Genomic DNA, 55192 nt, shown 5'->3' on the forward strand with positions numbered 1-55192 from the left:
TCTGGTGGTGGCGCTGGCGACGGGCGTGACGCGATCGGGGGCCGTGGCCCGCGTCTGAAGCGGCTCCCCGGAGGACCGGCTGTACGTCAGGGCTGGGTCGGCGCCTGTTTTGTCGCCCTGTGGTGCAGCCGGTTCGGGCCGGGGGTGCGGGCTGTACGTGAGGGCTGGGTTGGCGCCCGATTTGTCGCTCTGTGGTGCAGCCGGTTTGGGGCGGGGGTGCGGGCTGTACGTGAGGGCTGGGTCGGCGTCCGAATTGTCGCTCTGTGGTGCAGCCGGTTCGGGCCGGGGGTGCCGGCTGTACGTCAGGGCTGGGTCGGCGTCCGAATTGTCGCCCTGTGGTGCAGCCGGCCAGCACGGCCCCTGGATCACCACCGTGGCTGAGGCCGCACCACCGTCCCGGACCGATCCTGGGCGCTGCCGATCAGCGCGGTTCGGTGGCGGGTGTCAGGTCCGTCGACGCGCGGAACGAGCCGTCCATCTCGAACGGCACCGACTCGTGCTCGTGGGTGACCAGCCAGCGGCCGTCGATGCGCCGCAGCCCGAGCGTCACCCGGAACCACAGCTGGAACGGCGTGCCCTCGGATACGGCGCTCAGGCAGTCGAGGCTGGTCGCGAACGCCACGTCGCCGTCCGTGGTGATCTCCAGCTGGGTGACCTCGCGGCGCGGCGGCGCGGCGAAGGTGCCCATCCAGGCCCGCAGCGCCGCGACGCGCTCCTGCCGCGAGGTGGTGGGCTGGCGCAGTGGCGGGGCGAGGTTGTACTCGACGAAGCTGGGGGCGTAGTACGCCAGGACGGCTTCGGCGTCGCCCTTCTGCAGGAGGGCGGCCTTGCGTTCGATGACTTCCGCGATCTCATTCATGCCGGGATGTCGAAGCCGGGTCGGCCGGTTTCGACATCCGGGAGACATTCGGGAGACATCCGGAGACATCCGGGAGACATTCCGCGAGAGAGGCGACCATGAAATACGTGATCCTGATCCAGTCGAACCCGCAGTCGCTCGCCGTCTGGGAGACGCTCACCGAGCAGCAGCGCACCGACTTCGGGCTCGGCCACCTGCGGCTCACCGAGGAGATGCGCGAGGCCGGCGTGCTGGTGGCGAGCGAGGGCCTCGGCGATCCGGCCCTGGCCACCCAGGTCTCCGTGCGCGACGGCGAGACGATCACCTCGGACGGGCCGTACGCCGAGGTCAAGGAGCATCTGGCCGGCTTCTATCTGATCGACGTGGCGGACTTCGACGAGGCGGTGGCGTGGGCTGCGAAGGCGCCGGACGCCGCCTACACCCGGGTCGAGCTGCGCCCGGTCCTGGACATGAGCGCATGGGAGATCTGACTTCCCTTCTGCGGGAGTGCGCGCCCCAGGCCCTCGCCGCCGTGGTCCGCCGGCACGGCGACTTCGAGGCCTGCGAGGACGCGGTCCAGGAGGCGCTGATCGCGGCGGCTCAGCAGTGGCCGTCGACCGGCGTCCCGGAGCACCCGCGGAACTGGCTGATCACCGTGGCGAGCCGCCGGCGGGTGGAGCTGCTGCGCAACGAGACGGCCCGCCGGCGCCGCGAGGAGACGGTGTGGCGCGAGCCGGCGCCGCAGCCCCGCGGCGACGACGAACTGGCGTTGCTGCTGCTCTGCTGCCATCCGGCGCTGAGCGTGCCGGCGCAGATCACGCTCACCCTGCGGGCGGTCGGCGGGCTCACCACCGCGGAGATCGCCCGGGCGCTGCTGCTGCCGGAGGCCACGGTGGGCCAGCGGATCAGCCGGGCCAAGCAGCGCATCCGCGACGCCGGCGCCCGGTTCGACAGGCCCGCCTCCGACCTCACGGCGGTGCGGCACGTCCTCTACCTGATCTTCAACGAGGGCTACACGGCCAGTTCCGGCGACGCCCTGAACCGGGTGGACCTGACCCGCGAGGCGATCCGGCTGACCCGGCAGCTGCACCGGCGCCTGCCCGGCGACGGCGAGGTGGCGGGCCTGCTCGCGCTGATGCTGCTCACCGACGCGCGCCGGCCGTCGCGTACCGGCCCGGACGGCGCCCTCATCCCGCTCGCCGAGCAGGACCGCCGCCGCTGGGACCGTTCCGCGATCGACGAGGGCGTTGCGATCATCACGGCGGCGCTGGCGCACGCCCCGATCGGCCCGTTCCAGCTTCAGGCCGCGATCGCGGCGGTGCACGACGAGGCGACGCGCGTCGAGGACACCGATTGGGAGCAGATCCTTCTTCTGTACGGACTACTGCACGCTCTCCACCCCAACCCCATCGTCACGCTGAACCGCATCGTGGCGCTGGCCATGGTCGACGGTCCGCGCGCCGGGCTCGCGGCCCTGGACCGCACGGCCGCCGACCCGGTCCTCGCCAAGCACCACCGGACCGCGGCGGTCCGCGCCCACCTGCTCGAGATGACCGGCGACCATGCCGGGGCACGCGACCACTACCGCCGGGCCGCGAGGCTGACGCTCAGCATTCCCGAGCAGCGCTACCTGGAGTCCCGGGCCGCCCGGCTCCGCTGAGGGCCGTCTCCTGGGAGTGCCCGGGTTGCGTCACCTCACCATCGGCGGCACCCTCGGATGAGCCCGAGGAGAGGGGACGCGGATGACGGATGCGCCCGCGAAGCCGGAGAAGCCGCCCGCCCCGCAGCCCGGCAGTGAGCGATCGGAGACCCGCGCCGCACTCTCGACAGCGGCCTTGTCCGCGGTGGCGGCCCTGCTCGGCGCCTTGATCGGTGGTGGATTCACCGTCTACGCGAGCAACCGGGGCATCCAGAGCCAGGAGCGACTGCGACTTGCCGAGGTCGAGCAGCAGAACGACGAGCGGCTCCGATCGCTGCGGGTGGACGCCTACCGCGGTTTCCTCGAGTCGATCTATGCGATGCGTGGCCGGTTCAACGACTTCCTGGGCTGCGAGGAGCCCCTGGAGAAGCGCTGCCCGGCGCAGTTCCGGGCGTACTACCTGTCGCAGAACGACATGGAGATCGCCTACAACGTCCTGCTGATCTACAGCAGCAAGCCCGGAGCGTCGCTGACCGCGAAGGTGCACGACAAGTCGAAGGAGGTCTTCTCCGACGAGATGGTGACCGACACGAGCCGCAGCCTCCTCGACGAGATCGGTGAGTGGGATGAGCTGATGATCGAGTTCAGGCGGCAGTGGTGCCGGGACCTGAACTTCGAGCCGGAAGCGTGTTGAGGCGACGGGCGCGATCAGGGAAAAGGCGGACGAATCGGCCGGCTGGGATCTAGCATGAGGCCGTGCTGACCCGTGGTGTCCTTGTGCCGTTCCTGACCGCTGCGATGCTGGGTGGCGGGGAGACCTCGGCGGCGGCCGTTCCCGGACCGCCGCCGTTGTTGCAGGGGTGGCTCGTCACGGAGCGCAACCCCGGGCGGTGCCTGACCGGTGGGCCGGTCGGGACGGTGCTGACCACGGCGCCGTGCCGGCAGGGGAACGACGCGCAGGACTTCTACCAGACCAGCGAGGGTCACTTCACCAACGACGGCAACTGCGTGGAGCCGCACGACTCGGCGCTGCGGGTGGCGAAGTGCACCTATCGCGGTGACCAGGAGTGGTGGTTCACCGGGACGTTGCGGGCCGGGCAGAACGGGCGCTGCGTCACCGAGACCGCCATCGACCGGGCCGGGGTGGGCACGGTGCGGTTGCGTACGTGCAGTGACAAGGCCAACCGCAAGTGGCGCAACCACACCCCCTGGTGAATCAGGCCCGGCCGCTGATCAGAAACTGCATCTGGACCTCGTGGCCGGGGGAGACGCCGTACTCCTGGTCGAGCTGGAAGATGGTCGTGAGCGGGGTGACGGACACGTCGGTGAGGCCGGCGTTCGCCAGGGCCAGCGCGGTCTCGTCGATCGACTTGGCGGTGGCGAGCGGCAGCATCGAGCGCACCTCGGCGTCGTAGAACGCGGTGACGCCCGGCTGCATCTCCTCGTCGAGGCCGTCCGGGAACCAGGTGCTGTCCACCATGACGACCAGGCCGCCGGGGCGCAGCACGCGCTTCCAGTTCGCCACGGCGGTGGCCGGCTCGCGCAGCGTCCACATCACGTAGCGGCCCACGATCGCGTCGAAGCTGTCGTCCGGGAAGTCCGGCGCGACGGCGTCACCGAGCCGGAAATCCGGCGGGTTCGAGGCCGCCGAGGCGTGCTTGCGGGCCTCGGCGAGCATCCCCTCGGACAGATCGATTCCGGTCACCCGGTGTCCGAGCCCGGCCACCGCCATGGCCACGTGACCGCTGCCGGTGCCGACGTCGAGCACGTCGATCGGCGCCGGCGGCAGGGCCTGCTTCCAGATCTCCGCCCAGGCCGCGGCGTCGGCGTCGAGGCGTTCCGGCCGCTGCTGGTAGGCGTCGTAGGCCGGCGCCCGCCCGGTCCAGTAGGCGTTGATGCGGTCCTGCGCGGTCATGCGGTGATCTCCTCAAGCGACGAATCGGAAGGCGACGGTTCGAACAGCAGATGCAGGTGGCCCTCGATCTCCAGGCGGCGGATGCCGATCCCATAGACCGGTTCGAGGACCTCGGGATTGAGTACGTCGGAAGCCGGACCGGCTGCGACCACCCCACCGGACCCGAGCAGCACCAGGTCATCGCAGTAGCGGGCGGCCAGATTGAGGTCGTGCAGGACCACCACCGAGCAGGTGCCGAGGCCGCGGACGAGACGGAGGATCTCGTGCTGGTAGCGGATGTCGAGGTGGTTGGTCGGCTCGTCGAGCAGCAGGTGGGTGGCCTCCTGGGTGAGCGCGCGGGCGATCAGAACCCGCTGCCGTTCGCCGCCGGACAGCCCGGCGAAGGGCCGGCCGGCCAGGTGGGTGGCGCCGACCCGGGCCAGCGAGCGCGCCGCCACCTCGTGGTCGGCCGGGCCGGTCCGCTGGAACGCCGACAGGTGCGGGCCGCGACCGAGAAGGACCATCTCGGCGACGGTCAGCGCCGTTTCGCCGCCGGTCTCCTGCACGACGACGGCCATCCGCTTCGCGGTCTCCCGCGGGGAGAGCGCGGTCAGGGCGTCGCCGTCCACGGTGACCGTGCCGGTGGTGCTGCGCAGCGCGCCGTGCAGCAGCCGCAGCAGGGTGGTCTTGCCGCTGCCGTTCGGGCCGATCAGCCCGAGGACGCGGCCGGGGCGGGCCGTCACGCCGACGCCGTCGATGACCGGGTTGGCCCCGTAGCGCCAGGAGACGTCGTTCGCTTCGATCATGATGTCTTGCTGAACCGCTCGACGATCCGCTCCAGGCCGTCGACGGCGAGCGGGGACGGCGGCTCGGTGAAGTTGAACAGCTGCGGCATGACGTCGCCGTTCGCGACGGCCTTGAGCTTCTCCGTGCCGGGCAGGCCGGTGACCGCCTGCTCGACCGCCTCCGGGTCGCCGTCGCTGTAGAGCAGGATCAGCACATCCGGGTTGCGGCCGAGCAGCTCCTCGAGGGTCACCTCGAAGACCCGCTCCGCGCTGTCGCCGAAGACGTTGGTGAACCCGGCCGCCTCGAGTTGGGGCTGCGCCATGCTGCCCGCCCCGTATGCGTAGGTGACGCCTCCTCCGACGGTCGGATAGAGCACGGCTGCCGTCCGTACCCTCGAAGGCTTTTGAATGTGGGCCATCCGCGCCCGAAGCGCGGCAATCGCGCTCGCCGCCTCGGCCTCGCGCCCGAACACGCGGCCGTAGGTCTGCATCTGCGAGTAGATGTCGTCGAAGGACGGCTCGCCGGTGGCGTTCGCGCAGAGGGCGGGCTCCTCCAGCAGCGGGATGTCCACGGCGGCGAGGGTGTCGCGGGACAGGTTGTCGACCTCGCCGAGCACGAGGTCGGGCTGCTGGCCGATCACGACCTCCTTGGAGATCTGCAGGTGGCCGCTCGTGTCGGTCTTGTCGGTGAGCAGCGGGATGCGGTCGAGCTCGGCCTGGGTCGCGCTGTCGTAGTAGTCCTTCGGATACTGGCCGGCGCGGGCGGTCACACGGTCGAGGACGCCGAGGGAGTGCAGGTAGGGGACGGCGGCGCTCTTGAGCAGCACCACCCGTTGCGGGGTCTGCTCGAAGGTGACCTGGGCGCCGCAGTTCTCGATGGTGATCGCCGTGTCGGCCGCGGCGGTCTCGTCGGTGGTCAGGCCGCAACCCGCGAGGAGCGTGGCGGCCACCAAAGCCGGGAACATGCGCATGTCAGGGTCCTCTCAGGCGTGCAGTCGTCGGATCAGGACCAGCAGGAACGGGGTGCCGACCAGCGCCGTGATGATGCCGATCGGGATCTCCTGCGGGGCGAGCAGGACGCGCGCGATCACGTCGGCCCAGACCAGGAGGATCGCTCCGAGAAGCGCCGCCACCGGCACCACCCGGACGTGCGGGGCGCCCACGATGCGGCGGGCGAGATGGGGTACGACCAGACCGACGAACCCGATGCTGCCGGAGGCGGAGACCAGTACCCCGACGCAGAGCGAGACCACGACGAGCAACCGCAGCCGGAGCCGATCCGGGGATATCCCGAGGGTGTGCGCGGTCTCGTCGCCGACGCTGAGCGCGTCGAGGCTGCGTCCCGTGACCGTGAGGTAGGCGATGGTCCCGCCGATCACCAGGGCGGCGACCGCGAGCAGCGCGTCCCAGCGGGCCAGGCCGAGCGAGCCGAGCAGCCAGAACATCACCGAGCGGGAGCCCTCGGCCGACCCGGACGCGAAGATCAGGAAGCTGGTGAGGGCGTAGAGGGCGTAGCCGACCGCGACGCCGGCCAGCAGCAGGCGGATCGAGGTGACCCGGCCGCCGCTGCGGGCGATCAGGAACACGGCCAGGGAGGCGGCCATCGCGCCGGCGAAAGCGCTGGTGGAGAGCGCGTACTGACCGAACCCGGCGCCCGCTCCGAAGAGGATGGCCGCCGCCGCGCCGCTGGAGGCGCCGGAGTTGATGCCGAGCAGGTACGGGTCGGCGAGCACGTTGCGGACCATCGCCTGCAGGGCCACGCCGCAGACCGCGAGGCCGGCGCCGACCAGGATGCCGAGCAGGACGCGCGGGAGGCGTACCTGCCAGACGATCGCCTCCTCGGGCGGGGTCCAGGTGACGTCGCCGACGGCGAAGAGCTGGTGGGCGATGATCCGGGCGACGGTGGCGGGACTGATGCCGATCGCGCCGGTGCCGACGGCCACGAGGGTGGTCAGGGCGAGGATCGCGGTCAGCGCGCCGAGCCAGGCCGTGGTGCGGCTCCGCTGCGCGGCGACGACCTCGCTGACCACTGAGCACTCCCGTGGTTGTTGCCAATAATGTGCAACAACCTAACAGCAAGATCTTCTTGGCGTGAAGGTGGTTCACCCGGGTATGCGAGAGACCATGACGACGCTGCGTGCCGTGGTGCTCGGTTGCACCCTGAAGAAGTCCCCCGCCGAATCCAGCGCTGAACTGCTCGGACGTGAAGTCCTGACGGCCCTCGCCGACCACGACGTCGACGGCGAGGTGATCCGGGTCGTCGACCACGACGTCCGCTTCGGCGTCACCGTCGACGAGGGTGACGGCGACGAGTGGCCCGCCATCCGCGCGAAGATCATGGACGCCCAGATCCTGATCATCGCGACGCCGATCTGGATGGGCCAGCCGTCGAGCGTCTGCAAGATGGTCCTCGAACGCCTCGACGCCGACATCTCGAAGGTGTACGGCAAGGTGGCCGCGGTCGCCGTGGTCGGCAACGAGGACGGCGCCCACCACGTGACCGCCGAGGTCCTGCAGGGCCTCAACGACGTGGGCTTCACGATCGCCGGGGCCGCCTCGACGTACTGGGTGGGCGAGGCCATGGGCGGCCTCGACTACAAGGACGCCGGCCCCAAGGCGGACACGACCGGCGCCGCGACGAAGACCCTCGCCGCCAACACCGCCCACCTGGCCCACCTGCTGGAGGCGTCGCCCTATCCTTCGGCGTGATCATTGCGCGCTCCACGGACGCCGCCGCGGCGGCCCGCTCCAGGGACGCCGTCGAGGCGGCCCGTATCTGGGCCCGTGCGGCGGCGGTCCGTGATGGGCTTGCGCCTCCGTCGGCCCTGGCGTCCTCGTTGGCCGGTGTGGAGCGGCGCCTCGCTCAGGGCGGAGTTCTGTATCTGGCCCGCGTCGGCGATCGGGCCGTCGGTTTCGCGGTGCTCGTCGGGCCGGAACTCGTCTACCTCGCGGTCGATCCTGACGTTTGGGGCGCCGGCGTCGCCTCCCGCCTGCTCGCCCACGTCGACGAGGAGGCACTGAGGGCCGGCTTCGAGAGCCTCGAGCTCTGGGTGATCGACGACAATGTCCGGGCCAAGGCCGTCTACGAGCGAGCGGGCTGGACGCCGACCGGTGATCTCCAGGATGCGGGCGGCCGCGCCGAGCGTCGGCTGGTGAAGCAACTGCGGGCCTGAGAAATGGCACGTTTCGCCGTTCGATCCGCGCTGCAAGAGGCGATGCGTCGCGAAAAGTGTGAAACGGGCGCGACATATCGTACGGAAATGGATTTATATCCTTGTCTGCACTGTGCAGATAGCGGAGCGCCGACAGCCTAGCTAGAACGGACTATTGCTGGCGGCTAGCACACTGAATGACGATGTCTATCAGGAGGTGTCGTCATGACAGCCAATCCAGATACCTCAGCGGGCGGCCGGATCTACTACCGAGGACCGGGCATCGTCGTCCGCAGGGGGTACATCGAGACCGTGGAGGGGCGTTACCGGGTCCGGGATCTGTTCATCGAGGACCCGTACTACGACTATGCGTACCCGGCCCGGATGGTGGCGGTGGGCGGCGGTCTGGCGGGGCTGCTGCTGGTCGCCGGGCTGATCAGGGTGTTCGGCTGGTCCGAGCTGTGGTTCGGGGTAGCGTGCCTGGTCGTTCTGGTGGGGGTGGCCGCCGCCAGCGTGGTCGACGGGCGCAGGCCGCCCCGGCGGATGGGGCTGACCGCCTGGTACGCGGATCGTCGTGTCGTGCTGTTCCGGTCGACCGATTGGCAGACCTTCGAGCAGGTGCGGCGCGCCGTCGTCCGGGCCAAGGAGGCCGGGCGCGAGCCGCGGCCGTGATCCCCGGCGTTGTGCGGGCTTGATCTCAGGCATCGTGCGGCTTTTGTCCTGGCGGCGTTTGCTCAGGCGCCGTGCAGTTCGTTTCGGATGGATCGGATGAACTGCACGGCGCGCTCGCCGGTCCGGCCGTAATCGAGCAGGTCCTGGAAGAGGGCGTTGTGCCGCAGCGCCGCATCGCTGTCGGTCATGATGAAGTCGTTGCCGGCGGCGCCCTCGGCGAACAGGACGTCGCCGTGACTGTGCTCGGGGAACTGCAGGATCGTGAACGAGCCGCCCAGCCCGGAGTGGTGTTCGAGGTCGAGCGGGGTCACGCCGAAGGTGAAGCGGTCGGTGTCCTCGGCCAGCGACAACAGGTGGTCGAGCTGGCGGACCTGGACCTCGCGGCCGCCGATCGGCCGGCGCAGCACCGACTCGTCCATCACCACCTGCATGCGCGGGGCGTCCGGCCCGGTCAGGCGTTCGAAGAGCGCGTGCTGACGGTCGAGCCGCAGGGTCACGCGGGCCTTGACCTGATCGTCGTTCGAGTCGGTGCGCAGCGTCCTCGCGGTGACGGCGCGTGCGTATTCGGTGGTCTGCATAAGACCGGGAATGAAGAGCATCTGCCAAATCCGGATGACGGCTGCTTCATTCTCGTAAGCGACGAAATCGGCGAAGGCGCCGGACAGCCGATATCTGCTGTACCACTGGCGGCTCCGGGATGAACGGGCCAGTTTCGACAGTTTGGCGGCGAGGTTCTCGTCGGTGATCCCGTAATGGGCGAGAAGCGCGCGGACCTCCAACGGCTGGATGGTCACCTCGCCCTTCTCGATCCTGGTCAGTTTCGAGATCGACCAGTCCATCGCGTCGGCGACGGTGGCCGTGGTGAGACGCGCCTCCTCGCGGAGGGCCTTGAGCTGCTGTGCGACGCTGACCTTGGCGATCTTCGGTCCGACGGCGGAGGGCGCGATGGAGTGACCGGGCAGATCCGACACGGTTCACCCCCTGTTCTTCCCCGCTCGCAGTCTGCAATTTGCAAAAAGCAGATTGCGGACGCCTGCTCGCCGAAATCCTACCTCATCGGCCGTTGCCTAATCATCGACGTCTGTTTTGCGCATCCAGACAGTTGAATGTCAGGTACGCTGAGTGATCGTCCGGCTCCGATGAGGTGTGCTGGATCTTCGGTGCGGTCGGGTGTCCGTGCCGGCGGCGTGAGCACTTGCGGGAGGCGTCATGCGTGACCGGGCCGAGTCGGGTTGGTTCAAGAGTTCGCATAGCGAAAGCGGAGGATGCGTCGAAGTCAAGATGGCCGGTGATGTGGTGCTGGTCCGCGACACCAAGGATCGCTCCGGGCCGGTCCTCAGCTTCGACCGCGCGGTGTTCCAGGCCTTCGTCGACGATCTGAAGGACGGCGACCCCTTCACTGGCTGACCTGTTCGCCGGCCGCTGGTCGGCCCGGGCGCTGGTTGGCCCGGCTGCGGTTGGCTCGGCGGTTGGCTCGGCCGCGGTTGGCCCGGCGGTTGGCTCGGCCGCGGCTGGCGGTCGGCGCGGCCGTCGGTCAGCGGCCGATCAGCTTGCCCATCAGGGTGCGGGCGTCCTCGTCGGTGGCGGCTTCGGCCATCAGGGAGCGGCCCAGGTCCCGGTAGGAGGCGGCGACGTCCTCGACGAGCTGGTCGCCGGCGGCGCCCTCGAAGAAGACCATTTCGTCGGCGACCACGAACGGGCCGATCAGGCCCCGGTGCGGGCCACGGTCGAGCGGCATGATCCCGATGTGGACGGCCGGTCGCTGCGACAGCTCGATGAGGTGCTCGATCTGCCGGCGGGTGGCGTCCGATCCGGCCGCCGAACGGCGCAGCACCGACTCGTCGATGACGGCGTGCACGGCCGGGGCGTCGTCGCCGTCGAGGCGCGCGAGCAGTGCGGTGTGCCGTTCGCCGCGGATCCGCACACGTTCGTCGAGGTCGGCGTCGTTGCGGGTCAAGGAGCGGAGCGTCGCCTCGGCGTAGGCCGGCACCTGTAGCGGGCCCGGGACGTGGAGCGGCTGATTCCAGAAGATGTCGCGAGCGGCCTTCTCCTTGTCGAGGAACCGCTGGAACGCGTCCGAACCGGGGACGTCGTACATCTTCATCGCGCTGATCTCCACTGGCCTGACGATAATGATCGCGCCGGACGCAATCAGCCGATTGCAGATTTCCGAACGCGGTCTGCAGAGTACACAGAGTTACAAGATCACCCAATGCGGACGAGGTGTGTGTCCGGTGGCCGACCGTCCCACCAGCGGGGGTTCGGTGGAAATGACACGAAAGGGTGTTTACAGGTGTTCCTCGGCATCCGACAAGCCTTCTCGCTCCAGCGAGGGTGGATGCGGGTGGCGCGGTGGGGGCGCTCGGTCTCGCGGGGGCGGGGATGTGCGGCAGGGAGGGAGGCGGGAGGTGCTCGTTCTTGCATGGGCAGCGGCGGTGAGGTGGTGCAGTGTGGTTCGGGTGCTGGTTTTGCGGTGGAGCGCGCGTCCGGGAATGACCATGCACCTATCGCCGGCGCGCGCTGGGCGGCCTGGAGTGGTCGCCCGGCCCGCGTCGTGGTGTGGGGGCGGTGATGGTGCGGTTGGGGACGGGTAATCGTTCGTACAAATCTCAGTTTTTTAGGATGTTCTCGGCGGTTCGGGAAGCCAGCGCCATCACGGTGATCATCGGATTGGTGCCGGACGGCGTCGGGAAAGCGGAGGCGTCGCCGATCCAGACGCCGGGCGTGTCGTGGAGCTCGCCGCGCGGATCGGCGACGGTGGTGGTGGGATCGGTGCCCATGCGGCAGCTGCCCATCTGGTGCGCGGCGAAGAGGGTGGCACCGCCGGCGCGGAGCGGAACCGCTGTGGCGCGGGCGATGTAGGCCTCCAGGTCGTCGCCCTGCTCCCATGCGTCGAGACCGTTTGCGAACAGTTGGATGCGGCGCGCGCCGGCGGCGTGGTGCAGCCGGATCTCGGCTTCGATGGCACGCTTCGTGTTGCGGATGTCGAGATCGTCGGACAGGTCGTAGAAGGCCACCGTGTTGCCGGACTCGTCGAGAGTGACCCGGCCGTGGCCGTGATCGCGGATCAGGCCGATGAAGGAACCGGTGTTGCGAAGCGTGGACATCGCCTGTTTGTGCTGCTCAGGTGAGATGAACGGGATCGAGCCGGCGGCCAGGGCGGTGGTGTACTGCACGCTCTCCATGAGGAACCCGTAGCCGTCCTCGACGGCGGCGAACTCGTTGACCAGTGCGGCCTGCGGGGCGCCCCACCAGCCGCGCATGTCGGTACCGTAGTCACCCATCGTGACCGTGCAGGGGTGCAGGCGGAGGTAGTCGCCTACCGCCGGGCCGCCGATGCCTGACCGTAAGAGCACACCGGGGGACTCGAGGGCGCCGGCGGCGAGGACGACGATGGGAGCGCGGACGGTGACCGTGGCGTTTCCGACATTTCCGATAATTCCGGTGGCGCGGCCGTCGGCGGTGAGAATCCGGTCTACCCGGCAGTTGTCGATCACCTGGGCGCCGTGCCGCAGCACTGCCGGCTCGATGTAGACCTTGAGCGTCGACTGCTTCGCCCCCGACGGGTCCCCGAATCCCAGGTGGCCGGCGATCGCCGCGTCGTGCCGCTTCTCGTCCCAGTTGCGGTAGATCGTCGCGAACGACCAGCCGAGCTTCTCCGCCCCGCGCTGCATCGCCTCGTGGATCTGATTGAACTCCGAGCACCGATCGTTCACGGACATCTCCCGCCACACCGCGTCGAGGTGCCTGTCGAACGCGGGCGTCGCCACATCGGTGAGGCCGAACTCGTCGGCCCACTGCTGACGGACGTGGTCCTTCGTACGGATGCAGTTCGTCCAGTTGATGACGGTTCCGCCGCCGAGCCCGGCGCCCGCCATCAGGGTGATGTTGCCGTCGCCGGTCGGTGTCGGGCCGCCCCGCCAGTAGGAACGCTGATACGCGGGCAGTTCCAGCTGATCGAAATCCGCCTCGGTGTTGTAGCGGCCCGCCTCCACTATGACCACCCGCCTGCCGGCCGCGGCGAGCCGGCCGGCGATCAGCCCGCCGCCGGCGCCGGAGCCGATCACGACGGCGTCGGCCTCCAGTTCGAGATCGCCGTCCGGGCGCAGCGGCGTGATCAGCGGTTCCTCGGTTGGTCCGGCGGGGGTGGCCGGCGCGGTGGGAGTGGCCAGCTCGGTGGGAGTGGCCGACCCGGCGGGGGTGGCCGACTCGGCGGGGGTGGCCGGCCCGGCGGGGGTGGCCGGCCCTGCGGGAGTGGCCGGCCCGGCGGGAGTGGCCGGCCTGGCGAGGGCGGCCGGGCCCGGGTAGCCGATCGTGGTCCAGAACGGGTTGCGCCCGTCCGCGTCGGTGATCCCGTAGGTGAGCAGCAGGGTGAGGCTGGTCAGCGCCGCGATCCCGGCGGCCGCCTCCGGGGACGCCTGTCCGATGGCGGTCAGCACGGGCTGCGGCGCCTCCCGGAAGCCGTTCGCCGCGAGCGCGTCGAGCAGGGCGGCGATCCCGGCCTGCCGCTCGGATGGCATTGCCGAGATCATGGCGAGGACGCCCTGGTCGGCGCCGACGTCGGTGGCTGTCCGCCGCCAGAACCCGTCGGGGTCGTCGGGCCGGTCGAGAGACGGGACGATGGTGTCGCAGAGCAGGCGAAGGGTCTGAATCTGATCAGGGTTCACGGTGCGGTCCTCCTGCTTCGGTGGAGAAGTCCGAAGCCCAATCTAAGGCCACCGATGCCCCGAATGTGATTCCTCGTTAACTTTTTCAGTGAGCGGTTCCTCCTGGCGATCTTGGACGATGGCCCACCGGATTCGGTGGTGGAGCGTTCAAGATCTGCCGGAGGGTGGTCGAGCGTTCAAGATCGGCGGGCGGCGGGCGGCGGGCGGCGGGCGGCAGGCGGCGGGCGGCGGCGGGACGCAGTCGGGTAGTTCTGCGTTACTTCTGCGTGGTGCCGGCGCCGCCGTGCCGCTGGAATGAGGAGGACCACCTCTTCGAAAGGCACGTTCATGAAGCCGACCATCGTTCTCGTTCACGGCGCGTTCGCCGAGTCCGGCAGCTGGAACGGGGTGATTCAGCAGCTCATCGCCGAGGGGTATCCGGTGATCGCGGCGCCCAACCCGCTGCGCAGCGTCTCCGGGGACGCGGCCGGGGTGTCCGCCCTGGTGGCGACGATCGACGGGCCGGTGGTGCTCGTCGGGCATTCGTACGGTGGCGCGGTGATCTCCAACGCCGCCGCCGGGCACGACAACGTGAAGGCGCTGGTGTTCGTCGCGGCGTTCGCGCCGGAGGCGGGGGAGAGCATCGGGTTCCTGTCCGGCAAGTTCCCGGGCAGCACGCTCGGGGAGACGCTGCGGGAGGTGCCGCTCGCGGACGGCAGCGTCGACCTGTTCATCCGGCCGGAGCGGTTCCACCAGCAGTTCATCGCCGACGTGCCGGCCGGCGTCGCGGCGCTCGCGGCGGCCACCCAGCGCCCGCTGAACACGGCGGCGCTCAACGAGGGCTCCGGCGAGCCGGCGTGGAAGGAGCTGCCGTCCTGGTTCATCTACCCGGAGCTCGACTTCAACATCCCGCTCGAGGCGCACCGCTTCATGGCCGAGCGCGCCGGCGCCCGCACCACCGTCGAGCTGCCCGGCGCCTCACACGCGATCCCGGCGTCGGAGCCGGCCGCTGTCGCCGAGACGATCCTGCGGGCCGCGCGGTCGATCGCCTGATTCAAGGCAGGAGCTTATTTGTACGGGGGATGAGTCGGAGTGGCGCTGGTAAGGGGGCGCCGCTCCGACTCGTACAAATGAGGCTCTTGACCGAAATCAACCAGCCGCCAGCGCATCCACCTTGATCTTCGCGGCCTTGCGGATGTCGGCCGTGCTCACCGCCGCGACCGAGCCGAACAGCGACACCGCCTGGTAGTAGGTCCAGGCCAGGCTCGTGCAGGCGGGCCGGACCACCGGCGAGTACATGGCGCACTTCCGCTTCAGGTCCTCGTGGAACGCCGAGTCGACGCGGCTCTTGCTGGCAGCGAACGCGCCGATCGCCTTGTAGTTGCGATAGCCGAAGTCGTGCCGGTGGCAGGCGAGCTTGAACTCGAAGCCGAGCGGGTTGTCCGGGCTGGCCGAGCAGTAGTCGGTGCTCCAGTCGAAGCCGTACCCGGACCAGTCGCCCCGGTTCTGCCGGGCCGCGTTCCAGGCGCTGTAGCTCGACGCGCTGGTCTGGGTGAAGGAGGACAGGACGGCGGCCTTCTGGGCGGCGGTCACGGCGTAGGCCGGAGCGGCCAGGCCGAGCACGCCGAGAACGGCGGCGAGAAGGACGGTCGTGGCGATGCGGACAGAGCTCATAGGGTGGGCTCCTTTACGGACGGCCCGCCGGTGGGGCGGCGGGCGCGAACGGTGAACGCCCCGGAGCCGGCTCACCTGAACGCTCCCTCAGTCTGCGGCGAGCCGGCGGCTTCCCGGACATCGGCGGATGACGATTTGTTGGTCGGCGCGGAAACGGGCGGATCACGGCGATGCGGCAGGCCCCCGAGGGCCTCAGATCCGGGCCGGATCGGTCGAGTGTCTGGCGATGGAGTCGCAGGGGAGACGGGCACTGCCCGGCACGGTGCTGGCGTCGGCCGCGATCGCGGCTTTCGCCGTCGTCGTGTTCGCCGTCAACTTCGGCGGGCCCCGGGGGCTGCTGCTGCTCTGGCTGCCCGCGTCGCTGTCCACGATCATTCCGGTGGTGCTGGCGGTCCGGCTGGCGATGGAGGATCGGCTCGCCCGGCCGGCCCGGATCTTCTGGGGGCATCTCGCCGGGTGCGCGGGCCTGGTCGGCGTCGGAGCGGCGCTCAACACCATGGACGCGATCGGTCACGGCGCGCCCACCCAGGCGATGTCGCCGGTGACGCTCGGCGCCTATGGCGCCGCGGTGGTGGTCCTGCTGATCGGGATGTTCCGGCTTCCCTTGGGTACGTCGGGACGCGGCGATCGCATCCGTGTGGTGCTCGACGCCGGCACGGTGCTGCTGGCCGCCGCCGTGTTCATGTGGCAGTACCAGTTCCGCCCGATGCTGCAGGACGACGCCACGCAGGCCACCTCACTGCTCGGCCTCGGCGCGATCATCGTGGTCGAGATGCTGATCGTGTTCGCGATCGCGAAGGTGGCGCTGTCCGGGTTCGCGTACGTCGCGCCGCTGGCCCTGCGGATGTTCGCGCTGGGGCTGCTCGTCGGCGCGATGAGCGGGATGTTGCAGCGCTTCGTCAGCGACCACGTGCACCTCAACACGGCCCAGGTGACCATCCCGCTCGTCATGATCTGCGCGACCGTGGCGGCCGAGGCGCAGCGGCGGGAACGGCCGGGACGGGCCCAGCGGCGTCGCACGCGCAAGAAGTCGTTCAGCGTCCTGCCCTACCTCGCCGTCGTGGCCGTGCTCGTGCTGCTCGTCGCCGTCTCCTGGGCGTACCCCGACCTGCGGCCGGCGGTGCTCGCCGCAGCGGCGCTGACCGCGCTCGTCGTATGGCGGCAGATCACCGCGTTCCGGGAGAACGCCGACCTGGTGGCCCGCCTCGACCACAGCTCCACGCACGACGCGCTCACCGGACTGCCGAACCGGGCGCTGTTCCATCAGCGTCTCGCCGACGCGCTCGCCGCGGACCAACCGGTCAGCATCGCGCTCATCGACCTCGACGACTTCAAGACGGTCAACGACACGCTCGGCCACGGCGCCGGCGACGCGCTGCTCACCACGGTCGCGGCGCGGCTGCGGGACAGCGTCCGCGAAGGCGACACGGTGGCGCGGCTCGGCGGCGACGAGTTCGTGGTGCTGCTCGCCGGGATCACGCCGGCCGAGGCCGAACTGCTGGCCCGCCGGATGATCGCGTCGCTGGCCGAGCCGGTCCTCGCCGACGGCCACGAACTCCTGGTCCGGGCCAGCATCGGCCTGGCCGACGGAGGAGGAGCGACGCGAAGCGGCAGTGGCGAGCTCAAAGCGGGCGCAGCGGCGCGAAGCGGCGCCGGCGTGCTCAAAGCGGGCGTGGTGGGCGTGGCGGCCGAGAGTGGCTCCGAGGACGGCGGTGAACTCCTCCGCCGCGCCGACATCGCGATGTATGCGGCGAAGCACGGCGGCGGCAGCAACGTCCAGCGGTACAGCAGTGGCATGGCCGGCGCCGTGGCGGACACGGCGTCGCTCGGCGCCCAGCTCCGCGACGCCATCGCCGGCGGTGGGCTGCGTCTCGCCTTCCAGCCGATCATGTCGGTGGACGGGACCCGGATGCGCGGGGCCGAGGCGCTCGTACGCTGGCAGCACCCGCAGCGCGGACTCCTCGCGCCGGCCGAGTTCATCCCGGTCGCCGAACGGACCGGGCTGATCGTGCCGCTCGGCGAATGGGTGCTGCGCGCCGCCTGCGACCAGCTCGCCGCCTGGACCGCCGACCTCGGGCCGCTCGCGCCCGCCCGGATCAGCGTCAACGTCTCCGCCCGCCAGCTGTCCGAGGCCGGATTCGCCACGCGGGTAGCGGACATCCTCGCGACGGCGGGCGTGCCCGCGCGGCGCCTGACCCTGGAGATCAGCGAGGCGGTCCCGGCCGGCCCGCTCGAGGAGCTGCGCCGGATGGGCGTACGGATCGCGCTCGACGACTTCGGCACCGGCCGGTCGTCCCTCGCACTGCTGCACGAACTCCCCATCGACCAGCTCAAACTGCACGGCTCGCTCCTGCACGGCGACATGCCGGCGGCCGTGCTCGCGCTGGCCGCTGCGGCCGGCCTCGACGTCGTGGCAGAAGGCGTCGAGACCGCGGAGCAGGCGGCGACCCTGGCGGCGCTCGGCTACCGGGCCGCGCAGGGCTTCCACCTGGCCCACCCGATGACCGCGACCGCGGTGGCCGAGCTGGCACTACGCCTACCGGTGCCCGCGGCCTGACCCCCGCCTGCCCAGCCCCGCGCGACTCGCCCAGCGTGACTCGCCGCGCGTGACTCGCCCCGCGGCCCCCTGTCGATCTTGTTGATCTGCGCAGGAACGGTGCGGCCCGAATCAACAAGATCGCGGCCGAAGGGGGCGATGCGGGAGAGGGCGGGAGAGGGCGAGGCGGGAGAGGGCGAGGCGGGAGAGGGCGAGGGGCGAGAACGAGAACGAGAACGAGGCGCTAACCCGTTCGGCCGATCACCGTTGCTCCGTAGACGTTCGTGCCTGTTCCGAAGCGGGGTTGGTAGGTGGGGACCAGGGTTTTCGTGAAATAGCCGTAGATGCAACCACTCGCCACGTCGCACAGGACCTTGGTGAGGGCGTCCAGCAGGTTGCCGCTCAAAATACTGCTCACCCCGCCCAGGAGACCGCCGAGCAGGCCGGAGAAGCCGGTGATCTGCAGGGGCGCGAAGCCGACGATGCGGTAGGTCGGGGCGATGCTGAGCAGCGCCTGCTCGATCTTGTCGTAGATCGGGACGAGGACCGGCTGCTTCGACGCGATGAGGGCCTGCAGGCGGGCGGTGCAGCGGTTGGTGCTGCCGACGGTGAGGCCGCCGAGCAGGAACGAGCGGGGCAGGTCGCCGACCTTGAGGTCGATCTCGCATTTGGCGTCCGGCAGGGTGGTGTTGAAGATTTCGGGGCCTTGCAGCCAGATGTAGCCGCGCGGCACGGTCAGGTCGAGCGGCGTGGTGCATGAGGGCAGTGGCAGGCCCAGCACGGCGGCGGGCAGGGCGGCGGCGATCGGGCTGTCGCCGCCGGGCTTCACGGTCGGCAGGCCCAGCATGGGATAGAGCCCAATGCCGCCGAGCAGCGGGTCGAGCGGGCCGGAGAACGTGGTCCCGTTGCTGGTCATCCGCTTCCAGTCGCAAAGTGAGATGCCCAGAGCCAAGACCTTGCGTACGGCCGGAGGCCCCCACGCCACACGCGCGCACGCACCGACGGTCTTGCCGGTGAACTTGCCGCCGGTCGCCGCTTTGGCGAACACCGGGGGCAGGATCGTGCCCTTCGCGGTCACGGTGGTGGTGCGCACCTCGACCCAGGTGCCGGTGGTCTCGCCGGCGGCCGGGGTCGGCACCGGCGGGCAGGCCGTCGTGGTCTTCCAGGCCGGGCAGGTCGTGAAGCTGAAGCAGATCTGCGCGTCGGCGAGGCCGTCCTTCGAGTTCTTCTTGGCGTAGGCGATCGCGACCGGCGTCTGGTCGGCGACCGTGCACTTGGTGGAGTCGGCCACGCAGTTCAGGGCGATCTTCATGGAGGCCGCGTCGGCGCCGGTGATCAGTTCTTCGCGTTCCTGCCAGGCCATCCCGACGTCGATGACGATGGCGCCCATGCCGAAGATGACGGCGTTCGCGAGGAACAGGGCGACGATGAGCATGACGGCGCCGTGTTCGGAGTCGCGGGCGGCCTTCCACTCGCGGTGCCTGCGGCGCAGTCGCCCCAACACGATGCAAAACCCCCGAATCGCCCCCGGATGAGGTCAGATTAGTGGGGTTTGCGGCGCTTTTCCCTCGTACCCGGGAAGAAGCGCAAGCGGACCGCTCAGATCTCCTCCCGGAATTCGTCGATTGCTGCGCGCTCGCGCAGCTCGACGCGGCGGATCTTGCCGGAGATGGTCTTGGGGAGGTCGGCGAATTCGAGGCGGCGGATGCGCTTGTAGGGGGCGAGGTTCTCGCGGCAGTGGCGGAGGATGGCCTGCGCGGTCTCGTTGGTCGGCTGCCATCCTTCGGCAAGAACGACAAAGGCCTTGGGTACGGCGAGACGCACGGGATCCGGCGCGGGGACGACGGCGGCCTCCGCCACTGCCTCATGCTCGATGAGCACGCTCTCCAGCTCGAAGGGGGAGATGCGGTAGTCGGAGGCCTTGAAGACGTCGTCGGTGCGTCCCACATAGGTGATGTAGCCGTCCGCATCGCGGGATCCTATGTCGCCGGTGTGGTAGAAGCCGCCGGCCATCGCCTCGGCGTTGCGCTCGGGGTCGCCGTGGTAGCCGACCATGAGCCCCAGGGGCCGGGTCGTCAGGTCGAGACAGATCTCGCCTTCGTTCCGGGTGATTTGTCCGTCGGGATCGAGGAGAACGACGTCGTAGCCGGGGACCGGACGGCCCATCGACCCCGATTTGACCTGCTGGCCGGGCGTGTTCGCGATCTGGACCGTCGTCTCGGTCTGGCCGAAACCGTCCCGGATCGTGATGCCCCAGGCCCGCTGCACCTGCTCGATCACCTCGGGGTTGAGCGGCTCGCCGGCGCCCACGACGATCTGCGGCGGGTCCTTCAGCGCGGTCAGATCGGCCTGCACGAGCATCCGCCACACCGTCGGCGGCGCGCAGAAACTGGTCACCGCGCAGCGCTGCATCTGAGCGAGCAGGGCGTCGGCGTTGAAGCGCGTGTAGTTGTAGATGAAGACCGTGGCCAGGGCGTTCCACGGGGCGAAGACGTTGCTCCAGGCGTGCTTGGCCCAGCCCGGGGAGCTGATGTTGAGGTGTACGTCGCCGGGGCGCAGACCGATCCAGTACATCGTGGAGAGGTGGCCGGCGGGGTAGGACGCGTGGGTGTGCTCGACGAGTTTGGGCAGGGCCGTCGTGCCGGAGGTGAAGTAGAGGAGCAGGGTGTCGGTCGATCGGGTCTCGCCCGGGTCTCTCAGCAGCGGGCTGGCCTGATAGGCGTCGGCGTAATCGAGCCAGCCCTCTGCCGGATTTATCGCGATTTTTGTGTATTCGCCGGTCAGGCTCGCGAACTTGCCGGTGTTCGCCCCGGTGGTGATCACGTGGGCGGCGTGGCCCCGGTCCAGGCGATCGCGCAGGTCGGCGGGGCCGAGCAGCGGCGTCGCCGGGATCACCACGGCGCCCAGCTTCATCGTGGCGAGCAGGCACTCCCACAGTTCGACCTGGTTGCCGAGCATGAGGATCACCCGGTCGCCGCGATTGACGCCGCGGTCGCGCAGCCAGTTCGCCACCCGGCTGGACCGCTCGGACATCTCGGCGAACGTGTAGCGCTGCTCGGAGCCGTCCTCCTCGACGATCCAGAGCGCCGTACGCGGGCCGGCCTCACCCGCCGCCTCGGCGTCGAACCAGTCGATCGCCCAGTTGAAATGCTCCTGGTCGGGCCAGCGGAAGTCCCGGTAGGCGGTGTCGTAGTCGTCGCGATGCGCGAGGAGGAACTCACGGGCCTGCCGGAACGTGGTCATGCCCTCACCTTATTCGCCTTCTCGCTATTCGCCCGTGAAGATCGGCGTCCGGCGCTCCAGGCTCGCGCTGATCCCCTCGGCGCTGTCCTTCGTCGCCCAGAGGATCTTCTGCTCGGCGAGTTCGTGGTCCAAGGCCTTCTCGACCCGCTCCTTGAGGTCGCCGCGCAGGGTGGCCCGGATCGAGCGGACCGCGAGCGGCGCCGCCTCGGCGATCCGCAGCGCCAGATCCATCGCGGCCTCCCGCACCCGCCCCGGCTCGGCGAGCCGGTCGGCCAGCCCGATCAGCACGGCCTCCTCGCCGGTCACCCGGCGGCCGGTCAGCAGCATGTCGGTGGCCTTCTGCCGCCCGACGATCTCCGGAAGCGTCACGCTGATCCCGAAGCCCTGGTGGAACCCGAGCCGCGCGAAGTTCGCCACGAACCGGCTGTCCGCCTCGGCCACCCGGAAGTCGGCGGCGCACGCCAGCCCGAGACCCCCGCCCACGGCGGTGCCCTGCACGGCCGCGACGATCGGCGTACGGATCTCGAACAGCTGGACGGCCTTGCGATACAGCCGCTCCGCGGCCGTCACGTGATCGGCCGCGAACTCGCCGCTGCCGAAATCCGCCCCGCCGCAGAAATGCCGGCCCTGCGAGGCGAGCACGATGGCGCGGGTCGTCTTGTCGTCATCGAGGTTCCGCGCCTCGTCGACGATCCGCCCGATCAGCGCCTCGTCGAAGTGGTTGGCCGGCGGACGCCGCATCTCCAGGAGGGCGACCCCGTCGCCGACGGTGACCGAAAGATCAGAGCTCACAGCTGATCATATCTGTGGTGCCCGGGTGACCGATGGGGTGTCGGTCGCTTGTCAGCGCCGGTCTTCGAAACGCCGTACGCTCCGGTCACGTCGGAATGGCCAGAGGTGATCGTCATGAAGATCCCCGACCTGCTCGCCCGCGGCGATCTGGTAGATCTCCGGCCGCCACCGCAGCGTACGAGCGTTGCGGAGGGGGCTTCTTGGGGCGCGGCCAGAACGGTGGAAGCGCCTGAGCTGGTGCGCCTGCTTACGCTCTCCAATGATGACCCCAAATGGACACACTTGCCCCTGCGGCTTACGGGTGCCAAGGTTGTCGGTTCGCTCGACCTGAGCCATGCCGTCCTCACGCGGCCGCTGAAGCTGCGCATGTGTTATTTCGAGAAGCCGATCATCCTCAAATATGCGCGAGCGGACGTCATTTTCTTGACCGGATGTCACGTCCCCGGCATCGACGCGTACTCGCTGGCGACGCGCAGCGAGGTACGACTGAACGACGGCTTCACGAGTACCCGGACGGTGAATCTCGATGGAGCAAGCATCGGAAGCCAGCTCATCTGCCGTGGTGGAAGTTTCTCCGACGACGACGGACCGGCGATCGAGGCGCCCGGTCTGGACACTGGCAGCACCGTCTTCTTCGATCAGGGCTTCCGCGCCCGCGGACAGGTGAGCCTGCTCGGAGCTCGCATCGGTTACCAGTTGAGCTGCCGAGATGCGACGTTCACCGTGAGTGAGGGTACGGCACTTCTGGTTGACGCTGCCACGACCGGCGGTTCGGTGCATCTCGACCGCGGGTTCTGTGCCACGGGGGAAGTCAATTTTCGCGGCGCACGTATCGGGGGACAACTGAATTTCCGTGGTGGCCGATTCACCAATCGCGACGGGTTCGCTATCGCTGCGGATGGAATCACCGTCGCCGGCAAGGTGCTCCTGGATGAGAACTGCATCGTGTTGGGTGAGACGAACCTTGCCGGGGCGCAGATCAAGAACAACCTGCAGCTCCTGCATTCCACATTTAGCAATCCGGATGGCACCGCGGTGAGGATAGATCGAGCGAACATTGGCGCGGATGCCGCCTTCTCCGGAGCCGTACTCACCGGCCGGGTTGCGCTGTCCGGTGGAGGAGTGCAGATCTCCGGCGACCTGAAATTCAACGACAGGTTCACTGCAAACGGTGAAGTTGACCTGTCCGGGGCGCGCATCGGCGGCAATCTGGACTGTCGGTCGGCGACCCTTGCGGCGCCCGAGGGGATCGCGATGAAGCTGACCCGCTCAGAGATCAAGAAGGACGTCCGCTGGTTCGGAGCTACGCTGCGCGGCGGGCTCTCGCTGGATTTCGCCCATGTGGGCCGCTGGTACGACTCAATAACGGCTTGGCCTCGGAAGAACGATCTGCGGCTCAACGGCTTCACTTATGCGTTCATCCATGCCGAACCAACCATCACCGTCAAACAACGGCTCGACTGGCTGCGGCGCGACAAGGAGCACTTCGTTCCGCAGCCGTACGAGGAGCTCGCTGCCGCCTATCGACGGGAAGGGCACAGTCAAGACGCCGTGAAAGTTCAGGTCAGCGCTCAGTGGCAACGCCGCCTTGAGGTGCGCAGGCCGAAGGATTGGCTTATTCTGCGACTGGTCCGGATTGCGTGGAGCGCCCTGCTGCGAGTGACGGTCGGATACGGTTTTCGGCCCTGGCAGATCGTTGGGCCGATCGCGGTACTTTTTCTGTTCGGGTGGTGGTGGTTCAGCAGAGCGGAAGCGCAAGGGTTGATCAACCCGCCGACCAACTTGGAGGGTGAGGTGACATTTCATGGCGCTCGGTACACCGCGGATCTGCTGATTCCAGGGGCAGGAATCGGTGAGCGGGCCCGGTTCATACCGATGGGGGCTGCCGCGCACATGGCCGTCGCCTACACCCTGGCGGGATGGGCCCTTGCCGCCATGCTGATCGCCGGTCTCGTCGGCATTTTCCGTCGGTCTTGACGTTCAAGCTCAGCCTTAAGCCGGCCGCAAGTGGGCCGCAGGTGGTCGCCCGCAAGGTGGCGTCATGGACAACGAACCGAGTGGACTGCTTCTCGCCCACCGCGCCATGCTGCGCGACCTCGACCGCTGTGCGGCGCTGACGGCCGGGCTCGCCGCGAGTGGCACCAGGCTGGACCGTAAGCGGGCCGGGGCGATCGCCGGCTATCTCAGCGACTTCTGTGACAGCATCCATCACCATCACAGCGCCGAGGACGAGGTGCTGTGGCCGGTGCTGGAGCGCGCGGCCGGCGCCCACGTCGACCTCACCGAGCTGACCGACGACCACGCGGTGCTCGACCCGAAGCTGGCCCGGATCCGGGCCGGCGCGGCGGCTCTCAAGAGCGGGCACACCGTGACGCCCGCATTGGCCGCCGATCTGGCCGATCTGCGCGACACCCTGCGCGAGCACATCGCCGACGAGGAGCGGACGATCGTTCCTCTGATCAAGAAGTACGTCTCCGACGAGGAGTGGAACCGCGTCGAGGCGGTCATCCGCCGGCACGGCGCGAAGATGAGCTTCGAGGTGCCGCGGATCCTGGCCGTCAGCACCGAGAGCGAGCTGGCCGAGGCGCGGCGGGAGGGTGGGCTGCCGGTCGCGTTGATGATCAAGCTGATGCCGCTGCCGTTCCGCCGCCGCGAAGCAAAGGTGTTTGGAGCTGTGCGGTGAGTCGGGCTGCCGCGAGGGCGTAGGAAGGATCTCCGGAGAGGGCGGCGAGGGCCGCGTCGACTGGGCCGGCATACAGGGTGCCGGAGTCGAGGCCGGCGATCCGGCCCGTGAACGGCAGCAGCTCGGCGAAGATCTCGGCGCCGGCCGCGGTGTCGCCGAGCCGGGCCGCCGCGTGCCCGCGCAGCGTGGTGAACCCCAGCCAGTAGTAGTTGCGGTCGATGGGCCGGCGGCCCGCCCACACGGTCCGGGCCGTCTCCTCGTCGCCGGCGTCGAGCAGGGCCAGCACCAGGGCGTCGGTGACCCGGCCCGGATAGGCGGCCTCGGCGGCGAGCAACTCCTCGCGCAGGTGGGCGAGGTCGCCGCGGACCATGGCGGCGCCCACCCGGCCGACGGTGGCCATCGCGGCGCCGTTGAGCGCGCCGTGCTCGGCCAGCCGGCGGCTCACCTCGGCGTACCGGGCCAGGGCCTCGTCGACGTTGCCGGCCAGCAGTTCCAGCAGCGCCGAGAAGATGCCGACGACGGCGAGCAGGGCGCTGAGCTGGCCGGTCGTCGAGCGGGCCACCGCCAGGTCCATCTCGGCGCGGGCCCGGCCCAGGTCGGTGTGCGCCGCCGCGTCGAGGAACAGCAGCCAGTGCGCGACGGCCTCGTGGTCGATCTCGCCGGCCCGGGTCGCCACGGCCAGGTACTCCTCGGCCACGGCACGGCGTTCGGCACGCAGGTCGGGGCCGAGGGCGGCGTAGGCGCGCACGTTCAGCGCGGCGCAGAGCAGCCGGGGGTCGCCGACGGTGCGGGCCAGCGTCAGGGCCTGCGCGCTGATCCGTTGCGCGGCCGTCTCGTCGTACCCCTCAAGCTCGCGGAAAAGCGCGAGAAGTAGACGCACCCGGAGCACATCGGGCATCTCGCCGGCGAGATGCCGCCGGATCGCGGTGACCGCGGCGGCGGAGGGCTCGCGGCCGTCGCGGGTGGTCCAGATCAGCGGGGCGTCCCAGGCGGTGAGGATCGCGGCGTCGCCGGAGACGGACAGGGCGTCGAGGTAGATGAGCCGGGCCTGGACGGCGTCGCCGGCCCGGGCGTGCGCGGTCACGGCGGCGGCCAGCAGGTCCACCACGGAACCGGTCGCCCGGCTGCCGGCCAGGTGGTGCAGGCGCAGGGCCTCACGCCATTGGGCGGCGGCCTCGCGCCAGGAGCCGGCCTGTTCGGCGGCGCGGGCCGCGGCGATCGGATAGCCGATCGACTCCTGCGCGTTCGCGGGTCCGGCCGCGGCACACGCGTGCCGGGCGAGGACGGCCGGGGACGCGACGCCGGTGAGCAGGTGCAGCGCCCTCGTGTGCAGCCGGGCGCGGCGCAGCAGTGGGGTGTCGTCGTAGAGGGTGTCGCGGACCAGCGCGTGCGTGAACCGGACCCGGCCCGGCGCCGGCTCGTCGAGCAGCCCGGCCAGGACGGCCGCCTCGAGCGGGTCGAACAGGTCGTCCGGATCGCGGCCGGCCACCGCGGCGAGCACGTCCAAGTCGGCTTCCCGGCCCAGCACCGCCACCTGCCGCAGCGTCGTCGCGACCGGGTCGGGCAGCCGCGCCACCCGGCGGCGCAGCACCTCCCGGACACCGGCCGGCACCGCGCTCCCGGCCGCGTCGGCGCCCTCGGCGGCGATGAGCCGGGCCAGCTCGCGGACGAACAGCGGGTTGCCGCCGGTGCGTTCGGCGACCCGGGCCAGCAGTTCCGGACCGGCCTCGTCGAGCCCGTGCCGCCGGGCCAGCGCCGCCACCGCCCGAGGATCCAGCCCCCGCAGCGTCAGGTGCGCGGCGGTCGCGCCGAGCAACGCGCCGATCGTGGCGTCGAGCTCGTCGTGGCGTTCGCCGGTGCGGTAGGTGACCAGCACCAGCACCGGGTGCTCGGCCAGCAGCGCGACCACCTGGCGGAGCAGCTGCAGGGTGAGGTCGTCGGCGCGGTGCACGTCGTCGAGCAGCACCACGGTGGGGCCGGTGGCGAGGCCGGCGGCGACGGCACGGCCCATCGCGAACGCCCCGCCGCCCTCCAGTTCCCGCCCGAGCGCTTCCGACCACGCCCATCCCGGTGGTGCGCCGGCCACTTCGGGGCAGCGTCCGCGGCGCGCCTGCCAGCCCGCCGCCGTCAGGGCGGCGACGGCGGCGGTGGCCACCGTGGTCTTTCCGGCGCCGGCTTCACCCCCGATGAGTACGATCCGAGCACCGTGGCTGGTGGTCTCGGCAGCGGCGGCAGCGACCGTGGCCAGTTCGGTGTCGCGGCCCACCACGGCCGGCGCCGGACGCCGGACCATCGTGATCGTGGCGGGCGCGGCGGCCGGCGCGTCGAGGTCCGGCGCCTGCGCGAGGATGTCGGTCTCCATCGCCCGCAGCGCCGGCCCGGGGTCGACGCCCAGCTCGCCGGCGAGATGGTCGCGGGTGCGGCGCAGCGCGGCCAGGGCGTCACCCTGCCGGCCGCACCGGTAGAGCGCGAGCGCCAGCAGCCGGACCGCGCCCTCACGTCCCGGATGGTCGTGCAGATGCCGTTCCAGCTCGGCCACGACGGCGGCCGGGCGGCCCAGCGCCAGTTGCGCCTCGGCGCGCGACTCCACCGCCATCAGCCGCAGCTCGGTGAGCCGGGCGACCTCGGGGACGGCCCACGGCTCGTCGGCGACCTCCGGGTAGGCGGCGCCCCGCCAGCAGCCGAGCGCCTCGTCGAGCAGCCGGAGCTGATCGGCGGGCCCGGCCGTCGCGGCGCGGCGCATCAGGTCGTCGAAGCGCCAGGCGTCCACGGCGTCCGCGGGCAGCCGCAGCGCGTAGCCGGGTGCGGTGCTGACCAGCACCGAGGCCGGGGTGCGGGCGGGCCGGCCGGGTTCCAGGGCGCGGCGCAGGTGGGAGACGTGGACCTGGAGGGTGGCGAGCGCCCGGGCCGGCACGTCAGCGCCGCCCCAGAGGTCGTCGACGATCCGGTCGGTCGAGACGACGTCGCCGCCGGCGACCGTCAGCCGGGCGAGCACCGCTCGCTGCCGCGGTCCGCCCAGGTCGGCGGCGGCGCCCTGCACGGTGGCGCGCAGCGGCCCGAGAACGGAGAGGAACATCGCCTACGACTACATCAGAACGGTGCTCCGTTGACGATCCGTCGAACCGGCGATGGTGGTGTCGACGGCGAAGGGCTGGCGCAGGCGCTGCATCGCTTCGGTGCTGCGGTCGGCGGCGAGCCGGGTGCCGCCGTCGGTGGTGAAGGTCTGCTCGGCGCGGAACTGGACCCTGATGTCGGACATGCCGTCTCCTGCTGATCTCGTCCTTTTGATCTCGTCCGGGCGGGTCTATACCCATGTCCGATTTAGCCCAACCCGGAGTTCAGCCTGCCGTGACCGTGACGGTGTGCCGGCCGGTGGCGCCGTCCGGGTACGGCGTGACCCGCTCCGCCGGCTGCACCACGCCGTCGCCGTCGGTGGCGCGGACCGCGAGCGAGTGCGGCCCGGGGCTCGCCCGCCACGAGTAGCGCCACTGCACCCAGGTGTCGACCGAGGCGGTGGGCAGCAGTTCCGCGGCGTTCCACGGGCCGCCGTCGACGCTGATCTCGACGGCCGCGATGCCCCGCCGCTGCGCCCAGGCGACCCCGGCCACGGTCACCGGGCCGGCCGCGACGCGGGCGAACGGCTTCGGCCTGTCGATCCGCGACGCCGTCTTCACGGTGCCCTGTGCCGACCAGCCACGCTCCACCCAGTACGCGTCGAACCTGTCGAAAGTGGTCAGCTCGATCGCGGTCAGCCACTTGCACGCGCCGGCGTATCCGTACAGTCCCGGGGTGATCATCCGGACCGGGAAGCCGTGCTCGTGGGGGAGCGGCTCGCCGTTCATGCCGACGGCGAGCAGGGTGTCGCGGCCGTCGAGGGCGGTCACCAGCGGCGTGCCGATCGTCATCCCCTCCACCGAGCGGGCGACGATCTGATCGGCGCCGGCCCGGATGCCGGCCTCGCGCAGCACTGTGGCGAGGGGGATGCCGAGCCAGCGGGCGGTGCCGATGTAGGGGCCGCCCACCTCGTTCGACACGCAGTTCAGGGTGATGTCCCTTTCGGTCAACGGCCGCCGCAGCAGATCGTCGAGGGACAGCTCGATCTCGCGGTCGACCATGCCGTGGATCCGCAGCCGCCACCGATCCGGGTCGACGCGCGGCACGGTGAGCGCGGTGTCGACCCGGTAGAAGGCGTCGTTCGCCGTGGTGAAGTCCGCCGCGGCGCCTCGCGGCAGGGGCTGGGCCGGATCGGTCGCGGCGGGCAGCCGGATCGCTTCGCGGGATCGGCTCGCGGTCCGCTCGCGCCGGCTGGTCAGGGTCATTCCCGCGGCTTGCGCCGCTGCCGCCGAGGCGGCGAGGGCGGCCAGCTGCAGGATTCGGCGGCGGCCTCTTTCGGGTACGCCGGGTCCGGCCGCGCCGCCGGTCTCCGCCTCCTTGCGTGGTCGGGCCGGGTGGTCGCTTGATCGGGCCGGGTGGTCATTTGGGCGGGCCGGGCGGTCGCTTGGGCGGGCCGGGCGGTCGCTTGGGCGGGCCGGGCTGTTGAGCCACCACAGGATCGCGCCGGCGATCGCGGCGCCGAGCAGGGACGGCAGCGCGTCGGCCGGGATGGAAGCCGGCCTCGACAGCGCGGCGGCCGCGCCGATCGCGCCCAGCAGCAGCGCGCCGGCCGGGGCCGCGGCGCGCCATCGGGCCGCGGCGACGCCGATCTGCGCGGCCACGAACGCGAGGACCACGGCGATGCCGGCGAGCAGGACCGGTTTGTCGGCGGTGCCGAGCTCGCGGACCGCGAACTCCTTGACCGCCGCCGGCGTCGCGTCGATGACCGCCCCGCCGACGGCGACGAGCGGGGCGGCCGGCGGCCGGGTCGCGGCCGCGGAGAGTTCCGCGACCGCGATCCCGGTGGCCGCCGCGACGATCCCGGTGATCGCCGCGAGAAGGGGGCGGCTCATCAGCTCTTCGGCATCAGGACGGAGTCGATGATGTAGACGTTGGCGTTCGCGGTCTGCACGTTGCCGCAGACCACCGACGCCGCGTCGCCGACCGTGAAGTCCTCGCCGCTGCCGGTGACCGTCAGCTCCTCGCCCTGCAGCGTCTTGTGCGGGCCGGCCAGGTCGGCCGGGGTCAGCTTGCCCGGCACCACGTGGTAGGTGAGCACGCTGGTCAGCGTCTTCTTGTCGGCGAGGACCTTGTTCAGGTCGGCCTCCGGGATCTTGCCGAAGGCGTCGTTCGTGGGCGCGAACACGGTGATGCCGTCGGCCGAGTTGAGCGAGTCCACGAGGCCGGCCTTCTTGACGGCGGTGACCAGCGTGGACAGCAGCGGGTTACCGGACGCGGCGGTCGCGACCGGCACCTGGGCCATCGCCTCGAAGCTGCCGGCGTTCGCCGGGTCGGCCGGCACCGACGCGCAGCCCGGACCGAAATTGACCATGTCACCGGCCATCCCGGCCGCCATGCTCGGGGCGGCGCTGGACGTCATCGGCGCGGCACCGGTCGCCATCGGGGCGGCCGCGCCGGCGTCGCTCTGCTCGTCCGCGTCGCTGCCGCACGCCGCCAGGGAGATCGCGAAGACGGTCGTGGCGGCCAGGGCGGTGAGCTTCGTTGCACGCATGGTTGTTTCCTCCTGTATCGGGGTCTTTCATCCCTGATTCGGGGCCATCCATGCGGCGGATTGGTGGTTCGGTGATCTTTTTTCGCGGCGTCCCGGCGGGGACAGTTTCCTCCCCCTTTCGGGTGACGATCGGGCGTCCGCGCGGGGGAACCGGCGCAGCTAGCGTGCTTGATCCCTCGGCGCCCGCTGCAACTTGCAACGCTGTGCAACGGCGCCGTTACTCTGTGACACTGTCGCGCAGCGATGCGGCGACACTAGGGGTGACCATGAATCACGGTGAGCGGCACCTGCAGGACAGGCTCGGCAGCCGGGAACGCGCCGACGCCTTCACCGCGCGGCAGACCCTCGACCACCTCAACGAGCGGATGCGCGCGTTCATCGGTCGGCAGGAGATGATGTTCCTGGCCACCGCCGACTCCGGCGGCGGCTGCGACAGCACCTTCCGGGCCGGGCCGGCCGGGTTCGTGCGGGTGCTCGACGAGGAGCACCTGAGCTGGCCGGAGTACCGCGGCAACGGGGTGATGGCGAGCCTCGGCAACCTCACCGAGAACGGCCGGGTCGGCATCCTGTTCATCGACTTCGACGAGGTCATCGGGCTGCACGTGAACGGCAGCGCGGAGATCGTGGAGGACCCGGGCGAGCAGCGCGACCTGCCGCCGGGGCAGCGGGCGCCGCTCTGGGTCGTCGCCCGGGTGCAGGAGGCGTACATCCACTGCGCCAAGCACATCCCGCACCTGGTGAAGGGCGAGCGCCGGCCGGCCGGGAAGAAGAGCGACTACTTCGTGCCGGCGCCGCAGCGTTCTCTACTCACCTAGGTGCATCCATTCGCGGGCCGCCGAGCGAACTCTCTCCAGGAGACAACTACGCGGGAGGGAGGTCGATGAGCTCCGACGACGAGCTCGCCGAGCGGTTACGCGCCGGCGACGAGAAAGCCTTGCGTACGGCGTACGAACGCCACGGCGCGGCAGTGCTGTATCTCTGCCAGCGTCTGCTGGGCAACCGGGCGGACGCCGAGGACGTGACCCAGGTGACGTTCGTGGCGGCGTGGACCGGGCGGGACGGGTTCGACCCGCAGCGCGGCACGATGCTGGGCTGGCTGCTCGGTATCGCGCGGCGCAAGGCCGTCGACAGGTTGCGGTCCGCGGCGCGCGACGAGCGAGTGACCGAAACGGTACGGGCCCAGGTGTCGGCGCCGGACGAGCTCGACACCCCGGAACGCGTCGTCGACCGTCTCGTGGTCGCCGACGAGCTCGGCCGGCTGCCCGCCGAGCAGCGGCGCACCCTCGAGCTGGCGTTCTTCGACGACCTGACCCATCCACAGATAGCGGCCGTGACGGGGTTGCCCCTGGGCACGGTCAAGAGCCATATCCGGCGTGGAATGGCCAGCCTGCGACGTCGTTGGGAGGTGGACGGTGCAGCATTTGGATCCCGATCGGCTGGTCCTTCTCGCGCTCTCTGAGGAATCGGAGGATCTCGACGAGGCGGATCACCTGACCCGTTGTGCCGGTTGCCGGCACGACTTCGCCGCACTGCGGGAGGTCGCCGACATCGGCGCGCAGTGCCAGGAACTGCGCGACCTTCCGGCACCGCCGGAATCGGTGTGGGAGGCCATCGCAGCTGACGTCAGGCGTACCCCCGCAGTGGAAGTGACCGCGACGCCCGTCACCGACCTGGCGGAACGCCGGGGCCGGGCGCACCGCCGACCGGCACGCCGATGGACGCCCCTGATCGCCGCCGCGGCGGCCGCCGTCCTCGCGGTGGGCGGAACCCTCGCCGTCGGCCAGCTCATCGACCGCCGCACGACACCGGCCGTCACGGCCCGGGCCACCCTCGAACCGCTGCCGACCGTCCCCGTCGACGCGGGCGGCCGGGTGCGGGTCCTCGACGACGGGGACCTAGAGATCGACGTGCGGAATTTGCCGCTGACGACCGGCTTCCACGAGGTCTGGCTGATCGACCCGGACGACACCACGAAGATGGTGGCGATCGGCAACCTGACCGGCGACAAGCAGGTGGTGCTGCCGGTGCCGCCCGGCACCGACCTGAACCGCTACCGCCTCGTCGATGTCAGCGACGAGCCCCACGACGGCGACGCCACGCATTCCGGCGTCAGCCTGCTGCGGGGGACGCTGACGAGCTGAGCAGATGCGGGGTGGTGGCCGCCCGCCACCCCGCTGCCGGCCGGACCGCGTCCTATCGTGGCGTGATGGCCCGCTATGTGATCGACGCGCTCACCCTGCTGCGGATCGTCGACGACGGGCTCGCCGTCGATCCCGGCCATCAGCTCGTCGCCCCGAACACGATCCGGTCCGAGGCGCTGCGACTGCTGCTCGCGAGCGTGCGCCGCGGCGAGCGCACCGACCGCGAGGCGCTGGCGACCCATGACCGGATCACCGAGCTCAAGATGCGGCTGCTCGGCGACCGGGTGTCCCGGGCGACGGCGTGGCGGATCGCCCGGGAGAACGACTGGGACGACCTGCGCGACGCCGAATATCTGGCGGTGGCCCGCTTGCAGGCCGACGCACTGATCACCATCGACCCGGAGCTGGCCGCCAAGGCCGGCGGCATCGTGCCGGTGGCGCCGCTGCGCCTGCTCGGCGAAGCCGCATGATCAGGGTGGTGCGTGCGTGCCCGCCGCCGGCTCCGGATCAGGGCCGGTCGTTCGCTCAGCGATGGCCGTCCGACCCGTCCTTGCCGGGCCGGATCAGCTGCGCGTCGATCTCTTTCTGATCGGCGATCCGGTCCCGTTCGTTCGCCAGCCTGTCGCGTTCGTTCGCGGCGGTGTCACGGCGGTCGGCTGCCGCGTCACGCCGGTCGGCCGCCTGATCGCGGTCCCGGGCGGCACTGTCACGGAGATCGGCTTGGCGGTCCCGGTCATCGGAAGCCTTCTCCCGCTCAGCGAGCGAGCGGTCCCGTAGATCCGCCAGGCGCGCGCGCTCGTCGGCGAGGGAGTCGCGTTGCTCCCCGTCGATCTCGCGTTGGTCGGCGAGGGCGTCTCGCTTGTCCGCGTGCGCCTCGCGGATGCCGACGAGGCGTTCTCGCTCCTCCGCTGTCTGGCTGTGCTGCTGCTGGTTGGCAGGCAACGCGGCGTTCATGTCACCAGGATAGACCCGCACGCGGCCGGTACGGCGAGGCGCGGGCCGGGTTTGTCCCTGATCCACGACCGGCCCGAGGAGCCTCACGCGTCGGCCGCGCACCGGAATCCGGCATTCCCCGTCGAGCTGTCCGGCGTGTTGCCCATCCGCGCCGACACCCGATACCGCCGGCAGTACGACGCGTGGCACAGATACGACCCGCCGCGCAGCACCCGCCGATCCCCGCTCTCCGGGCCCACCGGATTCTCGATCGGTGCCGCCAGCCGGCGATGCCAGTCGGCGCTGAACCGGTCCGCGGTCCACTCCCACACGTTGCCCGTCATGTTGTACAGACCGAAATCGTTCGGCTCGTAGGACCGCACCGGCGCCGTGCCGAGGTAGCCGTCGGCGAGCGTGTTGAGGTAGGGGAACCGGCCTTGCCACACGTTCATCCGGTGCTCGCCGTCCGGTCGCAGCATGGCGCCCCACGGGAACCGCTGCCCTTCGCGCCCGCCCCGTGCCGCGCACTCCCACTCCGCCTCGGTGGGCAGCCGCACGCCGGCCCATGCGCAGTAGGCGGCCGCATCGGTCCAGCTCACGTGCACGACCGGATGATCCTCGCGGCCCTCGATGTCCGATCCCGATCCTTCCGGCGCCGACCAGCACGCCCCGGGCACTTCCCGCCACCATTCGGCGCCGACGACCCCGCGGGTGGGTTCGAACGGCTGCGGCAGCAGGCCGGCGAAGACGAACGACGTCCCGAACCGCTCGGCGGTCGTCACATGCCCGGTGTCCGCCACGAACGCGCCGAACTCCCGGTTGGTGACACACGCCGCCGCCATCCGGAACGGGTCCACCCGCACCCGCCGCACCGGCCCTTCGCCGTCCTCCTCATAGGCGAGCGGATCTTCACTGCCCATCAGGAACCAGCCGCCCGCAATGGCCACGGTCGAGGTTCCTGCAGAGCGCAGAACCTTCTCGGGTACGTCGGAAGCAGCCGTGGCGCCGGCCCTCCCCGGCGCGCAGCAGGTCCCCGGTGTCGTGTTCTCCAGCCCCGTCACCAAGCCAGCATCACGGTCCGCAGTCCGGCCGTCCTCATCCTTTCGAGATGAGCTCTCCCGGCCGGGCCAGGTGGTAGCCCTGTCCGAATGCGATCCCCGCCGACCGCAACCGGCTCAGCTCGGATGCCGTCTCGATGCCCTCGGCGATGAGGCTCGCGCCGATCTGCTCGGCGAAGTCGTTCAGCGACCGGGCCAGCGCCATCTTCACCCGGTCGGCGTCGATGTCGCGGACCAGGCTGATGTCCAGCTTGATCAGGTCGGGGCGCAGCCGCAGGATGTGCTGCAGGCTGGCGTACCCGGCCCCGGCGTCGTCGACGCTGAGCCGGACGCCGGTCCTGCGCAGCGTGTCCAGCATGCCGGTGAGCAGCGGATAGTCGGTGACCTGGGCGTGCTCGGTGATCTCGACGGTCAGGTGCGGGCCGGCGTGGGCGAGCAGCGTGTCCAGCACCTCGGCGTCGAGCAGCGCCTCGGCGGACAGGTTGACGGCCAGGTACCCGCCGTGGGGGAGGTCCGGCAGCCGCTGCAGGGCCTTGTGCAGCGCCAGCAGTTCCAGCGGCACCCCGAGCCCGGCCAGCGATGCCGCCGCGAACGCCCGGTCCGGCCCGCTGAACGTGGCCGGTTCGAAGCGGGCCAGCGCCTCGTGGCCGACGGTCACGCCCTCGCGCAGGCAGACGATCGGCTGGAAGACCATCCGCACCGCCTCGTCGTCGAGCACCGCCTGCACCGCGCGGCGGGCCGTGGCGACGGTGTGCCGCCGTGCCGCGAGCGGGCCGTCCATGTGCTCGCTGATCAGGTCGGCGATCAGGTTCATGTAGCGCACCGACTGCTGGTCGAGCGTCGGGTCCGGGTGGCGGCTGGCGCAGCACAGCATGCCGGCGGTGGTGCCGTCGGGGGACTGCCAGGGGACTCCGGCGTACGACCCGATGTCCAGGTCCGTGGCGCTGTCGAGGTCCCGCGCGATCGGATGCCGCCGCACGTCACGTACGACGCCGGGCAGGGTGCCGGAGAGCACGCGGGCGCAGAACGAGCCCGGCAGGTCGATCTCCTCACCCACCGGCAGCCGCATCTGCTCGACCGCGCCGGTGGCCGCCCACACCGTCAGCTCATCCGCCCCGAACGCCGAAATCCACGCGACCTCCATGCCCAGATGGGCACGCACCTTGTCGAGCAGACGCTCGACCTCGGCCAGGCTCGCATCGCCGGATCGCCCCGTTGCTGCTTGCACGCATTCTCTCCTCGCCGAACCAAGCGGCCGCCGTGAGTCCACAGCCGGGCCACGGCAGTCGACCCCGATCTTCGGCGGCGCCCGCCCCACCTTGAGAGAACCCGCCCCGGAATGTCCCCGGCGGGCCTGTCCACGATCCGGCAGCAACCGGCATCGCCGGGCACCTAGGTTGACGCGATGGGCGCTGAGCGCGATCGGCGAGACGAGGGCGGAGCCTGGGCACTCTGGGCCCTTACCTGAGCGAGCGGGCATGGGGCACCGCCCGGGAGACCTTCCACGGGTCCGCCGACCCCTGGACCGCCTTTCCCCACGACGAGGCCCGGTCCCGGGCGTACGTGTGGAACGAGGACGGGCTGGCCGGGATCTCCGACCGCGAGCAGCGCCTGTGTTTCGCGCTCGCGCTGTGGAACGGCCGGGATCCCATCCTCAAGGAACGCCTGTTCGGCCTCAGTAGCGCCGAGGGGAGCCGTGGCGAGTCCGCCGAGGAGTTCTGGTGGTACGTCGACGCGGTGCCCAGTTCCGCCTGGCTGAGCTGGCGCTACCACTACCCGCAGCGGGCGTTCCCGTACGATCTGCTGGTCAGCGAGAACCGCACCCGATTCCGGGGCGATCCCCCGTTCGGCCTGCTCGACACCGGAGCCTTCGACGACGACCGGTACTGGATCGTCGAGGCGGACTATGCCAAGGCCGGCCCCGAGGATCTGCGGATCAGGCTCCGGCTCACCAACGCCGGCCCCGAGGCGGCGACCCTGCACGTGTTGCCGACCCTGTGGTTCCGCAACACCTGGTCGCAGGATCCCCAGGTCGGCAGACCCCGGATCACCGCGGCGGACGGCGGCGTCCTCCTCGCTGAGCACGAGACGCTCGGCCGCATGGTGCTGGAGGCCGATCCCGGTCCGGACGGACTGATGCCGGAGCAGTTGTACTGCGAGAACGAGAGTGCCCACCGGCGGCCGGGTACGCCCTACGGCAAGGACGGCATCGGTGACCACGTGCTGTTCGGCACGCCGACGGTCAGTCCCCGGCGGACGGGCACCAAGGCGTCCTTCTGGTACCGCATCCCGGTGGACCCGGGTGAGACGGCCGAACTGTCTCTGCGGCTCGCGTCCGCCGCGACTCCGGCCGTGGAGAGCTCCGATGAGGTGCTCGCGCGGCGGCGCGCCGAGGCCGACGAGTTCTACGACGAGGTCACACCCGAGGGCACCGGCCCGGACCAGGCGATGATCATGAGGAGGGCCTGCGCCACGTTGCTGTGGGGCAGGCAGTTCTATCACGACGAGGTGCGGCTCACCGGGCTCGATCGGGGTGGACATGTCCGCGTGCGCGACGTGGTGCCGGTGGTCGACCCGTGGGCGTGGCCCTGGCTGGAGACCTGGGAGTCCACGCTCTATGCCGTCGCCGTCGCGCACCTCGATCCACGGTTCGCCAAGGACCACCTCGCGTTGCTGCTCGGTGACGGCTGGATGAGCCCGGACTGCCGGCTGCCGGCCGGCGAGCAGAACCTGGCCGCGACCGCCGCGCCCATCCAGGCCTGGGCGGTTCTTCAGGTCTTCCGCGCGGACGGGAGCCGGGATCACGTGTGGTTGGTCGCCATGTTCAGCAGGCTTCTGCTGAACCACTCCTGCTGGTTCGCGGGAACCGACCTGGCGCCGATCGGCCCGCTCACCCACCCGTCGAACCAGGTGTTCGACCGCTCGATGAGCCCGGTGCCGCACCGGTACGAGGCCTATGCCGACACGTCGGCCTGGCCCGCTCTGCACTGCCTCGCCATGCGGTCGCTGGCCGAGATCCTGGCCGCTCACGAACCCGGCTTCGGCGATCTCGCCGGCCGGTTCACCGCCGGCGTCGAACACTTCGCCGCGGAACTGGCGGCGCTGGAGCTGTGGAACGACCACGATGGCTGGTACTACGACGTGGTCGAGCTCGGGAAAGGACCCTCGCCGCGGATCCGGTCCCTGACCGGGCTGGTGCCCGTTCTCACCCCGGCGATGATCGATTCCACGCGAGCCGGCCGCATCCTGGACCGCGCCCTGGACCCGGGCGATCTCCTCTCGCCGTACGGCATCCGGTCGGTGACCGAGAAGGACCTTCGGGGAACGGTCTGGTTGCCGTTCCATCTGCTGGTCCTCGACGCGCTTCGGCGACTCGGCCGGGAGCGGGACGCCGACGATCTCGCCGGGCGGCTGCTCGCGCCGTGGTCCCGCGGTCCCGGCGGGCGCCGGCCGATCCTCGGCGACCAGCCGTGGCCCGACCTGCTCGCCTTCCACGACGATGTCGACCCGGACAGCGGGCGTGGCATCGGTCATTCCCACGCGACCGGCGCGGCGGGCCTGGTGGCTCATCTGATCGCCGGCGGGACGGGAATGAGGCGATGCGCTTCAACGGAGAAGTGACCTTCGGCAACCTGCTCACCTCGGCGACGGTGATCGTCGCGGCGCTGACGCTGTTCCTGAGTCTTCGGCAGGCGCGCCTGCAACGGCGCCGGGAGATCGCCGACGCCGTGCGGACGGCAGCGGCGGACGCGCTGGCCAAACTCGAGCGATACGCGCGGCTGCCCGGTGCGGTCGCCGACCGGGTGCAGGGGCTCATCATCGAGACGACCCGGATGCTCGGCGCGAAGCCCCAGGTCGACGATCTGCGGAAGGCACGCGATCACCTCTGGTCGGGTCTGTTGCGGGAGTGGCAGGAGGCGCGTACCGCTCAGCGGGCCGAGGAGGTCGAGCTGGCACACGTCCGGCTGCTCGGGCGCCGGCCGGACGCGTACGACGGTGTCGCCGATTCCGTCGCGGCACTGGACGAGGGCGCCCTGCGATGTTTCGAGGAACTGCTGGAGGCGGCGCAGGGGGCGATCCGCCGATACGAGAGGGACCGTGCTCGCTACTGGGCCGAGGATCTCGGCAACGAGCTTCGCGCCGAACTGGCCCGCTATCGGCAGGCCTTGGAGAGCAACGCCGACCAGTGTCTGGCGACCGTTCGTCATCGGCTGCGCGCGGTCGTCGCCGGCGAGGACGCGCAGGTGGTCGATCGGACCTGGCACGCGACCGACGATCCTCGGTGAGGGGTGCCGCAGCCGGTCGGCGGTGCCACAGAATGGCGCGGTGGATCACTTGGGGCGGTGGGTTCGGATCGCGGCGGGGGTCACCGGGCGCGGTCCGCGCGCGGCGCGGCTGCGGGCTGCGGTCGCGGGTCGGGTGGTGCTGGTCACCGGGGCCTCGGAGGGGATCGGGGAGGCGGCGGCCCACCGCCTTGCGGCGGCGGGGGCCACCGTTCTGCTGGTCGCGCGCACTGCGGAGCGGCTTGATCGGGTACGGGCGGAGATCGTGGCCGCGGGCGGGACCGCGTTCGCCCATCCGGCCGATCTGTCGTCCCCGGAGGCCGCCGCCTCGCTGGCCGCGGAACTGCTGGAGCGGTACCGGCGCGTCGATGTGGTGGTCAGCAACGCCGGCCGGTCGATCCGGCGGTCGGTCGCGGACACCGCCGACCGGTTCCACGACGTGCAGCGGACGGCGAGCCTGAACTATCTCGGACCCGTCCAGCTGCTGCTGGCGCTGCTGCCGGCCATGCGGGCGGCCGGTGGCGGGCACATCGTCAACGTGTCCACGGCCGGGTTGGCGATGCACACCCCGCACTGGTCGGCCTATCACGCCTCGAAGGCCGCGTTCGACACCTGGCTGCGCAGCGCGGCCGCCGAGGTGCGGCGCGATGGTGTCACGGTCAGCACGACGTACCTGAATCTGGTCCGCACCCGGATGAACTCGCACTATCCGCAGGCGCCGGCGATGTCGGCGGCGGAGGCCGCCGGGATCGTGTGCCGGTCGATCGTGCGGCGGCGGGATTGGTCGCCGTGGTGGGCGCGGCTCGGGACGATCGTGTCGGCGGTCATGCCGCGCACCGTCGAACGGGTTCTCGCGGCCGGGGATCGACTCGAGCCGCTGCGCGTATTGGCGTCGACCGATCTGTGGCGGCCGGGACGGATCGTGCGGCTGATCCGGGCTGGGCGGGGCCGGAGCCTGGCCACGGCGCTCGCCGCCGGCCCGGCCCGGGGAATCGCGCTCATCGATGCGGAAGGGTCGGTCGGCTATCCGGAATTGAGTGCGCTCGCCGACGTGTGCGCGGCCCATGCGGCAGCCGTTCTCGGGGTCCGGGCCGGCGATGTGGTGGGACTCGCCTGCGAGGGGCATCGCGGATTCGTCGCCGCGGCGGCCGGGCTGTCCCGGTTGGGCGCCGACGTGGTTCTGCTGCCTCCCGACCTCCCGGAAGAACGGACCGTCGAGGTGCTGCGGCGGGAAGGGGCCGTCGCTCTTGTGGGAGAACCCGGGAATGGGACTTCCGGCGTACGCATGATGGCCTGGACCGATCTGCTGCAAGGCCGCGCGCGGCGGCCCGGAATGGCGCGCAGGCCGCGGAACGGGCGTGTCCGGGTGCTCACTTCCGGCACGACCGGGGTGCCGCGCAGTGTTTCCCGGGCGCTGCCGATCGGCATGTTGCTGGGGCCGGTCACGACACACCTGCGCATGACGCCGGTGCGGCGCGGCGAGCCGATCGTGGTGGCGACGCCGCCGCATCACGGGTACGGGTTGACCTATCTTTCCGCTGGTCTCGTCCTCGGGGCGCCGGTCGTGCTGGTGCCCGGCGGGGATCCGCGGCGCATTCTGGACGCGGTCGCGGAACATCGGGCCGGGCTGTTGTTCGCGCTGCCGATCCAATTGCGGCGAATGCTTGCCCTGGAGCAATGGCCGCCGCTGGATTCGCTGCGGGCGGTGGTGAGCGGTGCCGCTCCGCTGAGTGCCGAACTGTGCGGGCGGTTGCGGGAGAGATTCGGCGATCGGGTCTTCAACATGTACGCCACGACCGAGGCGGGATGGGCCGCCATGGCGACGCCCTTCGATCTGCGGGCGGCTCCCGGAACCGTCGGGCGGGCACCGCGCGGCGTGCGCGTGCGCATCGACGAGACGACCCGCGAGATTCAGGTACGTGGATGGCACGCGGACGGTTCCTGGCTCGGAACCGGCGACCTCGGCCACCTCGACGCGGCCGGCCGATTGTTCGTCGACGGCCGGCTCGACGACATGATCGTCTCGGGCGGGGAGAACGTCCATCTCGGCCCGGTCGCCGCCGTCCTGAACGAGCATCCCGACGTCTCCGACGTCCTCCTCGAGGCGATTCCGGACGACGATTTCGGGCAGCGGATCCGCGCCGTCGTGGAGGTCGGACCCGGTGCTTCCCTGACCGTTCCGGAATTGCGGGAATGGTGCGAGCCGCGGCTGTCCCGCGCCGAGCGCCCGCGCGACATCGAACTGGTGCCGGAACTGCGGCGCACCGCCACCGGCAAACTCATGCGCCGATCGTAGAAGTTCAGCAGGCGTCGCGGACATACGCCTCCGAGCCCGGCGCCGAGACGTCCCGGTCGCGCAGCACGATCGACAGCCTGCCGCGGTAGGCCCCGCACGCCTTCGTGAAGCCGGCTCGTGAGTATTCGACGACCAGCACGTGGTCGCCGTAGGCGGCGGTGTAGACGTCGCACTCGTCGAAGTCGGCGCACTCCTCGGTGACCGCGAAGTCGAAGCCGGCGCCGGCGTCGCTCAGTTCGGCGGCGTTCTTCTGCCCGGACGCGAGACCTCGGCTGTGGGCCCGGGCGTTGAGCGCGGTCGCATAGTCGGTCGCCTGCCGCTCGGTCAGCAGGCCGCCGGACCGGGTGTAGGAGTCGAGGTTGTCGGCCTCGATCGCCTGGAACCCGCCGGCCGCGCACCGATCGATCCACCCGCCGGTGACCGTGAGCAGCTCGGCCCGCTTGGCGTCGGTGGAGAAGTCGAGCAGCGCCTCGTCCCAGTCCTCGTCGATCACTAGATTCCCGCCGGCGTCGCGCAGCAGCAGCGCCGGATGGTTGGCCTGCCACCACGACTCGGTGCCGGGTTGTGCCTGGAAGGCGTTGACGTAACAGATGTTGTAAAGCCCTTTCGCCGGCTGCGCCTCCCGGTCACGGCTCACCACGGCGACGCCAGCGGGCGGTGGGTAGGCCCCTCCGAGCTGATAGTCGAAGCCCGCCCCGGCAGGCGGTGGTGACCAGGCGTCCGACGGCGGCCTCGGAGCAGCTTCGGGCCGCCGGTCACAGGCGGCGACGCCACCGGCCGCAAGGACTACGACCATGGCAGCCACACCGAGGCGAAAGTTGTCCAGCACGTCTACCCATGATCCCCGACCGGATTCCGGGTAAGGGAAGGGCCGGCGGTGAAGGGAGAGACCATGCCGGACGAGCGTCCCTGGTGGCACAACGGAACGGCGCTGTGGTCGATGACCCTGTCGTCGATGGCGGTCTTCGCCGCGCGCCTGCTCGGCGATCCGGACCACAGCTTCGGCGGTCCGGTGCTGCACTTCATCGTGCTCGGCGTCTCCGGCGTGCTTTTCGCGACGATGGTCGTGCTGCTGGTGTTGCGGCGCCGAGCCCGCCGCTGACGTCAGTGGTCGTCGCGGAGCCGCGACCAGGCGACGGCGCCGGTCATCAGGGCCAGTCCACCGGCGCCGATCAGATACCACGGGCGCCATGCGGCATCGGCGCGGAACGCCTCCACCAGGAGGTATCCGATGAACAGCGCCTCGGCCACGACGATCGCGACGAAGGCCTTTCTGCGGTCCATTCTTTCGTCGTACCCGGTCATCGCCGCGCATAAGCGGGGCCATGGCGGCCCTGGTGGCCGCCATGCCCCACGACGAACGATCTACCGGAAGTCGGCCGCGTGGTCGGTGGCCCACTGCGCGAATGTCCGCGCGGGCCGGCCGGTCAAGCGCGGGACGACATCGGCCCACTCCTGATTCGCCGGGGCCGGGTCACGCGCGGAATCCGCCCACATGGCGAAGATCCAGTCGACGAAGGTCGCCGGGTAGCCGTTGCCGATCCACTCGGCGCGGGCCTGTGCCGGATCGAGCTCGTCGAACCGCACCGTGGCGCCGATCGCCGTGCCGATCGCGTCGACCTGCGCGACGGTGGTGAGCGCCTCGGGGCCGGCGAAGGTGTAGGTGCGGCCGGCGTGGCCGTCCTCGACGAGCACCCTCGCGGCGACCGCGGCGATGTCCGCCTCGTGAGTGGGCTGGGTCACCGCGGCCCCGTACGGCCGGCGGACCACCCGGTCCTCCTTGATCGGCGTGGCCCAATCCAGCCAGTTCGCGGCGAACTCCCCGGGCCGCACGTGCGTCCATTCCAGACCGGAGTCCTCGACCGCCCGTTCGACCGCCAGGTACCCGTCCTCGCTGAAGTCGGAGTCGGCCAGCGCGCCGGACAACACGACGACGCGCCGGACGCCGGCCCGCTTCGCGGCAGCGACGACGTCACGTGCCGTCCGTCCGACCGAGAACAGGTACATCCGCTCGACGCCGTGCAACGACGGTTCCAGGGACGGCGGGTCGGTCAGATCGCCGCCGACGACCTCCACCCCGTCCGGAAGATTCGCCGCCGACGGTGTCCGCGTCAGTGCGCGGACCCGGTGTCCGGTCGTCACCAGTTCGGCGACGACGTGCCGGCCGACCATGCCGGTGGCGCCCGTGACCAGGATCGTCATCGTGGCGCCTCCGGCCGGAAGTCGGCGGCGTGGTCGCGGGCCCACTGGGCGAACGTGCGCGGTGGTCGCCCGGTCACCCGCCGATAGGTGTCCGTCGGCGGCAACGCACCGGTCCCGTCGACCGCGTCGGCGAGCAGCGCGATCATCCAGTCGGCGGTCTCCTCGTCGACGCCGTCGCGCAGCCACCGCCCGCGCGCCTCGGCCGGATCGAGTTCCTCGAACCGCACCGGCACGCCGATGGCGGCGCCGATCGCGGCGGCCTGCTCCGCCTGCGACACCTTCGCCGGGCCGGTGACGGTGTACGCGTCACCGGTATGGTCGTCGGTGAGCAGGGCGGCGACCGCCACATCGGCGACGTCGGCCTCGTGGACGACCGGGTAGCCGGCGGCCGCGTATGGCCCGCGCACCACCCGTCCGGTCCGGATCTGGTCGGCCCACTGTAAAGCGTTGGCGGCCAGCAGGCCCGGCCGCACGTGGGTCCATTCCGCGCCGGAGGCCTCCACCAGCAGTTCCAGCGCGCGGTGTGCCTCCCTCTCCTGGGTCAGGTGCCGCCCGAGGGCGCCGTCGCCTCCGGTTCCGGGTGCGAATCCGGCCGCGGCCGCGGAGTGCACGACGAATCGGGTCACACCGGCCTCGACCGCCTGTGTGACGAACCCGTCGTCGGTCGCGGCGTACGCGAAGGGGAACAGGTACACCGACTCGACGGCGTCCAGCGCCGCCGGCCAGGTGCCGGGTTGTTCGAAGTCTGCCCGGATCACCTCGACGCTGTCCGGCAGCAGCCCTGGCTGCGGCCGGCGGGTCATCGCCCGCACCGGTCGCCCGGCCCGGACCAGCCGGGCCACCACCTGGCGACCCACATTCCCGGTCGCTCCGGTCACTAGGATTGTCACGTTGCTCCTTCTCGAATACCTGGAATGGGGCAATAGACCGCCGTCGCGAATCCACGGCCAAATGGCGCGGCGGCGGTCACCACGCAGGCTAGGGGGAAATTCCGAGAGCCGCACATCGTACATATGTGCTATTTGAGTTCGTCGCCGTCAGGCCGGGTCGTACGCAGCGAAGACCGGGCATAGTCGGGTCATGGCGATCTGCAACCTCTGCCCGCCCGGCCGGCGCGAACACCCGGACGCCGCGATGGCCGACCATTTGCGGACGGCGCATCCGGAGGTCGGCGAGGATGGCACCCGCAAGGCCGACGACAGCACCATCGTGACCGACGCGTCGCTCGAGTCGGCGCCGGAGCCGACCACGTAGACAACGGCGGAGTTTACGTTAACATCTAGTTTCATCGATGTTAGCGGAGGTGGGCGATGAGAGCGCTGGCAACCTTGCTTCTCCTGGTCACGGCGCTGATCCTGCCCGCCTCCCCGGCGCGGGCGGCCCCCGTCACGATCACCAACGGTGTGCCGTTCAGCGACACGTCCGGCAACGTTCTCCACGCTCATGGCGGCGGCGTGCTCAAGGTCGGCGCCTACTACTACTGGTTCGGCGAGAATCGCAACGCCGATGACACGTTCCGCGCGGTCTCCGCCTACCGATCAACCGATTTGCGTACGTGGGAGTTCCGCGGCGACGTGCTCACCCCGGCGGCGGCCGGTGAGCTGCGGGGGGCGAACATCGAGCGCCCCAAGGTGATCTACAACGCGGCGACCGGCCGCTATGTGATGTGGATGCACAAGGAGAACGGCTCGGACTACAGCGAAGCCAGGGCCGCGGTCGCCTCGTCCGCCACTGTCGACGGTTCTTACACGTACCATGGCAGTTTCAGGCCTTTGAATCACATGTCCCGGGATATAACGCTGTTCAATGACAACGGGACCGCGTACATGATCTCCGCGGCGGATGAGAACTACGACCTGCACATCTATCGGCTCACCCCCGATTTCCTCGGTGTGGCGTCGCTGGTCGGCAACTTCTGGAACGACGCGCATCGGGAGGCGCCGGCGCTGTTCAAGCGCGGCAGCACCTATTTCATGCTCACCTCGGGTGCCACAGGCTGGAGCCCGAATCAGGCGAAATACGCGACCGCCTCCAGCATCTCCGGGCCGTGGACCGGATGGGCGAATGTGGGTGACGGCACCACATTCCGATCACAGCCCACCTTTGTGCTGCAGGTCGGCAACAGTTTCCTCTACCTGGGCGATCGATGGGCCGGCGCGTGGGGAGGGCAGGTCAACGACTCCTCGTACGTGTGGCTGCCCATCTCCTTCCCGTCCGCCACGAGCATGACCCTCACCTGGTATCCGACCATCACGATCGACACCGCGGCGGGCACGGTGACCGGTAATCCGGCCACCTACTATCGCATCACGAATCGCAACAGTGGCCGCGTCGCCGACGTCGTGAGCAACTCGGTGGCCGACAACGCCGAGGTGAAACAGTACGGATGGAACGGCGGCAACAATCAGCGCTGGGAATTCCGCGACGTCGGCGGCGGATACGCCACCATCGTGAACCGCAACAGCGGCAAATGCCTGGACGTGTCGTCGGGTTCGTCGGCGGACGGCGCGAACATCATCCAGTGGACGTGCGGCGCCGGCGCGAATCAGCAGTGGCAGTGGCAGGCCTACGGATCCTATTTCCGCCTGGTGGCCCGGCACAGCGGCAAATGCCTCGACGTGGTCGGCGGCAACACCGCGGACGGCGCCGACATCCAGCAGTACACCTGCGGCGCCGGCACGAACCAGCAGTGGTCCCGGGCGGTCGCCTAGCCGCCCTCCGGAGCGGGAGAAGATTTCACTTTACATCGTTGATCTTGGTTGTTTGATTCCTGTGTCCAACGGGGAACGCAGGAGGCTTCATGACGTTCGTACGCGGCCGGCGAGTGCTCACGATCGCGGTGGCGATGGTGCTCGCAGGTTTCACCCTGATCGCCGGCGCGGCGCCCGCGCAGGCCCGGCCGGCCGTGCCGGCCCAGCCGGCGATCACCTTCCCGAACGGGTCGCAGGCCACCGCCGGCGGCACGATCACCGTCACGTTCGACGCCGGTGGGGATCGCCGGGTCACCGGTTTCCGCTACAGCCTCGGCACGGCCACGCTGGACGCCGCGGTGGCGGCCGGCGTGCGCGGCGGCACGGCCACCGTCGACCTCGCGGTCGGCGACATCACCGGTGACCGTCAGCTGTTCGCGGCCGCGGTCGACCGCTTCGGCCGGGTCGGGCCGCTCAACCTGGCCGCCGTCAGCGTCACGCCGGCCGCCGGCGGACAGCTCACCGGCACCGTGCTGAACGGATACACCTGGCAGCCGATCGCCGGCGCCACCGTCACCCTGGCGCCGGGCGGGCTCCAGGTCACCACCGGCGACAACGGCGCCTTCACCGTCGGCGGTGTCGCGGCGGGCACCTACGCGGTGACCGCCGCGGTGGGCGGTGACTGCCCGGCCACGTCCACGCAGACGCTGGACATCGACGGGCAGGGCCTGTACTTCGAGTTCTACCTGTTCCCGGAGTGCGCGCCGGAGCAGTGACGACGAGCGGCCGGTCGCGCGCCGGACCCGAGGGAGAGCGCGCGACCGGTTCGCTAGCGGGCCGGCAGGTAGTAGTTCACCAGCGGCAGCCCGGTGAACCCGACGGATTCGTAGAGGGCGCGCGCGGGCGCGTGCCCGGGATCGCCGCCGGTGCCCACGTTGATGAGCGCGAGGCCCTGGTCGGAGAGCCGCTGGACGGCGAACTCCATCAGGGCCCGGCCGTAGCCGTGACGCTGGTGGTCCGGGTGCACGGCGATCATCTCGATGATGCCGAGCGACTCCTCCTTCTCCTGGCGGAGAACAGCGAAGCCGGCCACAGCACCATCGGCCGTGACCAGGACGAACGATTCCGTGCCCTCGGCGAGGCAGTACTTGCGGACGCTGGCGGCCTGGGACGCCCGCCAGTCCGGGCGATACATCAGGTCGAAGATCGCCGATCCGAGGATGTTCTCGAACGAGACGAAGACCGGCTCCCACGCGAGGAGGGACAGGTCGACGACGGCGTCCAGGTCGGCCGGTGTGAGCGGCCGGATCTGGTGCGACTTCTGCGGGGACATGCGCATGCTCCGTTTCCATGACGACGAAGCCGATACGTGACACGTATGGGCCTGGGACGCGGGAAGCGGCGGAGCAACGTACCGAAAAGGATGCTCGCCGCTCAGGAGCGGCGGGTCCGCCCGGCGGCGGCGCAGAAGCAGATGAATGTCATGCGGCGCAGCCTAGCGCACCGTCTAGCGGCTCGCCGACATTAAAAGCGGGCAATAGTACGAGTCCAAGCCCGTATTTCTTCCTCCCGCCGCAGGTGGCCGGCTTGCGACGGTGTTGGAGTGCCCGGGCGGCCCATCGACGGGACGCCGGCACACCTACAAGGGGGGAAGTACGTCATGAGAAAGCGCCACGCCGGACGGTTCGCCGTCCTTGCGGTGCTCGGGGCCGTGCCGACGCTGGCCCTGACCGCTCCGGCCTACGCCGCCACCGGGGTGACCCGGGCCGGGGCCCAGATCACGGCCAACGCGGCGAACAACCGGGCCAACAACATCACGATCACCCGGGTCGGAGCGTTCTTCCAGTTCCGCGACCTCGGTGACACGATGACCGCCGGTCCGGGCTGCTTCCAGTTCGGGGCGAACGCGGTGCGCTGCGCGGCCGCCGGCGTGACCCGGCTCGCCGTCAACGCTGGGAACCGGGACGACCGGGTCACCAACACCACGACCACGACCGGTGTGTTCAACGGCGGCGCCGGCATCGACCGGCTGGTCGGCGGCCCACGCAACGACATCCTGCGCGGTGGCCTCGGCAACGACTCGCTGATCGGCAACGGCGGCAACGACCGGTCGGTCGCCGAGCCGGGCCGTGACGGCCGGGACACGTTCAACGGCGGGGCGGGCCGGGACACCGCCGACTACGGGCTGCGGACCATCGCCGTGAACGTCACCCTCAACGGGGTGGCGAACGACGGGTCGGCGCCGGAGTTCGACAACAACCTGACCAACGTCGAGAACGCGATCGGCGGCCGGGGCAACGACCGGCTCACCGGCAACGCCGCGAGCAACGTGCTCGAGGGCCAGGCCGGCACCGACACGATGTCCGGGCTGGCCGGCAACGACCGGCTGATCGGCGGGTTCGGCACCGACACCCTGTTCGGCGGCGCGGGCGCGGACACCGCGGTGGCGCTGGCGCTGCGGGACGGCCGGGACACGTTCAACGGCGGTGCGGGCACCGACACCACCGACTACTCGGCCCGCGGCATCGCCGTGAACGTCACGCTCAACGGGGTGGCGAACGACGGGTCGGCGCCGGAGTTCGACAACAACCAGGCCAACGTCGAGAACGCCATCGGCGGGCGGGCCGGGGACCGGCTCACCGGCAACGCCGCGGCGAACCGGCTCGACGGCCGGGCCGGCAACGACGTCCTGTTCGGTGCCGGCGGCCGGGACACCCTGATCGGCGGACTCGGCAACGACCAGTTCTTCGGCCAGGCCGGCGCCGACCTGCTGCAGGCCGTGGACCGGCAGCGCGACCCGGTGGTCAACGGCGGTGCGGGCAGCGACGACTGCAACACCGACGCGGTGGACACCCGGATCAGCTGCGAGCGGTGACCGTTTCCAGCAGGGGCGCTGCGCGTCCGGGTCTCATCGGGCCCGGGCGCGCAGCTCGTCGACGTCCAGGACCGCCACCGACCGGCGACTGGTCTCGATCACGCCGTGCCGGCGCAGCGTACGCAAGGCCTTTGTCACCGACTCGCGGGAAGAGCCCGTCCAGGCGGCCAATTCCTCCTGGGTGAGCGGCAGCGTGATCCGCACCCCGCGCTCGGCGGTCTGCCCGAACCGGTCGGCGAGCTCGGCCAGGCGCAACGCGACCCGGCCGAGCGAGTCGTAGGTGCCGAACTCGATGCGCTTACGGTCGGCGTCGCGCAGCCGGGCGACGATCAACTGCAGGATGCAGACCGCCGCGTCCGGGTGGGTGGTCAGGAAGTCCCGGAAGTCGCGGACCGGCACGACGACCGTCTCCAGCGGTTCCAGCGCCGCCACCGACGCGCAGCGGGGAGCGCCGTCGAGGGCGGACATCTCGCCGACCACGGCGCCCGGCCCGCGGATCGCCAGCAGCACCTCGCCGCCCTGGTCGGTCAGCGAGAACACCTTGGCCCGGCCGCTGATCACCAGGACCACGGTGGTGGACCGGTCGCCCTCGCCGAACAGGGTGGCCCCGCACGGCCAGCGCCGCAGCCGGCCGAGGGCGAGCAGCGCCGCCCGGTCGTCAGCGGTCAACTGATCAAGGAACTCGCGTGCCATGCGTCTCCACTTCCAGTTCGTGCAGCACGTACGCGGCCACCGGCGACGTGCGGCCCTTCACCCGCAGGTCACCGAGCGGTTCGACGAGGGCGCCGGCGCCGAGCCGGTCCCGGGTGGCCGCGCCGATCACCACCTGCCCGGGCTGGGCCGACGTCTCGAGCCGGGCCGCCACGTTAACGGCGTCGCCCATCGCGTTGAAGTTGCGCAGCGCCTCGCCGCCGATGTTGCCGACCAGCGCCTCACCGGTGTTGATGCCGACCCGGAACCGGGGCCAGCCCGGGCAGCCCGCGGCGATCCGGTCCACCTGGGCCTGCAGGGTCAGCGCCGCCCGGGCCGCCCGCACGGCGTGGTCGGGTTGCCGGGCCGGGGCGTTGAAGAGCGCCATCAGGGCGTCGCCGACGAACTGCACGACAGTGCCGTTCTCGGCCAGCACCGCCCGGGTCGCCACGTCGAAGTACCGGTTGAGCATCTCGACGATCTGCTCGGGCGTGGAGCGTTCGGAGAACGTGGTGAAGCCGCGCAGGTCGGCGAAGAGCGCCGTCACCTCGACGACGGCGCCGCCGAGCGCGGCCTGGCTCGGGTCGGCGACCAGCGCGGTCGCGACGTCGGGGGACATGTACTGGCGGAACAGCACGTCGAGCCGGCGGTAGAGGCGGGCGTTCTCCAGCGCGATCGCGAGCTGGCTGGCCAGCGACCGCAGCAGCGCGGTGTCGCGGTCGCTCACCGGTCCCCTTTCCGGAGCTGCGGCGAGCACCCCGGCGGGATGGCCTTTAACCGCCATGGGTACGAACAGAGCACCGTGCGGGCCGGTCACCGGCGTACCGGTGTGCAGGGCCCGCTCGGCCGGCTCGGTGCGGCCGGCGAGCACGCCGCTGGCCAGCGACGGCGGGAACACGAGCCGGCCCTGTTCGACGACGCCGACGCAGATCGTCCAGCGCTCGAAGGCCCGGGCCATGTGCGCGACCGCGCCGCTGAGCAGCTGCGCGTCGGTCAGCATGACCCGCGCGTCGTGGCCGATCGCGACCAGCGCCCCCAGCTTGCGGATCTGGTCGCGTTCGTCGGCGACCGCCCCGGCCGCGCGGCTCAGCACCGCGGCCTGCCCGTCGGTCAGCTCGAACCGCTCGGCCACCAGGGTCATGGTGGTGGCCATCTCGTGCTCGGTCTGCCGGCGGTCCAGCGCGCCGACGAGGGCTTCCAGGGCCTCGCCGTACTCGGCGCGCAACTGCCGCACCGTGTCCTCGGTGCCGACCGAGGCGAACAGCCCGGCCGCCGCGCCCTCGTTGCGGTACTGCACCCAGGCGCTGTACGCGACGTAGCCGAACCCGGCCGCCATCAGCAGATGCCACTCCCACCAGGACAGATGCCAGCTGCGGCCGGCCGCCATCGCCACGGCCGCCTCGGCCAGCAGCGTGTACGCCGTCACGACCGACAGCAGCATGACCGTGCGCCGGCGCCGGTAGAGCACGTAGTAGCGGCCCGCCGCGAGCCCGAACAGGATCACTCCGGCCGTGGCCAGTGCCACCGCCGGCCCGGCCTCGTCGGCGGGCGGCACCGCGTTGAGCGGCGGCACGCCGAGCAGCGACGCGAGTGCCCACGCCGCGATGAGCAGCAGCAGCCCGGTCCGCAGCGGTCCGGCCCAGCGCAGCAGCACTGCGGTGCTCTTCGGGGACAGGTCCACGGCGGAGGCGGCGGCGAACACGGCGGCGAGCGTGAGACCGGCCGGTGAGGCGTACGTGAAACCGGCATTGCGCCCCGCGACCAGCATGTGCGGCGTCGCCACGGCGTGCAGCCCGAGGAACGCGGCCGCGATCAGGAACGAGAACGCGATCAGCAGCAGCCGCGCGTCGGCCCGCCGCTGCGCCGCCTTGTTGATCACGATGGCCAGACCGAGACTGATCACCGAGACGGCGAGGACCAGCCAGAAGTGCGACGGCCCGTGCTGCCAGCGGTGATCCCACTGCGGCCGGGCGGCCAGCAACCAGAGCCCGGCCAGCGGGGCCGCCAGGTGCGCGACCCACACGACGACGCGGGCCAGCCCGCCGCGACCCACCACCGGATCCACCTGTCGAGCCTATGGCCGGACGCCTGACCTGCGGCTGTCGGATATGTGCGGTGGCCTACGCTGCGCTGGTGTCTGTCCGGGTCCGATGCGCGATGTACCTGGGCCTGGTGCGGGCGGTGCCACTCTCGGCGCCGTGCCGGGCCACCCCGGACGTCTCCCGTCTGATGGCGCTCGGACCGGTGGCGCTGGACGAGGCGGCGCAGCGCCTGGCCGTGCGGGATTCGGTGGAGCGGCTGCTGTGGTTCGCGGGCGGGGAGAGCGTTTTCGACGGCTGGTCGCCGTACTACGTGCAGTCGCGGGTCGCCCGGGTAGCGGCGGCCATGGGCGGGGACCTCACCGACGCGCCGCGAAGCTGGGGGATGGCCGGTCGCCTGCTGGACGAGGTGTGGCAGAACGCGGACTTCGTCCTCGCCCGGACGGGGACGACACCCGGCGGCATCCCGTCGACGCTCGCGGAGGTCGAGTTGCACTGGCAGGCGGCCGACATGCGGGGCCTGGACGGGGGAGGAGACGTCGAGGCCGCACTCGAGGAGCGGCTGGCGGTTCTGCGCGACGGGCGGCGGCAGGTCCTGCGTACGCAAATGATCGGCATGGATCGGCATGGTCAGAGAACTGTCGCTGGTGAAGCAGGCCAGGCGCCCGTGCGGGACCTGGCCTGGACGCACGATGACCCGTGGTCGAAACGGGGACGGGGCGGAAGGTCGGTGAGCCGCCCGCTCTGCCGGGCCGAAGCCTCCTCCGGCTCTCTGAGCTATCGCCGTGCCGGCCCAGCCTTTCCGATCACCGGGAGAAGAGCAACGGATTTATCGCTGCCCTGAGAACACCCCGATCTGGCGCAGGACCCCGGCCAGCGTCGGCGACGACACCGTCACCCCATGGACCAGGTCGCGGGCCGGCGCCGGCAGCTCCGTGAAATCCTGCCGGTACGGCTGCGTCCAGCCATTCGCCTCCGGATCCACCCCGTGCCGCAGGCAGGCCCGGCGCACCATTTCCGCGCTGCAGGTGTCGTCACCGAGCACGACGTCCCACGGCACCGGAAGGTCCGCCCACACCAGCACGTCGGTTTGCTGGTCGTTGCCGTCCCGCCGGTGCCAGGCCGCCACGTCCGCGGCCACCAGCGCCGGAACCTTGCCCGGGCAGCTCGCCTCGACGACGTCGTCGTAGCCGAGACCGCGCGTCAGGTTCAGCCAGCCGGTGCGGGCCTGGTTGAACGCCCGGCTCGCGCTGTTCCACGTCGAGGAGTCGTCGCCGGCCCGCACGACCATGTGGGCAGGGTCGCGGCGCACATCGTAGGCGCGCCGCAGGGACCGCGCCGACGCGGCGAGCTGCTCGTAGTACAGGCCCATGAGCCGGCCGCACTGCTCGTCGTCGAGGCGGTCCAGCACCGACCACCGGGTCAGCACCGTGGCCAGCACCCACGGCCGGCACGTCGGGGCGGCCAGCGCCGCCGCCAGCAGCTGCTCGCCGAGGGTGTCCATCGGCCGCGCCTGACGGCCGGACGTGAACACGGTCCGCATGTTCAGCCGTGCCACGTAGTAGGCGGTGAACGCCGCCGTAACCGGGCACGCCGTGAACTCCTCCTCGGTGACCAGGTACGCGAGCCGCGCCTTGCCGAACGCCACCGACGCCTCCCGGTCGCGTTCGGCGGCCAGCACCTCGGTGCGCTGCTGCAGGTGCAGCACGGCGCGCACGGCCCGCCGGTACGCGCGCACCGGCACCCCGGGCAGCAGCGCCCGGCGGGCGGCCGCGTCCATCCGGTCCCGGGCGTCGGCGTGCCCACCCCGGCCGCCCCGCGCCCCGGACGGTTTCCGCAGCTGAAGATGGGTGCCGCCGTTCCACGACGGGGTCGGCACCGGGCGGCGCGGAATGGTCCGGCGGGCCGGCCACGGCTCTTCGTCGGGGAGCCGGAGCATCGTCAGGGCCGCGCCGAGCCACCGGCGCAGCGACGCCGGGTCGGCCGGGTCCACCTCCGGTCCCGCCATGGGCGTGATCGCGTCGACCGCGCTGCGGGCCGCCTCGTAGGCCCGGGCCAGCCCGGGATGGTGCCGCCACGTCGCCGGCATCGACGACCCGGCCGGCGTCCGCTGGTAGCGCGCCATCGCGTACAGATCCCGGGTCCCCGCCGCGCTGAGCCAGTGCTTCGCGCCGAGCTCCACGATGTCCTGCGCCACGTCCTGAGGCGTTCGCCGTTCCCGGATCCCGCGATGCAACCGCTGCAGAACGTCTGCCATGTTTCAGCCCCGTCGTCACCACGGCCCGGTGAGCGTTCCGGGCGCCGATCACGCGACCAGCCGCACAGTATCGGCCCGCGAGCCCTGGACGGTCCAACCCTTTTCAGCCGGCACGGGCCAGGAACAGCGCTCGCTCGTGCCCGTTGCGGGTGGACTTTGGCGCCCCACGTCTACACTGACGGGCCCGGGAGTTCGCCGACAATGGACGGAGAACGCGCACGTGGTTGTGGCCCGATTGGTGAAGCGGATCCTGCCGCACGATCAAGACGCGGATGACCTGGAACAGTTCGGTGTGCCGCCGCTGCAGGCCCGGTGGCTGGCCCGGACGGTACGCCGGGACGTCACGAACACCGTCTGCTGGCTGCTGCCCGGAGTGGAGCGGACCACCGGAGCCACCTGGCTGTTCGCCTTCGAGAACCTGATGGCGATGCACGTCCTGCACACGGTCCGCAACCTGGAGCCCAGGCTCCCGGAACCACTGCTGTCTTCAGCGACCTTCGCCGTCGGGGTGATGTTTCCGATCAGCCAGGAACTGCGTCGCCGCCATGACGCCGCACTGCCGGAGACACCGCTGTCGTCCTGCCCGCCGACGGGAACCCTCCCGGACGTTCCGGAGCCACTGCGCAGGCTCCGGGAGCACTATGCCACGGCGTCGGAGGAGGCCCTTTCCGCGTACGGGACCTCGGCCTCACGGATGCGGCAGAGGCAGATCCGCGTCGATACCGTCACCGAGCGGGTGGGTCGCATGGACGATTTCCCCTGGGGAGCCTGGACGACCTTCGCCGCGGTGGCCGCCGTGCAGCATCACGGCGACATCCTTCCGGTTCCCGGGCGCACGGCGTCCGAGAAGAAGGGCGCCGAACGCGACAGGGCGAAAGCGGCCGGCCTGGCCTTCACGCTCGCCCGGGCGATCACCATCGACACCGCCATCGGCCTGATAGCCCGGGCCGGCGTCGAATACTGAGCCTGCGACCCGCGGCCCGAACCGGCACGACCCCGCCCGAGCCTTACGGTTCGGCGGCGAGTCCGCCAGGACGGGATTCGAACACGATCGCCAGCGGTGCGGCGAGGAACACCGATGAGTACGTGCCGACGACGATGCCGACGAGCAGGGCCAGCGCGAAGTCGACGAGGGAGTCGCCGCCGAGCACGGCCAGCGCGGTGAGGATGAAGACCGCGCCCAGGCCGGTGTTCACGGTGCGCGGCACGGTCTGCAGGCTGCCGGTGTTGACCAGGCTCGGGAACGGGGTGCCCCGCCGGTCCTTCGCCCGGACCAGCTCGCGGATCCGGTCGAAGGTGACGACCGAGTCGTTGACCGAGTACCCGATGACGGTCAGCACGGCCGCCAGGAACACCCCGTCGACGGGCCGCCCCAGCCAGGCGAACACGCCCACGACCAGCAGCACGTCGTGCAGCATCGCCAGCACGGTGGCCGCACCCCACCGCAGGCGGAACCGGACGGCCAGGTAGACGAGCTGGGCGGCGAGCGCCACACCGAGCGCGATGAGGGCGTTGCGGCGCAGTTCCTCGCCGAGCGTGGGCCCGATCTTCTCGTCGCGCAGGCGCTGG

55 protein-coding genes (2 of these 55 running past the window's edge) are annotated in these 55192 nt (G+C 70.9%); 27 read left to right on the forward strand and 28 right to left on the reverse strand.

Features of this window, described 5'->3' with window-relative positions:
• Positions 1-58, forward strand: partial view of an MFS transporter gene (locus AB0G10_RS16045; RefSeq protein ID WP_360921205.1) — the 3' end only. It extends 1268 nt beyond the left edge of the window; 58 of the gene's 1326 nt are visible here — the last part of the coding sequence; its start codon lies off the left edge, out of view; it ends in the stop codon at positions 56-58.
• A 363-nt stretch (positions 59-421) separates the two neighbouring features.
• On the opposite strand, the gene AB0G10_RS16050 is transcribed toward AB0G10_RS16045, so the two are convergent.
• The gene (locus AB0G10_RS16050; RefSeq protein WP_360921207.1) at positions 422-859 is read right to left on the reverse strand and encodes a nuclear transport factor 2 family protein; all 438 of its coding nucleotides are present in this window, start codon (positions 857-859) and stop codon (positions 422-424) included.
• Positions 860-957: 98 nt separating this feature from the next.
• Between AB0G10_RS16050 and AB0G10_RS16055 the strand changes: the two genes are divergently transcribed.
• From AB0G10_RS16055 to AB0G10_RS16070, 4 genes are all read left to right on the forward strand, one after another.
• Complete coding sequence (locus AB0G10_RS16055; protein WP_360921210.1) at positions 958-1329, forward strand: YciI family protein; 372 nt, start codon at positions 958-960, stop codon at positions 1327-1329.
• Positions 1317-2498 carry a sigma-70 family RNA polymerase sigma factor gene (locus AB0G10_RS16060; protein ID WP_360921213.1) on the forward strand — a complete coding sequence of 394 codons (1182 nt, stop codon included), beginning with the start codon at positions 1317-1319 and terminating at the stop codon, positions 2496-2498. Before AB0G10_RS16055 ends, AB0G10_RS16060 begins: the two co-directional genes overlap by 13 nt.
• A gap of 82 nt (positions 2499-2580) precedes the next feature.
• The gene (locus AB0G10_RS16065) at positions 2581-3171 is read left to right on the forward strand and encodes a hypothetical protein (protein ID WP_360921216.1); all 591 of its coding nucleotides are present in this window, start codon (positions 2581-2583) and stop codon (positions 3169-3171) included.
• Positions 3172-3233: 62 nt separating this feature from the next.
• Positions 3234-3692, forward strand: a complete 459-nt coding sequence (locus AB0G10_RS16070) for an RICIN domain-containing protein (RefSeq protein WP_360921219.1) — start codon at positions 3234-3236, stop codon at positions 3690-3692.
• A gap of 1 nt (position 3693) precedes the next feature.
• Here AB0G10_RS16070 and AB0G10_RS16075 read toward each other — a convergent pair whose 3' ends face one another.
• From AB0G10_RS16075 to AB0G10_RS16090, 4 genes are read right to left on the reverse strand one after another with little or no spacing between them, the layout of a single operon-like run.
• Positions 3694-4392 (reverse strand): class I SAM-dependent methyltransferase, encoded by a 699-nt coding sequence (locus tag AB0G10_RS16075; protein WP_360921222.1) that lies wholly within the window; start codon positions 4390-4392, stop codon positions 3694-3696.
• Complete coding sequence (locus AB0G10_RS16080) at positions 4389-5177, reverse strand: ABC transporter ATP-binding protein (protein ID WP_360921225.1); 789 nt, start codon at positions 5175-5177, stop codon at positions 4389-4391. The genes AB0G10_RS16075 and AB0G10_RS16080 overlap by 4 nt, the downstream gene beginning before the upstream one ends.
• Positions 5174-6127, reverse strand: a complete 954-nt coding sequence (locus AB0G10_RS16085) for an ABC transporter substrate-binding protein (RefSeq protein WP_360921228.1) — start codon at positions 6125-6127, stop codon at positions 5174-5176. The genes AB0G10_RS16080 and AB0G10_RS16085 overlap by 4 nt, the downstream gene beginning before the upstream one ends.
• 12 nt (positions 6128-6139) lie before the next feature.
• On the reverse strand, positions 6140-7186 hold the full coding sequence (locus tag AB0G10_RS16090) for an iron ABC transporter permease (RefSeq protein ID WP_360921231.1): 1047 nt from the start codon (positions 7184-7186) through the stop codon (positions 6140-6142).
• Between the two features lie 82 nt (positions 7187-7268).
• Between AB0G10_RS16090 and AB0G10_RS16095 the strand changes: the two genes are divergently transcribed.
• The 3 genes from AB0G10_RS16095 (at position 7269) to AB0G10_RS16105 (ending at position 8980) form a co-directional block, all read left to right on the forward strand.
• The gene (locus tag AB0G10_RS16095) at positions 7269-7865 is read left to right on the forward strand and encodes an NAD(P)H-dependent oxidoreductase (protein ID WP_360921233.1); all 597 of its coding nucleotides are present in this window, start codon (positions 7269-7271) and stop codon (positions 7863-7865) included.
• Entirely contained in the window at positions 7862-8329 is a 468-nt protein-coding gene (locus AB0G10_RS16100; protein ID WP_360921237.1) for a GNAT family N-acetyltransferase, read from the forward strand. The genes AB0G10_RS16095 and AB0G10_RS16100 overlap by 4 nt, the downstream gene beginning before the upstream one ends.
• Positions 8330-8533: 204 nt before the next feature.
• Positions 8534-8980, forward strand: coding sequence for a DUF6232 family protein (locus AB0G10_RS16105; protein ID WP_360921240.1), 447 nt, complete (start codon positions 8534-8536; stop codon positions 8978-8980).
• 62 nt (positions 8981-9042) lie between these two features.
• Here the strand turns inward: AB0G10_RS16105 and AB0G10_RS16110 are convergent, their stop codons facing one another.
• Entirely contained in the window at positions 9043-9951 is a 909-nt protein-coding gene (locus AB0G10_RS16110; protein ID WP_360921243.1) for a helix-turn-helix transcriptional regulator, read from the reverse strand.
• Between the two features lie 238 nt (positions 9952-10189).
• Here AB0G10_RS16110 and AB0G10_RS16115 point away from each other — a divergent pair, with 238 nt between their 5' ends.
• Positions 10190-10387, forward strand: coding sequence for a DUF397 domain-containing protein (locus AB0G10_RS16115; RefSeq protein WP_360921246.1), 198 nt, complete (start codon positions 10190-10192; stop codon positions 10385-10387).
• Between the two features lie 127 nt (positions 10388-10514).
• Here the strand turns inward: AB0G10_RS16115 and AB0G10_RS16120 are convergent, their stop codons facing one another.
• Both AB0G10_RS16120 and AB0G10_RS16125 read right to left on the reverse strand, forming a co-directional pair.
• The gene (locus tag AB0G10_RS16120) at positions 10515-11099 is read right to left on the reverse strand and encodes a DUF5753 domain-containing protein (RefSeq protein ID WP_360921249.1); all 585 of its coding nucleotides are present in this window, start codon (positions 11097-11099) and stop codon (positions 10515-10517) included.
• Between the two features lie 490 nt (positions 11100-11589).
• Positions 11590-13647 carry a GMC family oxidoreductase N-terminal domain-containing protein gene (locus AB0G10_RS16125; protein ID WP_360921252.1) on the reverse strand — a complete coding sequence of 686 codons (2058 nt, stop codon included), beginning with the start codon at positions 13645-13647 and terminating at the stop codon, positions 11590-11592.
• 327 nt (positions 13648-13974) lie between these two features.
• Here AB0G10_RS16125 and AB0G10_RS16130 point away from each other — a divergent pair, with 327 nt between their 5' ends.
• Positions 13975-14679, forward strand: a complete 705-nt coding sequence (locus AB0G10_RS16130; protein ID WP_360921255.1) for an alpha/beta hydrolase — start codon at positions 13975-13977, stop codon at positions 14677-14679.
• A 96-nt stretch (positions 14680-14775) separates the two neighbouring features.
• On the opposite strand, the gene AB0G10_RS16135 is transcribed toward AB0G10_RS16130, so the two are convergent.
• On the reverse strand, positions 14776-15300 hold the full coding sequence (locus AB0G10_RS16135; protein WP_360921258.1) for a phospholipase: 525 nt from the start codon (positions 15298-15300) through the stop codon (positions 14776-14778).
• Between the two features lie 226 nt (positions 15301-15526).
• On the opposite strand from AB0G10_RS16135, the gene AB0G10_RS16140 reads away from it, so the two are divergent.
• Positions 15527-17857, forward strand: a complete 2331-nt coding sequence (locus AB0G10_RS16140; protein ID WP_360921261.1) for an EAL domain-containing protein — start codon at positions 15527-15529, stop codon at positions 17855-17857.
• A gap of 223 nt (positions 17858-18080) precedes the next feature.
• Here AB0G10_RS16140 and AB0G10_RS16145 read toward each other — a convergent pair whose 3' ends face one another.
• The 3 genes from AB0G10_RS16145 to AB0G10_RS16155 all read right to left on the reverse strand — a co-directional run bounded on the left by AB0G10_RS16145 (position 18081) and on the right by AB0G10_RS16155 (position 21871).
• Positions 18081-19340: a hypothetical protein gene (locus AB0G10_RS16145; protein ID WP_360921265.1), complete on the reverse strand. Its 1260-nt coding sequence runs from the start codon at positions 19338-19340 to the stop codon at positions 18081-18083.
• 95 nt (positions 19341-19435) lie between these two features.
• Positions 19436-21079: an AMP-binding protein gene (locus AB0G10_RS16150; RefSeq protein ID WP_360921268.1), complete on the reverse strand. Its 1644-nt coding sequence runs from the start codon at positions 21077-21079 to the stop codon at positions 19436-19438.
• A gap of 24 nt (positions 21080-21103) precedes the next feature.
• Positions 21104-21871 carry an enoyl-CoA hydratase/isomerase family protein gene (locus tag AB0G10_RS16155; RefSeq protein ID WP_360921271.1) on the reverse strand — a complete coding sequence of 256 codons (768 nt, stop codon included), beginning with the start codon at positions 21869-21871 and terminating at the stop codon, positions 21104-21106.
• A 114-nt stretch (positions 21872-21985) separates the two neighbouring features.
• On the opposite strand from AB0G10_RS16155, the gene AB0G10_RS16160 reads away from it, so the two are divergent.
• Both AB0G10_RS16160 and AB0G10_RS16165 read left to right on the forward strand, forming a co-directional pair.
• Entirely contained in the window at positions 21986-23848 is a 1863-nt protein-coding gene (locus AB0G10_RS16160; protein WP_360921274.1) for a hypothetical protein, read from the forward strand.
• Between the two features lie 64 nt (positions 23849-23912).
• Entirely contained in the window at positions 23913-24554 is a 642-nt protein-coding gene (locus AB0G10_RS16165; protein WP_360921277.1) for a hemerythrin domain-containing protein, read from the forward strand.
• Here the strand turns inward: AB0G10_RS16165 and AB0G10_RS16170 are convergent.
• The 4 genes from AB0G10_RS16170 to AB0G10_RS16185 all read right to left on the reverse strand — a co-directional run bounded on the left by AB0G10_RS16170 (position 24493) and on the right by AB0G10_RS16185 (position 30159).
• The gene (locus AB0G10_RS16170) at positions 24493-27630 is read right to left on the reverse strand and encodes a BTAD domain-containing putative transcriptional regulator (RefSeq protein ID WP_360921280.1); all 3138 of its coding nucleotides are present in this window, start codon (positions 27628-27630) and stop codon (positions 24493-24495) included. The genes AB0G10_RS16165 and AB0G10_RS16170 overlap by 62 nt on opposite strands.
• Positions 27631-27639: 9 nt before the next feature.
• On the reverse strand, positions 27640-27813 hold the full coding sequence (locus AB0G10_RS16175; protein ID WP_360921283.1) for a hypothetical protein: 174 nt from the start codon (positions 27811-27813) through the stop codon (positions 27640-27642).
• Between the two features lie 79 nt (positions 27814-27892).
• Positions 27893-29500 (reverse strand): molybdopterin-dependent oxidoreductase, encoded by a 1608-nt coding sequence (locus AB0G10_RS16180; RefSeq protein ID WP_360921286.1) that lies wholly within the window; start codon positions 29498-29500, stop codon positions 27893-27895.
• The gene (locus AB0G10_RS16185) at positions 29500-30159 is read right to left on the reverse strand and encodes a fasciclin domain-containing protein (RefSeq protein ID WP_360921290.1); all 660 of its coding nucleotides are present in this window, start codon (positions 30157-30159) and stop codon (positions 29500-29502) included. The genes AB0G10_RS16180 and AB0G10_RS16185 overlap by 1 nt, the downstream gene beginning before the upstream one ends.
• 266 nt (positions 30160-30425) lie before the next feature.
• Here AB0G10_RS16185 and AB0G10_RS16190 point away from each other — a divergent pair, with 266 nt between their 5' ends.
• From AB0G10_RS16190 to AB0G10_RS16205, 4 genes are all read left to right on the forward strand, one after another.
• Positions 30426-30974, forward strand: a complete 549-nt coding sequence (locus tag AB0G10_RS16190) for a pyridoxamine 5'-phosphate oxidase family protein (protein ID WP_360921293.1) — start codon at positions 30426-30428, stop codon at positions 30972-30974.
• 65 nt (positions 30975-31039) lie between these two features.
• Positions 31040-31618, forward strand: a complete 579-nt coding sequence (locus AB0G10_RS16195; RefSeq protein ID WP_360921296.1) for a sigma-70 family RNA polymerase sigma factor — start codon at positions 31040-31042, stop codon at positions 31616-31618.
• A complete protein-coding gene (locus tag AB0G10_RS16200; protein WP_360921299.1) occupies positions 31572-32300 on the forward strand; it encodes an anti-sigma factor in 729 nt (242 codons plus the stop codon). The genes AB0G10_RS16195 and AB0G10_RS16200 overlap by 47 nt, the downstream gene beginning before the upstream one ends.
• A gap of 65 nt (positions 32301-32365) precedes the next feature.
• Positions 32366-32770: a hypothetical protein gene (locus tag AB0G10_RS16205; RefSeq protein ID WP_360921302.1), complete on the forward strand. Its 405-nt coding sequence runs from the start codon at positions 32366-32368 to the stop codon at positions 32768-32770.
• Between the two features lie 55 nt (positions 32771-32825).
• On the opposite strand, the gene AB0G10_RS16210 is transcribed toward AB0G10_RS16205, so the two are convergent.
• The 3 genes from AB0G10_RS16210 to AB0G10_RS16220 form a co-directional block, all read right to left on the reverse strand.
• Positions 32826-33254: a hypothetical protein gene (locus AB0G10_RS16210; protein ID WP_360921305.1), complete on the reverse strand. Its 429-nt coding sequence runs from the start codon at positions 33252-33254 to the stop codon at positions 32826-32828.
• Between the two features lie 83 nt (positions 33255-33337).
• Positions 33338-34180 (reverse strand): formylglycine-generating enzyme family protein, encoded by an 843-nt coding sequence (locus AB0G10_RS16215; protein WP_360921308.1) that lies wholly within the window; start codon positions 34178-34180, stop codon positions 33338-33340.
• A 148-nt stretch (positions 34181-34328) separates the two neighbouring features.
• Positions 34329-35519 carry an EAL domain-containing protein gene (locus AB0G10_RS16220; protein ID WP_360921311.1) on the reverse strand — a complete coding sequence of 397 codons (1191 nt, stop codon included), beginning with the start codon at positions 35517-35519 and terminating at the stop codon, positions 34329-34331.
• A gap of 335 nt (positions 35520-35854) precedes the next feature.
• Here AB0G10_RS16220 and AB0G10_RS16225 point away from each other — a divergent pair, with 335 nt between their 5' ends.
• The 3 genes from AB0G10_RS16225 to AB0G10_RS16235 are packed head-to-tail and all read left to right on the forward strand — an operon-like array spanning position 35855 to position 40870.
• Positions 35855-37912, forward strand: coding sequence for a hypothetical protein (locus AB0G10_RS16225; RefSeq protein ID WP_360921314.1), 2058 nt, complete (start codon positions 35855-35857; stop codon positions 37910-37912).
• Complete coding sequence (locus tag AB0G10_RS16230) at positions 37891-38577, forward strand: hypothetical protein (RefSeq protein ID WP_360921317.1); 687 nt, start codon at positions 37891-37893, stop codon at positions 38575-38577. Before AB0G10_RS16225 ends, AB0G10_RS16230 begins: the two co-directional genes overlap by 22 nt.
• A gap of 40 nt (positions 38578-38617) precedes the next feature.
• Positions 38618-40870: an SDR family NAD(P)-dependent oxidoreductase gene (locus tag AB0G10_RS16235; RefSeq protein ID WP_360921320.1), complete on the forward strand. Its 2253-nt coding sequence runs from the start codon at positions 38618-38620 to the stop codon at positions 40868-40870.
• 4 nt (positions 40871-40874) lie between these two features.
• Here AB0G10_RS16235 and AB0G10_RS16240 read toward each other — a convergent pair whose 3' ends face one another.
• Positions 40875-41666, reverse strand: a complete 792-nt coding sequence (locus tag AB0G10_RS16240) for an endo alpha-1,4 polygalactosaminidase (RefSeq protein WP_360921323.1) — start codon at positions 41664-41666, stop codon at positions 40875-40877.
• Between the two features lie 96 nt (positions 41667-41762).
• Between AB0G10_RS16240 and AB0G10_RS16245 the strand changes: the two genes are divergently transcribed.
• The gene (locus tag AB0G10_RS16245) at positions 41763-41972 is read left to right on the forward strand and encodes a hypothetical protein (RefSeq protein ID WP_360921326.1); all 210 of its coding nucleotides are present in this window, start codon (positions 41763-41765) and stop codon (positions 41970-41972) included.
• 2 nt (positions 41973-41974) lie between these two features.
• Here AB0G10_RS16245 and AB0G10_RS16250 read toward each other — a convergent pair whose 3' ends face one another.
• From AB0G10_RS16250 to AB0G10_RS16260, 3 genes are all read right to left on the reverse strand, one after another.
• A complete protein-coding gene (locus AB0G10_RS16250) occupies positions 41975-42154 on the reverse strand; it encodes a hypothetical protein (protein WP_360921329.1) in 180 nt (59 codons plus the stop codon).
• Positions 42155-42235: 81 nt separating this feature from the next.
• Positions 42236-43072 carry an NAD(P)H-binding protein gene (locus AB0G10_RS16255; RefSeq protein ID WP_360921332.1) on the reverse strand — a complete coding sequence of 279 codons (837 nt, stop codon included), beginning with the start codon at positions 43070-43072 and terminating at the stop codon, positions 42236-42238.
• Entirely contained in the window at positions 43069-43950 is an 882-nt protein-coding gene (locus tag AB0G10_RS16260; RefSeq protein ID WP_360923031.1) for an NAD(P)H-binding protein, read from the reverse strand. The genes AB0G10_RS16255 and AB0G10_RS16260 overlap by 4 nt, the downstream gene beginning before the upstream one ends.
• A gap of 202 nt (positions 43951-44152) precedes the next feature.
• On the opposite strand from AB0G10_RS16260, the gene AB0G10_RS16265 reads away from it, so the two are divergent.
• The 3 genes from AB0G10_RS16265 to AB0G10_RS16275 all read left to right on the forward strand — a co-directional run bounded on the left by AB0G10_RS16265 (position 44153) and on the right by AB0G10_RS16275 (position 46538).
• Positions 44153-44326, forward strand: coding sequence for a hypothetical protein (locus AB0G10_RS16265; RefSeq protein ID WP_360921335.1), 174 nt, complete (start codon positions 44153-44155; stop codon positions 44324-44326).
• Positions 44327-44382: 56 nt separating this feature from the next.
• The gene (locus AB0G10_RS16270) at positions 44383-45783 is read left to right on the forward strand and encodes an RICIN domain-containing protein (RefSeq protein ID WP_360921338.1); all 1401 of its coding nucleotides are present in this window, start codon (positions 44383-44385) and stop codon (positions 45781-45783) included.
• 89 nt (positions 45784-45872) lie between these two features.
• Complete coding sequence (locus tag AB0G10_RS16275) at positions 45873-46538, forward strand: carboxypeptidase regulatory-like domain-containing protein (RefSeq protein ID WP_360921341.1); 666 nt, start codon at positions 45873-45875, stop codon at positions 46536-46538.
• 53 nt (positions 46539-46591) lie between these two features.
• Here AB0G10_RS16275 and AB0G10_RS16280 read toward each other — a convergent pair whose 3' ends face one another.
• The gene (locus AB0G10_RS16280; protein ID WP_360921344.1) at positions 46592-47095 is read right to left on the reverse strand and encodes a GNAT family N-acetyltransferase; all 504 of its coding nucleotides are present in this window, start codon (positions 47093-47095) and stop codon (positions 46592-46594) included.
• 327 nt (positions 47096-47422) lie between these two features.
• Here AB0G10_RS16280 and AB0G10_RS16285 point away from each other — a divergent pair, with 327 nt between their 5' ends.
• A complete protein-coding gene (locus AB0G10_RS16285) occupies positions 47423-48637 on the forward strand; it encodes a calcium-binding protein (protein ID WP_360921347.1) in 1215 nt (404 codons plus the stop codon).
• A 33-nt stretch (positions 48638-48670) separates the two neighbouring features.
• Here AB0G10_RS16285 and AB0G10_RS16290 read toward each other — a convergent pair whose 3' ends face one another.
• Together AB0G10_RS16290 and AB0G10_RS16295 are read right to left on the reverse strand one after the other, a co-directional pair.
• On the reverse strand, positions 48671-49330 hold the full coding sequence (locus AB0G10_RS16290; RefSeq protein ID WP_360921350.1) for a Crp/Fnr family transcriptional regulator: 660 nt from the start codon (positions 49328-49330) through the stop codon (positions 48671-48673).
• Positions 49311-51392 (reverse strand): adenylate/guanylate cyclase domain-containing protein, encoded by a 2082-nt coding sequence (locus AB0G10_RS16295; protein ID WP_360921353.1) that lies wholly within the window; start codon positions 51390-51392, stop codon positions 49311-49313. The genes AB0G10_RS16290 and AB0G10_RS16295 overlap by 20 nt, the downstream gene beginning before the upstream one ends.
• A gap of 68 nt (positions 51393-51460) precedes the next feature.
• On the opposite strand from AB0G10_RS16295, the gene AB0G10_RS16300 reads away from it, so the two are divergent.
• Positions 51461-52210 (forward strand): hypothetical protein, encoded by a 750-nt coding sequence (locus AB0G10_RS16300; RefSeq protein ID WP_360921356.1) that lies wholly within the window; start codon positions 51461-51463, stop codon positions 52208-52210.
• Here AB0G10_RS16300 and AB0G10_RS16305 read toward each other — a convergent pair.
• On the reverse strand, positions 52196-53623 hold the full coding sequence (locus tag AB0G10_RS16305; RefSeq protein ID WP_360921359.1) for a hypothetical protein: 1428 nt from the start codon (positions 53621-53623) through the stop codon (positions 52196-52198). The two genes, AB0G10_RS16300 and AB0G10_RS16305, sit on opposite strands and share 15 nt — an antisense overlap.
• 220 nt (positions 53624-53843) lie before the next feature.
• Here AB0G10_RS16305 and AB0G10_RS16310 point away from each other — a divergent pair, with 220 nt between their 5' ends.
• Positions 53844-54587 (forward strand): hypothetical protein, encoded by a 744-nt coding sequence (locus tag AB0G10_RS16310; RefSeq protein ID WP_360921362.1) that lies wholly within the window; start codon positions 53844-53846, stop codon positions 54585-54587.
• A 43-nt stretch (positions 54588-54630) separates the two neighbouring features.
• On the opposite strand, the gene secD is transcribed toward AB0G10_RS16310, so the two are convergent.
• Positions 54631-55192 carry the final stretch of a protein translocase subunit SecD gene (gene secD, locus AB0G10_RS16315; RefSeq protein WP_360921365.1) on the reverse strand. It continues 1670 nt past the right edge of the window, so the window shows 562 of its 2232 coding nt (coding positions 1671-2232); its start codon lies off the right edge, out of view; its stop codon occupies positions 54631-54633.

This window comes from Actinoplanes sp. NPDC023714 (assembly GCF_040639855.1).
GTDB lineage: Bacteria > Actinomycetota > Actinomycetes > Mycobacteriales > Micromonosporaceae > Actinoplanes.

What these genes read in the sequence shown, in the direction of transcription:
- AB0G10_RS16050 (WP_360921207.1), bottom strand. Translation starts at nt 859, where the DNA reads ATGAATGAGATCGCGGAAGTCATCGAACGCAAGGCCGCCCTCCTGCAG.
- AB0G10_RS16055 (WP_360921210.1), top strand. Translation starts at nt 958, where the DNA reads ATGAAATACGTGATCCTGATCCAGTCGAACCCGCAGTCGCTCGCCGTC.
- AB0G10_RS16060 (WP_360921213.1), top strand. Translation starts at nt 1,317, where the DNA reads ATGGGAGATCTGACTTCCCTTCTGCGGGAGTGCGCGCCCCAGGCCCTC.
- AB0G10_RS16065 (WP_360921216.1), top strand. Translation starts at nt 2,581, where the DNA reads ATGACGGATGCGCCCGCGAAGCCGGAGAAGCCGCCCGCCCCGCAGCCC.
- AB0G10_RS16075 (WP_360921222.1), bottom strand. Translation starts at nt 4,392, where the DNA reads ATGACCGCGCAGGACCGCATCAACGCCTACTGGACCGGGCGGGCGCCG.
- AB0G10_RS16080 (WP_360921225.1), bottom strand. Translation starts at nt 5,177, where the DNA reads ATGATCGAAGCGAACGACGTCTCCTGGCGCTACGGGGCCAACCCGGTC.
- AB0G10_RS16085 (WP_360921228.1), bottom strand. Translation starts at nt 6,127, where the DNA reads ATGCGCATGTTCCCGGCTTTGGTGGCCGCCACGCTCCTCGCGGGTTGC.
- AB0G10_RS16095 (WP_360921233.1), top strand. Translation starts at nt 7,269, where the DNA reads ATGCGAGAGACCATGACGACGCTGCGTGCCGTGGTGCTCGGTTGCACC.
- AB0G10_RS16105 (WP_360921240.1), top strand. Translation starts at nt 8,534, where the DNA reads ATGACAGCCAATCCAGATACCTCAGCGGGCGGCCGGATCTACTACCGA.
- AB0G10_RS16115 (WP_360921246.1), top strand. Translation starts at nt 10,190, where the DNA reads ATGCGTGACCGGGCCGAGTCGGGTTGGTTCAAGAGTTCGCATAGCGAA.
- AB0G10_RS16130 (WP_360921255.1), top strand. Translation starts at nt 13,975, where the DNA reads ATGAAGCCGACCATCGTTCTCGTTCACGGCGCGTTCGCCGAGTCCGGC.
- AB0G10_RS16135 (WP_360921258.1), bottom strand. Translation starts at nt 15,300, where the DNA reads ATGAGCTCTGTCCGCATCGCCACGACCGTCCTTCTCGCCGCCGTTCTC.
- AB0G10_RS16140 (WP_360921261.1), top strand. Translation starts at nt 15,527, where the DNA reads ATGGAGTCGCAGGGGAGACGGGCACTGCCCGGCACGGTGCTGGCGTCG.
- AB0G10_RS16150 (WP_360921268.1), bottom strand. Translation starts at nt 21,079, where the DNA reads ATGACCACGTTCCGGCAGGCCCGTGAGTTCCTCCTCGCGCATCGCGAC.
- AB0G10_RS16160 (WP_360921274.1), top strand. Translation starts at nt 21,986, where the DNA reads ATGAAGATCCCCGACCTGCTCGCCCGCGGCGATCTGGTAGATCTCCGG.
- AB0G10_RS16165 (WP_360921277.1), top strand. Translation starts at nt 23,913, where the DNA reads ATGGACAACGAACCGAGTGGACTGCTTCTCGCCCACCGCGCCATGCTG.
- AB0G10_RS16170 (WP_360921280.1), bottom strand. Translation starts at nt 27,630, where the DNA reads ATGTTCCTCTCCGTTCTCGGGCCGCTGCGCGCCACCGTGCAGGGCGCC.
- AB0G10_RS16175 (WP_360921283.1), bottom strand. Translation starts at nt 27,813, where the DNA reads ATGTCCGACATCAGGGTCCAGTTCCGCGCCGAGCAGACCTTCACCACC.
- AB0G10_RS16180 (WP_360921286.1), bottom strand. Translation starts at nt 29,500, where the DNA reads ATGAGCCGCCCCCTTCTCGCGGCGATCACCGGGATCGTCGCGGCGGCC.
- AB0G10_RS16185 (WP_360921290.1), bottom strand. Translation starts at nt 30,159, where the DNA reads ATGCGTGCAACGAAGCTCACCGCCCTGGCCGCCACGACCGTCTTCGCG.
- AB0G10_RS16190 (WP_360921293.1), top strand. Translation starts at nt 30,426, where the DNA reads ATGAATCACGGTGAGCGGCACCTGCAGGACAGGCTCGGCAGCCGGGAA.
- AB0G10_RS16195 (WP_360921296.1), top strand. Translation starts at nt 31,040, where the DNA reads ATGAGCTCCGACGACGAGCTCGCCGAGCGGTTACGCGCCGGCGACGAG.
- AB0G10_RS16205 (WP_360921302.1), top strand. Translation starts at nt 32,366, where the DNA reads ATGGCCCGCTATGTGATCGACGCGCTCACCCTGCTGCGGATCGTCGAC.
- AB0G10_RS16210 (WP_360921305.1), bottom strand. Translation starts at nt 33,254, where the DNA reads ATGAACGCCGCGTTGCCTGCCAACCAGCAGCAGCACAGCCAGACAGCG.
- AB0G10_RS16230 (WP_360921317.1), top strand. Translation starts at nt 37,891, where the DNA reads ATGCGCTTCAACGGAGAAGTGACCTTCGGCAACCTGCTCACCTCGGCG.
- AB0G10_RS16240 (WP_360921323.1), bottom strand. Translation starts at nt 41,666, where the DNA reads ATGGTCGTAGTCCTTGCGGCCGGTGGCGTCGCCGCCTGTGACCGGCGG.
- AB0G10_RS16245 (WP_360921326.1), top strand. Translation starts at nt 41,763, where the DNA reads ATGCCGGACGAGCGTCCCTGGTGGCACAACGGAACGGCGCTGTGGTCG.
- AB0G10_RS16250 (WP_360921329.1), bottom strand. Translation starts at nt 42,154, where the DNA reads ATGGACCGCAGAAAGGCCTTCGTCGCGATCGTCGTGGCCGAGGCGCTG.
- AB0G10_RS16255 (WP_360921332.1), bottom strand. Translation starts at nt 43,072, where the DNA reads ATGACGATCCTGGTCACGGGCGCCACCGGCATGGTCGGCCGGCACGTC.
- AB0G10_RS16265 (WP_360921335.1), top strand. Translation starts at nt 44,153, where the DNA reads ATGGCGATCTGCAACCTCTGCCCGCCCGGCCGGCGCGAACACCCGGAC.
- AB0G10_RS16270 (WP_360921338.1), top strand. Translation starts at nt 44,383, where the DNA reads ATGAGAGCGCTGGCAACCTTGCTTCTCCTGGTCACGGCGCTGATCCTG.
- AB0G10_RS16275 (WP_360921341.1), top strand. Translation starts at nt 45,873, where the DNA reads ATGACGTTCGTACGCGGCCGGCGAGTGCTCACGATCGCGGTGGCGATG.
- AB0G10_RS16280 (WP_360921344.1), bottom strand. Translation starts at nt 47,095, where the DNA reads ATGTCCCCGCAGAAGTCGCACCAGATCCGGCCGCTCACACCGGCCGAC.
- AB0G10_RS16285 (WP_360921347.1), top strand. Translation starts at nt 47,423, where the DNA reads ATGAGAAAGCGCCACGCCGGACGGTTCGCCGTCCTTGCGGTGCTCGGG.
- AB0G10_RS16290 (WP_360921350.1), bottom strand. Translation starts at nt 49,330, where the DNA reads ATGGCACGCGAGTTCCTTGATCAGTTGACCGCTGACGACCGGGCGGCG.
- AB0G10_RS16305 (WP_360921359.1), bottom strand. Translation starts at nt 53,623, where the DNA reads ATGGCAGACGTTCTGCAGCGGTTGCATCGCGGGATCCGGGAACGGCGA.